The organism is uncultured Flavobacterium sp. (genome assembly GCF_963922255.1).
GTDB lineage: Bacteria > Bacteroidota > Bacteroidia > Flavobacteriales > Flavobacteriaceae > Flavobacterium.
On record NZ_CAWUIC010000016.1, the window covers coordinates 1 to 57,671 of the forward strand.

A 57,671-nucleotide genomic window follows, 5' to 3' on the forward strand; every position below is an offset into this window, starting at 1 on the left:
AACCCCTCTTACATGGATGAAAACCATGCGTCCTAACCGATAGACGAACGGGCCAACATTTCTGTATTGCGGATGCAAAAATACAACTATTTTTTATTTTCGCAACAGAAATTTATTTTTTTTTAATAGGCTTTTGCAAATAAAACTCTACGCTCTGATTTTGAGCCAGTTAAAATACATTTTCCTTCCTCAACTCTTCCATCTAAAGGAATACATCTGATTGTTGCCTTAGTTAATTCCTTGATTTTTTCTTCTGTCTCTGCAGTTCCATCCCAATGAGCCGAAACAAAACCTGTTTTGTTTTCTAATACATCTTTAAACTCTTCAAAATTCTGAACTTCAGTAATATGTGCATCCCTATAATTCAAAGCCTTATTAAACAAATCAGTTTGAATAGTCTCTAATAAGTCAGAAATATAGCTTACAATTCCCTCTTGAGCAATAACTTCTTTTGTTAAAGTATCTCTTCTTGCAATTTCAAAAGTTTTATTTTCTAAATCTTTTGGTCCAACCGCAATTCGAACTGGAACACCTTTTAATTCCCATTCAGCAAACTTAAATCCTGGCTTGTGTGTTGTTCTATTATCAAACTTAACAGAAATATTTAATTTTTTAAATTGAGCTACTAAATCATTTACAACAGTTGAGATTCTCTCAAATTCTTCATCTGTTTTAAAAATAGGCACGATCACAACCTGAATTGGAGCCAAGTTTGGTGGCAAAACCAATCCTAAGTCATCAGAGTGTGTCATTACTAAAGCTCCCATCAAACGTGTTGAAACTCCCCATGAAGTTCCCCAAACATATTCTTGTTTACCTTCTGCATTTGCAAATTTAACATCAAAAGCTTTGGCAAAATTTTGACCTAAAAAGTGAGACGTTCCTGCTTGAAGTGCTTTTCCATCTTGCATTAAAGCTTCAATACAATACGTTTCTTCAGCTCCAGCAAAACGTTCCGTTTCAGTCTTCAATCCTTTTATAACCGGAATTGCCATGAAATTTTGAGCAAAATCAGCATAAACATTCATCATTTTTTCAGATTCTTCGATTGCTTCTTGTCTGGTTGCATGAGCTGTATGACCTTCTTGCCATAAAAACTCTGCAGTTCTCAAAAATAAACGCGTACGCATTTCCCAACGAACCACATTTGCCCATTGATTAATTAAAAGAGGTAAATCTCTATAAGATTGAACCCAACCTTTGTAGGTTGACCAAATAATTGCCTCACTAGTAGGACGAACGATAAGCTCTTCTTCTAATTTTGCATTTTCATCAACTTTTAATTTTCCAGGATTTTCTTCATCATTTTTTAAACGATAATGCGTTACGATAGCACACTCTTTTGCAAAACCCTCAGCATTTTTCTCTTCAGCTTCAAACATACTTTTGGGCACAAAAAGAGGAAAATAGGCGTTCTGATGACCTGTTTCTTTAAACATTCTATCTAATTCGGCTTGCATCTTTTCCCAAATTGCAAAACCATATGGTTTGATAACCATACATCCTCTTACTCCTGAATTCTCGGCTAAATCGGCTTTTACAACTAATTCGTTGTACCATTTAGAATAATCCTCTGCTCTTTTTGTTAAGTTTTTACTCATTACTAATGGATTGGCATAAAAATTGTTACTATTTCTTATATAAATTTTAACTAAAATATTCGACAAAACTAACTATTTTTGTGAAGTCCAACAATAAAAACTTGCTATTATGAAAACTATTTACCAAACTGTTATAAAAAAATATCAATTATTACTATTAGGTGTAATAATGATTACTATATCGTCTTGTAGTTCATTTAAGAATTCTTCTTATGATGATTATGACGGAATTTATAGTTCTTCGACATCAGAAACTACGAGGGATGAAAATCAAACTTATAATCCAGTAAATTCTAACAATTTGTATGTTGACAAATTTAAAGATATGCAAGAAGAGTTTGGTGGAGCTGAATATTTTACTGATGTAGACTCATATAGCTCAAATCAAGTAGACACTGTTTATGTCGTTGAAAGAAGTTATGCTGGTTGGGGAAATAACTCAAATGAAGTAAATATAAATTATTATAACAATGGTTGGAATAATTGGGGTTGGGGCTTTAATTCTTGGTATGGCCCAGGATGGAACAATGGCTTTTATTATGGAAATACTTGGGGATTAGGTTTCTACTATGGCTGGAATAACTGGTACAACCCCTACTATGGCTATGGTTTTGGATGGAATAATTGGTACAACCCTTATTTTGGTGGATATTATATTGGTCACTACAACAATCATGTGTCTTATAATAGTGGTATTAGAGGAAGAAATGGAATTTATTCAGGAAGAAGTTCAGGAAGAACTGCAACAGTCTTAGGTAGAAAAAGTCAAATAGGAAACTCTTCTGCAAGAAGTACTACTAGAACTCGTTCAAATTCAACAACAAGATCAACATCAACAAGAAGTAATAACTCAACTGTCTCTCCTAGAAGCACGACAACTAATCCAAGATCAACTTCTACGAGAACTACAACAACGCCAAGAAGTAGCAATTCAAGCGGAACTTATGGTGGAAGTAGGTCATCTGGTAGTTCTTCAAGAGGAACTTCAGGTGGAGGTAGATCTTCAGGTGGAGGTGGTCGTGGAGGACGCGGTTAAAAAATAATTGATTGAAATAGAAAGAAATAAAATATACTATGAAAAAAATATTATTATCCTTGTTAATAGGAAGCTCTTTTATTGGATTTTCACAAGAAACAACACCTAATGACGCACTAAGATATGCTGTAGAGGATTTGAACGGGACAGCCCGATTTAGAGCACTAAGTGGTTCAATGGGAGCGATTGGTGGAGATTTATCAGCTATTAATATTAACCCTGCTGGTTCTGTAGTTTTCAAATACAACACATTCAGTGCAAGTGTTTCTGGATTTAACAAAAAAAACAATTCGACCTATTTTGGCTCAAGTTCTAGTGAAAGTAATTTTAAATTGGATTTAAATCAAATTGGAGCTGTTTTTGTTTTTGATAATACGGATGAAAAAAGTGATTGGAAAAAATTAAGCTTTGGTGTAAACTATGAAAACACTAATAATTTTAACAACCAAGTTTTCTCAAAAGGTATAAACCCTTATAATTCAATTGGAAATTATTTCTTGAATTTTGCACAAGGAATTGATGTAGAATACTTAACTACTTTAGATGGTGAATCAATTGGTAGTTTATACAATTACCTTGGAGAAACTGTTGGCCTGGGTTTTGCAGCCCAACAAGCCATGTTAGGATTTCAAGGCTATATATTTGACTTGGATGATTCAGGATCCTTTGAAAGTTATGCCTCAAATGTACCAACAGGAGGAAACTTCTATCAAGAAAATTACATAAAATCAAGAGGATACAATGGAAAATTAACTGGAAATTTTGCAGCTAACTACGCTGACATTTTATCCTTAGGAATGAATTTAAATATTCATTTTACAGACATCACAAAATCTACTTCAGTGTATGAGAGTAATAACAACATAGGCACGACAGCCTCAACGGTTGATAGGATACAGTTTGAAAACGATTTATATACTTATGGAAGAGGCTTTTCATTTAATTTAGGAGCAATTGCAAAAGTTACTAATGAGCTTAGATTAGGGTTGGCCTATGAATCACCAACTTGGTATGCTTTAAATGACGAATTAACTCAACGATTAATTGTAGTTAATTCTGATGCCAATGGGACTTATACTGATGTGATTGACCCTAACGTTGTTAATATTTACCCAAGTTACAACGTTCATACCCCAAGTAAATGGACAGGTAGTGCTGCTTATATTTTTGGAACAAAAGGATTTATCAACGTTGATATTTCAACAAAAGATTATAGCAATACTAAATTCAAACCTAAAAATACTAAATTATATGCTGACTTAAATGATGAAATGAATGCTAATTTAAAGAACGCAATTACATACAATATAGGAGGAGAATATAAGATTAAACAAATCAGTTTAAGAGCAGGTTACAGATTTGAAGAAAGCCCATATAAAGTGGATCAAGTTTATGGTGATTTAATTGGATATTCTGGTGGTCTTGGCTATAGCTTTAACAATGCTAGAATAGATTTATCTTACGCAAACACACACAGAAATTACAATCAAAGTCTTATTTCATCAGGAATGGATGATCAAGCAAGAATCAATAGTAAAAATGACAATGTTAGCTTAAGTTATACTGTAACTTTCTAGAATTCTCTAAATAAGAAATGTAAAAACTACTTCATTTGAGGTAGTTTTTTTTTATTGAATTAGTAAAATATGAACAAACTAAATCATAAAAATTATGTAAACCAAAACAATTACATTTAAAAAGCGTAATTTTGCACTCCAAAACTCAGAAATAAATTTTCAATTCCATGAGAACCAAATCTTTAAAGAAAAATAAAATCAACGTAATTACGTTAGGATGCTCAAAAAATGTTTATGACAGTGAAGTTTTGATGGGGCAACTAAAAGCCAATGGCAAAGAAGTGACTCATGAAGCTAAAAAAGATGAAGGAAACATCATCGTAATTAACACCTGTGGTTTTATCGACAATGCAAAGGAAGAATCAGTAAATACTATTTTAGAATATGCTGATAAAAAAGAAAAAGGTTTAGTAGATAAAGTTTTCGTTACAGGTTGTCTGTCTGAGAGATATAGACCCGATTTAGAAAAAGAAATTCCAAATGTGGATCAATATTTTGGTACTACTGAATTACCTCTTTTATTAAAAGCGTTAGGTGCAGATTACAAACACGAATTGATTGGGGAACGTTTAACGACAACTGCAAAAAATTATGCCTATTTAAAAATTGCTGAAGGTTGTGATAGACCATGTAGCTTTTGTGCGATTCCATTGATGCGAGGAAAACATGTCTCTACTCCTATTGAAAATTTGGTTATTGAAGCTGAAAAATTAGCTAAAAATGGTGTCAAAGAATTAATCTTAATTGCTCAAGATTTAACATATTATGGATTAGATATTTACAAAAAAAGAAACTTAGCTGAATTATTAGAAAATTTAGTAAAAGTGGAAGGAATTGAATGGATTCGTTTACATTATGCTTTCCCAACAGGATTTCCAATGGAAGTTTTGGAGTTAATGAAACGTGAACCAAAAATTTGTAACTATATAGACATTCCATTGCAACATATTTCAGATAGTGTTCTAAAATCAATGCGAAGAGGGACTACTTATGAAAAAACAACTAACCTACTAAAAGATTTTAGAAAAGCGGTTCCTGAAATGGCTATTCGTACGACTTTAATTGTGGGTTATCCAGGAGAAACAGAAGAAGATTTCCAAATTCTAAAAAATTGGGTGCAAGAAATGCGCTTTGAAAGATTAGGTTGTTTTACTTATTCTCATGAAGAAAACACTCATGCTTATAATTTAGTTGATGATGTTCCTGAAGAAGTTAAACAAGCTCGCTCGCTGGAAATTATGGATATACAAGCACAAATTTCTTGGGATTTGAATCAAGAGAAAATTGGAAAAATTTTTAAATGTGTAATCGATAGAAAAGAAGGTCAGCATTTTATTGGACGAACTGAATTTGATAGTCCAGATGTAGATAACGAGGTTTTAATTGATGCTTCAAAATTCTATCTAAAAACAGGTGAATTTGTAGATTTAAAAATCGTTGATGCTACAGAATTTGACTTATACGCTGAACCAATAGTCTAAACACGAGATATTTATCTAAAAAACAACAACTGAATATTTTTTTTTATATATTTACTCCTTTAAAGACACTATAATAAACTATAAAAGTTAAATTTATGAAAGCAAAAACTATATTTTCTTTATTTTTAATGTTGTTTGCTTACGTTATGCAAGCTCAATCTAATGAAGTTGAAATTTATACCGAAGACTCAAAATTATTTACAGTCTACGTTGATGGTGTTAAAATTAATGAAAACCCATTATCTAACGTAAGATTTACTTCAACCAAAAGCAACAACCTTGATTTCAAAATAGTATTCGCTGAAAATCAAAAAACACTAGAAAAAAAAGCTGTTGAAATGATTTCAAGCACAAATAGAATGTCATTTACAAATGGAGCTAAAGCAGTTTATTTATTAAAACCAAACAGCACAGGTTATGAATTAATTCAAACTACAATTACTAACAGACCAAATGCTAATCAAAAGGTTATTGATTAAGATGCCATAAATATTAATTACTAAAAGCTTCATTTCTTTAATGAGGCTTTTTTATTTGAAAAAATAATTTAAATCTATTTACAAACTATATTTTTGTCTTCTATTTATTATATATCTAAAAAGTTTATTTTTAAATTAAAACTAATAATATGAACACAATTCTCAAAAATATTCTAGCAGTCATAGCAGGATGGCTAATAGGAAGCACAGTAAACATGCTATTAATTAAGATAGGAAGCTCTATTTTCCCTATAAAAGGTGTTGATTCGAATGATATGGAAGCTTTAGCGGATATTATGCCAAATTTATCGAGTGAATATTTTATATTTCCTTTCTTAGGACATGCTTTCGGCTCATTAGTAGGTGCTTTAATTGTTACTTTAATTGCTACGAATCATAAAATGAAATTGGCATTAGTAATTGGTGTTTTATTTCTTGTTGGAGGAATTGATGTCAATTATATGTTGCCTGGTCCTATTTGGTTTACTATTGCTGATATTACATTGGCTTATATACCAATGGCATATATTGGTGGAAAATTAGGTATAAGAATAGTGAAAAAATAGGTAACCAAATTATAAAAAACAAAAAGTCCAAACTTTATTCTGTTTGGACTTTTTTATAATTTAAGAAACTTTTTTTTTAAATTTCTACTTATTTTTCATTTTCAGGTTCTTTTTCAGTTAATGCTTCAACTGTTGCTAAACCTTTTGATTGTAATAAGTTATACCAATTTAATACTTTTTTGATGTCAGATGTATAGACTCTTTCTTCATCAAATTCTGGTAAAATTTCTCTGAAATAAGCTTTTAACTTTTCATCTGTTTCTTTATGAGAAATAGCTGGACCTTCATTTTCTTTTTCAGCAATTGTTTTTAAAACTTCTGCTAAACGAACTTCTTCATTATAAGTATAAACAGCAATTTCTGAAAGTAAACTTACGTTTGCTCTTAAACCTACTGTGATTTTCTTTCCATCTAATAATGATTCAGCAACAAATCCTGTACGTGTTTGTAATTTTAAATCATATAAACCTGGTTTCCCAGAAATAGCTAATATTTTTTGTAAACTCATTCTTTTTTATAATTAATGGGTGGCAAATATATATTTTAAATTTTAAATTCCAATTATGAAATTCCAAAATCCAAAGAATATCCAAAAAATTTGGAATTTGGGTTTTAAAAATATCGGAATTTCTCTTTTTATCTTCCTTTTTTACTAAAAAATTTCATTCTATAATCTGGAAAAGCTTTGCCTTCCATGATGTTTTTCAACTTTTTTGAAATCAATTTCTTTTTTAAAGTAGAAACATGATCTGTAAATAAAATTCCTTCTATATGATCATATTCATGTTGAATTACACGTGCAATTAAACCATTATAGACTTCAGTTTTTTTATTGAAATCTTCATCAAAATATTCAATTGTAATGGTATCATGACGCAAAACATCTTCACGAACATCCGGAATACTTAAACAGCCTTCGTTAAAAGTCCATTTTGTACCTTCTTCTTTAAGAATTTTTGCGTTTATAAACGTTTGCTTAAACGCTTTTAATTGAGCCGCTTCTTCTTTAGAAACATCATCACTATCAGCAAAAGGTGCTGTATCTACAATAAAAATACGAATTGGCATTCCCACTTGTGGAGCAGCTAATCCAACACCATGAGCGTTGTTCATCGTTTCATACATATTGGCAATTGTTTCTTTAAGATTTGGATAATCTTTAGAAATCTCTTCGCATTTTTTTCTTAAAACGGCTTCACCATAGCCATATATAGGTAATATCATTTTTATTGTATTAAGATAAAAGTATTAAGTATTAAGACTTATATGCTGCAAAAATAGTATTTTGAAATGAGTTTAAAAAGTTAATTTAAGCTAAAACCAATAACCTATTTTCTATTCATATAATCTTGCAACATAATTGTAGCTGCAATTTCATCAATTAAAGCCTTATTTTGACGTTGCTTTTTCTTTAAACCACTATCAATCATCGTTTGAAAGGCCATTTTTGAAGTAAATCGCTCGTCTACTCTATCCAAAGGCATTGCTGGAAAAGTCATGGTGAATGTTTTGATAAACTTTTCAATAATAGCAGTACTTTCAGATGGTGTTCCGTCCATTTGTTTGGGTTCACCAATAATCACTTTTTCAACCTTTTCTTTGGAAAAATAATCTTTTAAAAAAGCAATTAAAGTTTCAGAAGGAACTGTTGTTAATCCTGAAGCAATGATTTGCATTTCATCAGTAACTGCAATTCCTGTTCGTTTAATTCCATAATCTATGGATAGAATTCTTGACATAATTTTTATTTAATGATGACAAATTCGGCTAAAGTTGCCATTTTTCCTTTGTTTAATTTTAATAAATTCCCATCAAAATAGTAGTTATCCGCAATTTCTAAAACCTTTGTTAATTCTTTTTCAGTTGTCATATCTTGACAAGCCATTTTAGTTGAGAATACTTTTGAAAATTTAATTTTGCTTATCTCTTCATTTATTTCATAATTTCCACCCATAGAATTACATCCTGCAAAAGCTGACATTCTTCCATCTGGATTAAAAGTAATTCCTTTTAATTTATCTTCATTCAAATTTTCAACATCTTTTCCGTAAAGCTTAATCAATTTCCATTTAGAATTTTTCAATTCTATTTTACCAACTGATTTTAATTCTTTTTTCAATTCATATTTGGAAGCCAAATCACCCTCAATTCTTTTCCCATTAACATCTAAATGAAATAATATATTTTCTCCAACAAAATATTGATTAGGAGTATTTAATCCAACTAAAGTTATTGTATTTCCCTCTTTGTTCCATTCAATATTTCCGCTTTCATTAAAAATTTCTTTTGACTTTCCTTTATAAACAGTTTCTCTAATGTAACTACCATCTGTCAAAATCAAGATAGTTTCTATCGATTCGCAATCTGCACAAGGCAAACTTCCAACATAGGTTCCTTGATAATCTAAACTATTCATAGCATTGTGGTCATCAGAAACCATTTCAACAGCTGTTGAATCAACTGCTACTTCATCATTATCCATTTCTACATCTTTTTTACACGAAGTAAAACTTAATGTTATCATCAATGCTAGTACTAAACTCTTTTTCATATTTGTGGTATTTGTTTTTTAACAATATTGTGTAAAATTAATCAATTATTAAACAATCAAAAATAATTCCAAAAGTTTATAAAATACTATCTTTGTGAAAATTTTAAACCATGCAAAACTTACAAACAATTATAGAACAAGCTTGGGAAAACCGTGCTTTATTACAAGAAACTGAAACTACAAATGCTATTAGAGAAGTTATTGAATTATTAGATAACGGAAAACTTCGTGTAGCTGAACCAACAGAAAATGGTTGGCAAGTTAACGAATGGGTTAAAAAAGCAGTTGTAATGTATTTTCCAATTCAAAAAATGGAAACTTGGGAAACAGGTATTTTTGAATACCACGATAAAATGGAATTAAAACGCAATTATGCCGAAAAAGGTATTCGTGTGGTTCCACCAGCTGTTGCTCGATATGGTGCTTATATTTCAAAAGGTGTTATTATGATGCCAAGTTATGTAAATATTGGTGCTTATGTAGACGAAGGAACTATGGTTGATACTTGGGCTACAGTTGGAAGTTGTGCTCAAATTGGTAAAAATGTACATCTTTCTGGTGGTGTTGGAATTGGTGGTGTTTTAGAACCCTTACAAGCTGCTCCAGTAATCATTGAAGATGGTGCTTTTATCGGTTCAAGATGCATTGTGGTTGAAGGTGTTCGTGTGGAAAAAGAAGCTGTTTTAGGTGCAAATGTAGTTTTAACTGGTTCTACAAAAATTATTGACGTTACTGGTGATGAGCCAATTGAATATAAAGGTGTTGTTCCTGCAAGATGTGTGGTAATTCCTGGAAGTTATACTAAAAAATTTGCTGCTGGTGACTATCAAGTACCTTGTGCTTTAATCATTGGAAAACGTAAACCTTCAACTGATTTAAAAACTTCTTTGAACGATGCTTTACGCGAATATGATGTAGCAGTTTAGAAATAAAAATCCAAATTTTAAAATTCCAAATTCCAAATTCCAATTTATTCCTGATTAGAATTTGGAATTTTTATTTACAATGTAAATTTATCATTAACTAATTGTAAATATTTTAGCATTTCATACATTTGCCGAAATATTTCATCCATGAGAAATTACTTTCAAAGTATAATTCTATTTTTTAAACGCTTTTTATTGATTGTAATTATATATCAATTATGCCGTCTTTTATTTTTGTTTTTTAATAGAAATGCCTTTAACGGATTAACTTTAAAAACATTTTTAGGTGGATTACATTTTGACATATCTGCTATAGCATATATTAATATACTCTTTTCAATATTACATTTTATTCCAGGAAAATTCAAATATAAATCAGGTTACCAAAAAGGATTAAAAATTGGATTTTATGTAGTGAATTTGATTTTCATTTTAACCAATTTTGTAGATTTTGAATATTACAAGTTCACTGGAAGAAGAAGTTCATTTGGAATGATAACTGCCTCTGGAATGGAACATGAAATTGGTGGATTGATCTTATCATTTTTAACTGAATTTTGGTTTTTACCTGTTATTGCTTTTGTTTTAGCAGTTGTATTTTGGAAGACAATTCCAAATATTAAACTTGTCTTTTCTGAAGAAAAAACCAGCTATTTAGTAATTAAACAAATCGGTCTTTTCCTGTTTTTACTTGGATTTGTATTTTTATTAGGTCGTGGTGGATTTCAGAAAAAACCTTTAAAGGTCGTTGACGCTGTAAATTATGGTTCAATTAGTCATTCGGCTTTAGTGTTGAATACTCCTTTTTGCATTTTGAAGACTATTGGTAAAAAAGAAACTCTTGAATCTCCAAAATATTTTGAAGAAGCTGAATTAAATTCAATTTTCAATCCAGTTGTTGCTACAAATCCAACAGAAAATCCAACTAAGCAAAACGTTGTTGTGATTATTCTAGAAAGTTTTGGAAGAGAAAATATCCAACGTGGACAAACTCCTTTTTTAGATTCTTTAATTACAAAATCATTGTTTTATGAAAATGGTTTTGCCAATGGAAAATTATCTATTGATGCAGTTCCGTCAACGCTTTCTAGCATTCCTAGTTTGATGAGTTCTTCTTTGATTACCTCTAGTTATTCGATTAATGAAATTTATGGTTTGCCTAAAATATTAAAAGATAATGGTTACAATACTGCGTTTTTTCATGGTGCATTTAACGGAAGTCAAAACTTTGATCAATATTGCAAAGTAGCTGGATTTGATGCTTATTATGGCAAAAATGAATACGATGGTCCAGAAGCTTTTGATGGAAAATGGGGTATTTTTGACGAAGAATTTTTTCAGTTTTATTGCCGAAAAATGTCGAGTTTCAAACAGCCTTTTTTTACTTCTATTTTTAGTATTTCATCGCACAATCCATATACAATTCCTGAAAAATATAAAGGAAAATTTCCAAAAGGAACAACTAAAATTCACGAAAGCATAGCTTATTCTGATTTTGCCTTGAAGCAATTTTTTAAATCTGCCAGTAAAGAAGATTGGTTTAAAAATACCATTTTCGTAATAACTGCTGATCATACTTCATCAGAACCAACAGAAGATAAATACAAAACAAACGTTGGAAAATTTAGAGTACCAATTTTATTCTATAATCCAGGAAATCCAAATTTTGGAGGCATAAATTATAAAAATGTTCAGCAAATTGACGTTATGCCATCACTAATTGACCTATTGCATATTAAAACTAAAATGGTTTCTTTTGGTAAATCTTTTCAATCTGAAAAAGACTTTGTAGTCTATTATTTGGACAATATTTACCATTATATAAAAGGTGATTATTACTTGGCTTTTGATGGAAAAAAGGCTTTAGCCTTATATAATTTCAAGAAAGACGAATTAATGAAAACCAATTTACTTTCGACAGAAAAAGAAAAAACCGATGAAATGGAACGATTCATTAAAGCTTATGTACAATCGTTTAATGAACGAATTATCAATAACAAATTAACGGTTCAATAATTTTTCTTGACGTTGTAATTTCAACAATTTCGCGTATTTCATGTGTGAAAAGAAACCTTGAATTAAAGCAATTGTGATGCCGTCAATTCCATTAAAAATTCCTTTTTTCAAGAAATAACATCTAATAAAAGCTGTCAATCCATTTATAACTGGTTTGGCTGCTCCTACTCTTTTTCCTTGGTCAAAAAGTTGTTGTGCATGCCAAGTTGAATATTGATTTTTCTTAGCTACAATTTGTTCAAATGAATCCCAACCATAATGTAGAATATGAACTGGAACTTTCTTTTCGTTAGTAGTCACAATAGATTGATGCACTTTGGCTTCAGAAGGTTTTGCTGTTTTTTTATTGAAAAATCGAACTTTATGATCGGGATACCAACCTGAAAAATCAATTAATTCATCTCCTAAAAAATTCTTTACTCGAAACGAAAAAGCATCATAGTTTCCGATTAAATATTTTTCATCTAAAATGAATTTTTCAGCATCTTTATCCAAAAATTCATCAGCATCTAGATTTAAAATCCAATCGTTTTTGCAATATGGCAAACCATGTGTCCGTTGTGGTCCATCACCCAAAAAAGCTTGAGAAATCACTTTTGCTCCTTTAGATTCAGCAATTTCAACCGTTTTATCTTTACTCAATGAATCAACAATGATAACTTCATCACAAACTTTGAACAAAGCATCTATGCATTTTCCAATGTTTTTTTCTTCATTAAATGTAATAACCAAACCGCTGATTGCCATATTTTGAATTTTATAAGCACAAAAATACTGTTTTTATTTAAAGTTTTTAACTTTCAGTTTACTTATGTACTTTAGCACTTTAATTAAGAAAAATGAAAATTTTAATCATTCAACAAAAACGAATTGGTGATGTTTTAACTAGTTCAATCTTAGCCAATAGTCTAAAAGACCATTATCCAAATGCAACAATTGATTATATGTGCTATGCCAATTGTGTGGATGTTTTAAAAGAAAACGAAGCAATTTCTAACATAATAGTTTTGGAACAAAAAGTTAGAAAAAACTACCTTTCATTATTTAAATTCATTTTTAAAATTAGAAGTCAGAAATATGATGTTGTTATTGATGCTTACAGTAAATTAGAGACCAATTTAATTACCTTTTTTTCCGGTGCTAAATATAAAATATCTTATGAAAAAGGCTATTCAAAAATATTTTATAATCACAACATCAAACGATTACCAAACGGTACAAAAAGCAACTATGGTTTAGCGATTGAAAATAGATTGGCTTTATTAAAACCATTAATCAAAGAGGAAATCACTGATTTTAAACCGAAAATTTTTCTTTCTAATTCTGAAATTGAAGCTGCCAAAAAAACAATTATAGAAGCACATATTCCACAAAACCAACCTTTATTTATGATTGGTATTTTGGGAAGTGAATGGTACAAAACGTATCCTTTAGAAAAAATGGCTGAATTGTTAGATTACACCGTTGAAAAAACGAATGCTTCTTTGTTATTTAATTATATACCAAATCAAAAAGAAGATGCTTTGAAGCTTTATAATTTGTGTAACGAAAAAACACAACAAGCTATTTTCTTTAACATTTATGGAAAAAGTCTTCGTGAATTTTTAGGTTTATTATCACAATGCAATGCTTTGATTGGCAATGAAGGTGGTTCAGTAAATATGGCAAAAGCGTTGTTTGTTCCAACGTTTTCGTTGTTTTCACCAAGTGTTGATAAGGAAACTTGGCAGATTTTTGAAGACGAAAAGAACATTTCCATTCATTTAAAAGATTTAAAACCAGAAATTTATGCTGAACATGATGAGAAATTCATCAAAGAACATACGTTTAAATACTTTGAAGAATATCCAATTGAGCTGATTAAGGAGAAATTGGATGCTTTTTTTGAGGAGATTGATTTATAAATATTTTTTGATGAAAATAACTTACTTTATTTTATTTATAATATTTTCAAACTTAACTTTTTCTCAAAAAATATTTGAAGGAGAGCTAATATATACTTATAAAATAAATTTAACTGATACAATTAAATTTAAAACTCCTAAGAAATTTTTAAAGAAAGGAAAGGAAACAAAAGTAACAGAAAGTGATTTAAAAAATTCTTCCGAGTTTTATGATACTATTCGAATAAAATACAAAAATGGTAATTACATAATTAACAAAAATGACAAAAAGAATCTAACTTTAATTTTGTTTGATAGTCTCGAAGAAGCAGTTAAAATATTTCCTAAAGAAAAAACTTTAATAAAATTTTATTTAAATACTAATAGAGAAATTAAAAATAACTCATTTGAGGACTTTAAAGAAATCATTTCAAAAGATACAATTTATAAAAATTTTGGAACTTGTAAATATTATAAATTAATTTATGAATTTGGTGAAGAAGAATTTATTATTAATGAAAGTTTTGACAAATTAATGATTAATAAAAATATTTTGTCTGAAAATTATTTAAATCAATATTACACTAATGAAGTATCAAATTTTATTAACAAATCAATTTTGTTATACTATTCTAAATACAGTAATAATTTAAAATTTGATAAAATTGAAACTTCTTTAGTATGTATAATAAAAAAAGAGATTAATGATAAAGAATTTCAACTTCCTAACCATGTTGAAGATTTTGAAATGAGCAAAATTATGCCAAATAGTAAGACAAAATATTATTTGATTAAAGACTAGGAATTAATATACTGCGAAATTCCCTTTTCAATGGCAGTTATATTATGTTTTTTATTATATGCTCTGATAGCAAAATTTTTCTCCCAAGTTTCTTTGGTGGCATAACCTCTTTTATGATCTAAATGCAAACAAATAGCTTGATAGCGAATTTGTTTTGCCAAAACACCAAAATTGAATAAACGTTCTCCAACTTCTCTATCTAAACCACCATATTGCATTTCTTCGTTGAAACCATTTACAGCGATTAAATCACTTTTAAAACAAGAAGTATTGTGACCATTGAAGGTTTTCTTGGTTGGAGTTATCCAATTCATAAAAATAGCAAAATACTTATTATGTGTCAGTTTTGTTAACTTAAAACTTTTTTTAACTCCATTTTTAATCAACCAAGATGTTGAAAAACAATTTTGCATTTTTATATCTTCAAATGAAATAGTTTTTGAAGTTATCATTGGTAATTTAAAATAACCACCAGAAAGAAAATATCCTTTTTCTTGAAATTTCAGATGTTGAGCCACAAAATCTTTCCTTGGAATACAATCTCCATCTGTGAATAATAAATACTCTGAATTAGTTTTAAGTATGGCTTTATTTAGAATTTTACATTTTTGAAAACCATTGTCTTCTTGCCAAACATGAACAATTGGAAACTTATATTTAGTTTGAAAAGACTGAATTACATCCTTAGTTTTATCATTAGAACCATCATCAGCAACAACAACTTCAAAATCATTCTCGGTTTGATGGCAATAGCCTTCGAGAACTTTTGATAGCCATTCTTCTGAATTGTAAGTAGTAATGATTACGGATACCTTCATGAAAACTATTAAGTTTGGAAAATTACTATTTTTTCCAAAACTTTAACCTCTTTTTTATCCTTTTTTTTCGGTAAAAACGATATTGAAAATCTTTAGTCAAGTTCCACATAGTCGTAAAAACTTTATCTTCATCGATTCCTGAAAGTTTTGCATATTCGTTACTCATTATAGCAACCATATCTTCTTTTGGAGTAATTTTAGAAAGATTTTTCATTCGAGTTTCAAAATTCATTGAATCATGAAATTTCATTCTGTTTAAATCCACTAAATAAAAATCATATTTACCTTCAGGTTTTTTGATAATCAGTGTGTTTCCTGGTGAATGATCTAAAAATTCAATTCCTTTTTCATGCATCAAAAACGTGAATTGGGTAAACTGACGTAATATATTTTCTGCATCTGGATAATCGGTTTCAACTAATTCACGATACGTTAAATCGCATTGTAAATGTTCACTTACGTAGTAACTATTTTTTAATCCTAAAAAAGAAGAATTTTCAAAATAAGCAATTGGTTTTGGAGTTCCAATATTATTCTTTAATAAATGATTTGCATATTCGAACGAGCGTTGAGCTTTAGATTTTCTAAAATATCGGTAAGCAATTTTATTAATTAAATTAGGTTCTTTAAACGATTTTACATTTAAAGTTAACTTATTTAACTCAAAAAGTTTAATGGTATTTCTGTTTCCTTTTATGAATATTTGACCCGAATTATCGAAATTCTTGATGAAATTTTCAATTTGTTCTTTCTTTTCTAAAAAGGTATCGTTTAGTTTGTACACCATTATTTTTTTTTCAAAATTATGCATACAATTTAATTAAACCAATATTTTAGGTATTTTTACCAAAAAATAAATCAAAAAAATGAGTTTATTACCAAAATCATCCCTTGTAACTCCAACTTATAATTGGCCAGAAGCTTTAGAACTTTTACTTTTAAGCATAAAGAATCAAAGCGTTTTACCAAATGAAGTTATAATTGCTGATGATGGTTCAAGAGAGGAAACTACTCAATTGATTCAAAAATTTCAAACTGATTTTCCGGTGCCTTTAATTCATGTTTGGCACGAAGACAATGGCAATCAGAAACCAAAAATCATGAACAAAGCAATTGCAAAAGCTAAACATGATTACATTATAGAAATTGATGGTGACATTATTATGCACAAAGATTTTGTAAAAGACCATTTGACTTATGCCGAAAAAGGACTTTATTTATTTGGTTCAAGAGTAAATATTCAAAAAGATATTTTAAAAACTATTTTTGATAAAAAGATAATCAACTTTGGTTTTTTCGCTAAAGGCATTAAAAAAAGAACTAGAACTGTTCGTTTTCCATTATTTATGAAATATGCTAAAATTCACGAAGAACGTTCAGGAAAATTGAGAGGTTGTAATATGTCTTTTTGGAGAGAAGATTTCATTAAAATCAACGGTTTTAATGAAGGTTTAGTAGGTTGGGGAATTGATGATTCTGAAATGATTCAACGTTTACATAATATTGGAATTAAAGGAAAAAGGTTGAAACAAACAGCTATTGCTTATCATATTTATCATAAAGAACAAGATAAAAACAACCTTGAAATTAATAATGCAATAGAAAAAGAAACCACTGAAAAAAGAATTACCTTTATTGAAAAAGGGATAAATCAATATATTTGTAACTAACTTACACCCACTAATTTTTGATATTCTTCTAAAGTTTTCTGAGCAATATATTTTGCAGTGAAGTGTTCTTTTATTATTGCTTTTCCTTTTTCGGAGAATTGTTTTTGCAATTCTTTATTATCTAGTAATTTCTGTAATTTTTCAGCTAAAGATTTACTGTCTTTTATGTCAGCTATAAAACCATTTTCTCCATCAATAATAATATCAGAAACAACACCAACTTTAGTGGAAACTATTGGAATTCCAATCAACATAGCTTCTAATAAGGATGTTGGACCACCTTCACGTTGAGAAGTTAGTAAAAACGCATCAAATTGCGTATTTAAAGAAGAAGCATTTTTAATTTTATCCATAAAAACTATCTCCTTGAAAACTCTTTTTTCAATAGCATACTGTTTTAAACTATCAGTTTTTTTAGAAAATTCACCAACTTGAATAAACACTATATCATTTCTTTTCAGATTATATTTTAATTCAGCAAGTGAATCAATTAAAGTGAATAAATCTTTCGCATTTGTATGATTGGCAATATTTCCAACAATAAATTTATCCTTTGGAATATTATATAAGTCTCTAATATTTATTTTACTAGATTTATCCAAAATATTTAAAGAAACACTATCATTGATAACAACAGTTTTGTTTAACGTTTTTTCGTTTAAAGTTTTACCAAAAGAATCTTGAACCATTTTTGAAACACAAATTATAGAGTCAATTCTTTTACTATTATATTTTAATTTACTCAAAAAACTACCACTAACACCAACACCTTTTTTTGAAAAAATTAATTTTGTTTTAAACCTATAAATGAAATTTGAAATTAAAAAGAACATTAGTGAATCACTTGTATGCAAATGAACTATATCAGGTTTATGATTTTTAATTGTTTCTGCTAAATGCTTATAATTAGAAAATTTATTAAGTTTTCTTGTTTTACAAGCTAAAAAAGGTATATTTATTTTACTACATTCGCTTTGTAAAACCGACCTATTAAGTCCATAAACAATATTTTCAATATTTAATCCGTTTAACTGTGGCACTATATAGATTATCTGTTGCTCATTTCCTCCCCAACCTTTTGCTCCAGATATATGTAGTATTTTCATAAAATTATTTGTTACTTTGCCTACGTAATTTTTTGTAAAAATATATAAAATAAATTGCAGTTACAAAAGAGAAGTAAACAAAAAATAAACTAAAAAATGCTAGATTTATCTATTGTTATTATAAATTACAATACAAGTAACTATACTATTAAATGTATAGAAAGCATTTTTGAACATACTTCTGAAGATTTAAATTACAATATAAAGATTGTTGATAATCACTCTAGCAAAGGAGATGTTAACAACCTTGAACACTATTTAAAAAATTTAAATAACCCTAAAATTTCCTTTTTAAAAAATCATATTAATGTTGGATTTGGAGGAGGAAACATGATTGGTTGTCAATTTTCGGATGCAACTTATTATGCTTTTGTAAACAATGATTCATTGCTTCTAAATGATTGTTTTACTATCATTATAAATCAAATGAAAAAAAATGATGAATATGGAATTTGTGGGCCTCAAAGTTATAAAGAAGATGGAAAATTATTACCAACTTTAGATCACTTTTCCTCTCCATTAAAAGAGTTGTTTGGAAGATATTTTTTAGAAAAAATTAATCCAAGAAAATACCCCAATAGAAAAATCGAATACAAAAGTCCTAAACGTGGACAGTTTGTATCAGGAAGCTTTATGGTGGTGAAATCGGAAGATTTTTGGAATGTAGGTGGATTTGATACCAACATTTTTTTATATCATGAAGAAACTGATTTATGTATTCGTTTGGCTAAAATAAAAAAATATGCTTACCTGATTCCTGAAGCAAAATTTATTCATTTTCATGGAGCTAGTACACCTAAGTCTATTGAAATTAAAACAGAATTAAAAGTTTCTTTACTTTATATAATTAGAAAACATTATGGTTATATAAACTATAGAATTATATTACTTTTTCTTCAAATAAAGTATTTTATAAAGAGTATAAGAAAACCTAAATACTGGTATTTGTTTAATATCTTATTTAGAGGTGGAAGATTAACAGATTCATTGAAGCATAAGCAAAATAATAAATAGAAATTTATGACTCTTCTTAAAAGGCTTTTTAACAAGGAAATTCATTTTGAATTTGGTTCTCTATTTAATAGTGGTCTTTATGATTCAAATAGAAAAACTGTTATTATCGTTACTGGAACGATTCCAACTTTTGATAAAGATTCAGGTTCAAATAGATTAAAAGAAATTATTCTTTCTTACAAACAATTAAACTACAATTGTATATTGTGTTACCAATCATCAGGTAATGACGAAAAATACATTGAATTTTTCAATAATAAAGGAGTTCTTTTATATTCAGAATTAGAAAATAAAAACAAACTAATATCATTATTAAAAACTATTCCTAAAGTTGATTTCACATGGTTTTATGGACCTAACACTTTAACAAAGCACTATAAAATCTTTAAAAAAATATTGCCAAATTCAAAATCTATCTATGATATGGTCGATATTCACTTTCTAAGGTATAAAAGAGCCATTGAATTAAATCCTAAACGAATTTCATTAAAAAAAAGATATAAGAAGTACTTTAAAATTGAAACTGTTTTAGCTAAAAAAGTTGACGTAATAATATCAATTTCTGAACAAGAAAAAGAAGTTATGTCTGCTTATGTTGACAAAAACAAAATTATTACAATTTCAAATATTCATTATATAAAGGTTGAATTACAAAAAACATCTTCATATGAAGATAGAGAAAATATTTTGTTTATAGGTTCTGCACATACTCCAAATATAGATGCATTATACTTTTTAAAAGACAAAATAATGCCTTCAGTATGGAAAAAATTACCAGAACTTAAAGTAGATATCATTGGTAATTTAGATAAAGAAATTTCAGATATAAAACATCCAAATATTATTTTTCATGGCTATGTTCCAGAAATTGAAACCTATTTTAATTCTGCGAAATTTATGATTGCTCCTTTACGTTATGGTGCTGGTGTAAAAGGTAAAATTGGTCAATCTTTTGAGTATCATTTACCATTAATAACTACTAATATTGGAGCAGAAGGAATGTTTTTAAAACACAACGAAAATGCATTAATAGCTAACAATGCTGAAGATTTCGCTAATGAAATAATCAACCTTTATGAAAACAAAAATCTTTGGCTAAAACTTCAAAATAATTCTGAAGATAGTTTGAAACCATTTTCAAGAGAAATTTTAAAAGAAACATTAAAAAAAATATAGTTATGAAGTTGAAAAAAAAAATAAGCCTTTTTTTTAGGAGAAGAAGAAAAGTTAAACAACTTGAAGATAAACTAAAAAACATACAACCTAAAGTACTTACTAAAATTGACAGAACACCTATTTCATTTAAAAGTTCTGAAAATCCAAAAGTTTCTATAATTATTCCTTTTTATAACCAAGAAATTTACACTTGGAATTGTCTTCAGTATTTACATAAGAACTTGACTGATAATTATCCATTTGAAATTATATTAATTGACGATAATAGTTCTGAGAAATATGATTTCACAAATGCTTCTGGAATTAATATTATTAAAAATGAAACTAATTTAGGCTTTTTAAAAAATATTAACAAAGGAATAAACGCTTCCAAAGGCGAGTATGTTTATTTATTAAATAATGACACAGAAGTCTATGAAAACTTTCTAGATGAACTTTTTTATGTCTTTGAGAACCATATGAATGTTGGTGCTGTTGGTTCTATGTTATTAAATCCAGATCAAACATTACAAGAAGCTGGTTCTGTCTTTATGAAAGATTTTACTATTCATCAAATTGTGAGAAACAGAAAACCGTTTTATCCAGAAGTTAATTATATAAGAAAAGTAGATTATTGCTCAGGATGTAGTTTATTATTTAAAAAGCATAAAGATAATGGAGATTTAAATTTATTCGATGAACAATTTGCTCCAGCTTATTTTGAAGAAACTGATTTATGTTTTGATTTAAAGTACAATCAAAATAAAAGTGTTTATTATACACCTTTTTCTAAGGTTTTACATTTTAATGGAATTACATACAACGATAAATCTAAACAAAATCAAGAAAGTAATAACCGTAAAGAAATTTTATTTAAAACGAATCAAAAGAAGTTTTATGATAAATGGAATCAACAAATAAATAGCATTCAAGCTGAATGTGTTGAAGATAGAATTTTAGAAATCAACAACAATAAATCTATTTTATTTATAAACGATACTGTTCCAGAATTTGATAGAGATTCAGGTTCCAATAGATTGAAAGAAATTATGAATGTATTTGTAGAAAAAGGGTACAATGTATCTTTCGTTTCTAAAGATATATTCATATGGCAAGCCTATTTAGAAGTTTATCAAAGAATGGGAATTAATAGTTTTTATGAACATTTGCAGTACAAAGATTATAAATATTTTATTTCAAAATATTGTGCAAATGCTAACTATGTTTGGATTTATGGTCCTAATAGTTTTAAAAATTATTATGAAAAAATTAAATCTCTTTTTTCAAATGCAAAATTCATTTATGATATGGTTGACATTCATCATTTAAGATTTAAAAGAGCATCTGAAATCAACAAAGAAGATAAAAGTAATTTAAAAAACTATTTAGCCTACAAAAAAATTGAACTAGAAGCCGCAAAAGTATCTGATTATACAATTACTATTTCTGATGACGAAAAAGAGTTCATGAAAACATATTGTGATGAAGAAAAACTAATTACAATATCTAATATTCATTATCCTAAAGTAAAACAAACAGAAATAAATCAGTTTGACCATAGAAGTGATATTCTATTCATTGGTTCTACACATCATCCAAATGTAGATGCTATTTATTTTTTATATAATAATATAATGCCAATTGTATGGAAGTCTTATCCAAAAATGAAAGTAAATATTATTGGTAATATAAATACTGTTGTTAAAGATATTACTGATGAAAGATTCATTTTCCATGGTTTTGTTTCTGATATTGAACCACTATTTAATAATGCAAAATTAATGGTAGCTCCTTTATTGATTGGTGCAGGTGTGAAAGGAAAAATCGGTCAAGCTTTTGAATATTACCTACCTGTTGTAACAACTAGTATTGGAGCAGAAGGAATGTTTTTAAAAGATGAAGAAAATGTTTTAATTGCAGATGAACCAAAAGATTTTGCTAACTCAATTATAAAATTATACACTGATGATGTCATTTGGAAAAAACTTTCTCAAAATTCAGAAAAAAGTTTGTACCCTTTTTCTATTGAAAAAGTAAATGATGTTATTAATGAAAATTTTTAATTTTTTTCCAATTATTAAATTTAAAACTAAAAAAACTAAAAACAAATAAATGTCGCAGAAAAAATACTTCCCTCATATTGATGGATTACGTGGAATTGCTGTTTTATTAGTTTTACTGTTTCATCTTGATAATTCCCTTTTCAAAGGAGGATACATTGGTGTAGATGTTTTTTTTGTAATTAGTGGTTACTTAATTAGCACAATACTAATTAATAAAATTGATAGCAATTCCTTTTCATTTAAAGACTTTTATCTGAGAAGAATGAAAAGATTGATGCCTGCAATGCTATTTGTAGTAATATTGACAATAGTAATGGGATATATCATTTTTCCTTTACACTTATTAGAAAAATCTTTAAAATCATCAACTGCATCAATATTATCTTTTTCAAATATATTCTTTTTCAATGAATCTGGTTATTTTGATTCAGGAGCTCATTTAAAACCATTACTTCATACATGGTCATTATCTGTTGAAGAACAATTCTACTTAATTTGGCCTTTTCTATTATTTTTTACTTTAAAAATCAAGAAAAAAATTTATAGGATTTTAGTGTTAACAACTATAGGTGTTATTAGTTTAATTTATTGTGAGTATTATTTAACCATAAATAGTTCTGCTGCATTTTTCTTAACACCATTTCGCGTTTTTGAATTTCTTATTGGAACTTTACTTTTTTGGACAAACAAAATTGAATTTAAATTGTTTATCAAAGAAGTACTTTCATTTATTAGTATTACTGGATTAGTTTTTCTTAGTTATTTTTATGACAATAATGTAGCTTTTCCGGGTGTTAATGCTTTATTACCTTGTCTTTTTTCTGCAATTTTAATACACAATACTGGACAATCAAAATATGTAAGTTTAATTTACAACAATCAACTTATTAGATGGTTTGGTAAAATATCCTATTCATTATACCTTATTCACTGGCCATTTATTGTGTTTTACAAATTTTTATACACTCAAGAATTAGATTTAATAGACCAATTCATTCTATTTATTGCTTCTACTTTTGTAGGATTTCTCATTTACAAATTTGTTGAAACTCAGTATAGAGAAACAAGAAACAACAGCAAACCTTCAAATACAATCATCTATATCATTTCAACAATAGCCTTAATTTTAACAGTTAATTTGCTGATACTTAAATTTGGCTCATTTATTTTCAACACAAAAAACACAACTAACTACAGTTTAAAACAAATAGAAAACGGAAAAGAATTAAGGTTTAAATTTTGTAATGAACAGTTTTTAAATGACATAGCTTTAGAAGAAACAAGTCACAAAGAACAAGTTTTAATACTTGGTGATAGTCATGCACCAGATGCACTTAATTTTTTAAAACTTGCCTATCCAAATTATGATTATAGAATGCTGACAGAAGGAGGTTGTCCACCAATGATCAAGTCAGATTTAAAATTAATTGAAAACCATCCAGTAGAAATAAAAAACAATTGTTATGCTTTAATGGATAAGATTATCACATTAGATTTATCGGGTTATGAATATATTGTAATCAATGTTATGTTTGATTGGTATAAACCTGACAATTTAGTTAATTATATCAAAGAGTTAAAAAAGAAAACTGATGCTCAAATAATTGTTTTTGGTAATTATATAATTCTAAATGATGATTTGGTTAACCATCCCAATTTAGCTAAAAGTTTAACTAATGATGATATTAAAAGTTTAGCATTATATGAAAATGAATTAAAACTTAAATCTAAAGGGCTATACAGATATATTAGTAAAAAGGATTTATTGTGTAAAAATAATTCAAACGACATTAAAGATTGTGTTATTTTTACAGCTCAAAATGCTCCAATGACTTATGATAGTAATCACTTAAGCTTTGAGTTTGCTGAAATAATTTCAGATAGTTTATTAGCAAAAAAAACAAATGTCTTTAATTAGGCACATATATATTATCAAAAGTAAAAACACAAAATCTTATGAAAGCTAAAATAAAAGTCGGATATCTTATTTCATACGATTATAATTATTTAATGAATTCACTTGAAAGCATTTATAAATATGCTGATTTAATTGTATTATGTTATGATAAAGATTTTAAAACTTGGTCAGGAAATAAGTTTTTGATACCAGATAGTTTTTTTGAATCCATAAAAAAATTTGATACAAAAAATAAAATAAAGTTTTATTCTGATACTTTTTATATTCCAGAAAATATTTCAAATCCAATGTTAAGTGAAACAGTACAAAGGAATAAATTAGGTGAATTCATGGGAAAAGGTGGTTGGCATATTCAACTTGATGTAGATGAATATGTTTATGATTTTAAAAAAATGTTTACTTACCTCAAAAAAAGTGCTTTTTTATTAAAAGATCCCATTAACAAACCATATTCATTAATAGCACAATTTGTTGTTCTGTATAAAAAAGATGAAAACGGTTTTTATGTAATAAATCCTATAAATGAAGATTTTTACTTTGCAACAAACAATCCAAAATACATAAGAGCAAGGCAAACAAATTGGACATGTTTGTATACTGATCAAAGAGTACTACATCAATCTTGGGCAAGAGACGAACATGAAATAAAACAAAAATTAGATAACTGGGGACATAAAAATGATTTTAACGGTGACGAATATTTTAAAAAATGGAAAAATATAAATGTCAATAATTATGAAAAATTAATTGACTTTCATCCAGTAGAACCAAAAGTTTGGCATAAATTAGTTTTATTAAAATATAAAGATGTAAAATCATTGATTAAAAATGCAAGCATTTTATTCCCTCAACCTCACACATATTCAATATTGTTAAATTTAAAGAAACAAATGAAGCTTCCTTTTTTATTAAAAGTTGAATTAAAAATAAAAAAGTTTTTATTTGAAAAATAAATCATGAACACAGAAATACACAACGCATACGAAGTAATAAAAGAAGGTGGAATAATCCTTTATCCAACTGATACTGTTTGGGGAATTGGTTGTGATGCATCTAATGAAGAAGCCGTTGCAAAAATATATGCTCTTAAAAAAAGAGAAGAAAGCAAAAGCATGATTTGCCTTATGAATTCTGAAAAAATGGTTTTTAACGTTTTTAAAGACATTCCAGAAGTAGCTTGGGAAATTTTAGATTTGTCGGAAAAACCTACTACTTTAATTTTAGATAAACCTAGAAATGTAGCGAAAAATTTAGTCGCTCAAGATGATACTCTTGCCATCAGAATTGTAAAAGAGCCTTTTTGTTTTAAATTAATGGAACGCATGAAAAGACCTTTGGTTTCTACTTCTGCAAACATTTCGGGTGAACCAACACCAAAATCCTTCAAAGAAATATCATCTGAAATTATAAAAGGTGTAGACTATGTAGTAAATTTGCATCACGAAAAAATTTGCAAAAATCCTTCAACAATTATAAAACTAGGATTAGATAGTCAAGTGAAAATTATTCGTAAGTAATTAAATAACCGCAGATTCGCAGATTTTTTTACAATGGAAGATTATTTACATAAAGAAGAAACATTTAAAATCATAGGAATATTATTTGAAGTTCATAAAAATCTTGGAAAAGGATTTTCTGAAATTGTATATAAAGATGCTATCGAGTTTGAATTTAATGAAAATAAAATTCCTTTTGAAAGAGAAAAAGAATTTTCAGTGAATTACAAAAACACAACCTTAAAACACAAGTTTTATGCTGATTTTGTGGTTTTTAATAAAATTATTCTAGAAGTAAAAACAGTTGATTGCTTTAACAACAGTCATTATAATCAGTGTTTAAACTATTTACGAGTATCTAATAATGAATTAGCTTTATTAGTTAATTTTAATTCTATTTCACTTGAATACAAGAGAATTGTAAGAACAAAAAAATAAAAATCTGCGAATCTGCGGTAAAAAAATGAATTACACAAAAGCTCTAAATAACCCAATTTTTAAAATCATTGCAAAGGCAAGTCAAGAACTTAATGTTGAAACTTATGTTATCGGTGGTTTTGTTCGCGATTTTCTCTTAAATAGACCTTCTAAGAAAGATATAGACGTCGTTGCTGTTGGAAGTGGTATTGATTTAGCTCTTAAAGTTTCTGAGCTCTTACCAAACAAACCAAAAGTCCAACTTTTTAAAAACTACGGAACAGCAATGCTTCGTTACAAAGACACAGACATCGAATTTGTAGGTGCTAGAAAAGAAAGCTATCAAACAGAAAGTCGAAATCCAAAAGTTGAAATTGGAACGCTTCAAGATGATCAAGAAAGAAGAGATTTTACTATAAATGCTTTAGCTTTTTCTTTGAATGAAAACAATTATGGTGATTTAGTTGATCCATTTAATGGTGTTTCAGATTTGGAATCTAAAACCATCAGAACACCTTTAAATCCTGATATCACTTATTCTGATGACCCTTTACGAATGATGCGTGCAATTCGTTTTGCAACACAATTGAATTTCGAAATCGAGGCTGAATCTTTAGAGGCTATTTCAAGAAATAAAGAACGAATTTCAATCATTTCTGGAGAACGAATTGTAGACGAATTAAACAAAATTCTTTTAACAGACAAACCTTCAATTGGCTTTCTACTTTTATACAAAACTGGACTTTTAGACATTATCCTTCCTGAATTAACTGCATTAAATAATGTAGAAGAAATTGAAGGTCATACCCATAAAAACAACTTTTATCATACCTTAGAAGTTGTAGATAATATTTGCCCAAATACTGATGATGTCTGGTTGCGTTGGGCTGCTTTGTTGCACGATATTGGAAAAGCTCCCACAAAAAAATTTAGTAAAAAGAATGGATGGACATTTCATGGACATGAATTTTTAGGGGGAAAAATGGTAAAAAAAATCTTCATAAGATTACACATGCCACAAAACCAAAAAATGAAGTTTGTCCAAAAAATGGTTATGATGAGCTCGCGTCCAATTGTTTTATCAGAAGATATTGTCACCGATTCAGCTGTTAGAAGATTGATATTTGATGCTGGTGAAGATGTTGAAAATTTGATGACACTTTGTGAAGCTGATATTACTACTAAAAACCCTCATAAATTCAAAAAATACCATAACAATTTTGATATTGTTAGGCAAAAAATTGTCGAAGTTGAAGAACGTGATCATGTAAGGCAATTTCAACCTCCTATTTCAGGTGAAGAAATCATGGAAATTTTCAATCTAAAACCTTCAAGAGAAATCGGTGTTTTGAAAGAAGCTGTTAAAGAAGCCATATTAGAAGGAGAAATTCCTAATGAATATGAAGCTGCTTACCAATTTATTTTAGTAAAAGCAGCTAAGATGGGTTTAACTCCTATTCAAAAAAACAAATAAATGACATCTTTTACTTTTAGAAAAGCAACCTTAAAAGATAAAACTGCAATTTGGAATATTGTTCAAGATGCTATTTTAAGAAGAAAAAAAGATGGCAGTTCACAATGGCAAGATGGTTATCCTAATGAAGGAATTATAGAAAATGACATAAAAAGCCAAGCAGGATACGTTTTAACAGATGAAAATATTGTTATTGGCTATTGTGCTGTGTTAATCAATAACGAACCTGAATACGAAAAGATTATAGGAAAATGGATTACAAATGAAGATTTTGTAGTGGTACATCGTATTGTAATTGACACTCGTTATTTAGGCAAAGGCTTGTCAAAAGTTATTTTAAAAAACATTGAAAATCATGCCCTAAATAACAATATTAAAAGTATTAAAGTTGATACTAATTTTGACAATATACCCATGATGAAAATTTTTGACCAAATGGGTTATATCTATTGTGGTGAAGTCTATTTTAGAGGTAGTCCAAGAAGAGCCTACGAAAAAGTTCTTTCCTAAATTTTATGATTTGTTTTTTGAAGTTAAAGTAAAAAAACAAGTAATTTTGTAATAAATGAAATCAAGTAATGAAAACGAATAAACCAGTCATCATTTGGCTACTTTCAGGATGTGTGTTGTTATTTATCATGGTAATGGTTGGAGGAATTACGCGTTTAACCAATTCTGGTTTATCGATGACCGATTGGCATTTAGTTACCGATACATTTCCTCCTTTAAGTGAAGAAAAATGGGTGGATGCATTTGAAGAATACAAGAAATTCCCTGAATACCAAAAAATTAATATTCACAACGATTTTACACTTTCTGATTATAAATTCATTTATTTTTGGGAATGGTTTCACCGTTTTATTGGACGAATTATCGGTATAGTCTTTATTATTCCTTTCTTTTATTTCTTAATCAAAAAGAAATTAGATTCATCAACCATAAAAAAATGCATCATCTTATTATTGATGGGTGCTTTTCAAGGCTTTTTAGGTTGGTTTATGGTTAAAAGTGGTTTAATTGACAATCCAGATGTGAGTCATTTTAGATTGGCTTTACACCTAACTTTCGCATTTATTACCTTCGCTTACACACTTTGGGTTGCTTTGGATTTAATTTATCCAGAAAAAAACGAAATCTATAAATCACTCAGAACAATTGCGAGAATAGCTTTTGTAGCTTTAATCATCCAAATTATTTATGGTGGTTTTGTTGCTGGTTTAAACGCTGGTTTGGTTCATAATCATTGGCCTTTGATGAGTGATGGGCAATTCATACATGATAGCGTTTTTATTGAACAATCTACCTTATTTAAAAACTTGGTTGAAGGGAAAAGTGGTGTTCAGTTTGTTCATAGAACATTTGCTTATGTTGTAGTTGCTTTAATTGGTTATTTATATTACAAGAGCCGAAAAATCAACTTAAACACTACTCAAAAGAGAGGAATGAAAGTGCTTTTATCATTTGTATTTCTACAATTCATTCTTGGTGTTTTCACTTTACTTTTTCATGTTCCTTTGTGGTTAGGATTGACGCATCAGCTAATGGCTTTTTTACTTTTATCAGCAATGACTTTTGTGTTGCATCGTTTATCTAAATAAAAATAGTATATTTACTATTCCGACTATATTGTCACATTTCTTTTTGATTATTATGAATGTCAAAACTTGCCGAAAAAGATAAATTTTTAGATTTATCAGACTATGGAAGACCTTTTGGAAAAGCCTTTGCTTTGCTATTAAAGAATACCAAATTCACTCCAATTCATGTAACTTTACTTTTCGGAATTTCCGGATTAATTGCTGTTTTTTGCATACTAAATCATTACTATTTTGCAGCTGGATTCTTCCTGATTTTGAAGTCCATTATTGATGCTGCAGATGGCGAATTAGCCCGTATAAAAAATACTCCTTCTTACACTGGAAGATACCTTGATAGTGTCTTTGACATTGTCTTAAATTTTATGTTTTTAATGGCAATTTACTATGTTTCAAACACCTCTTTTTGGCTTACAATATTAGCTTTTTTTGGTATACAATTACAAGGAACTTTATACAATTATTACTATGTAATTTTAAGAAATAAATCAGTTGGTGGAGACGCAACAAGTAAAATTTTTGAATACAAATCTCCTAAAGCTTTGCCTGGTGAAACTCAAAAATCGGTTGATATTTTATTCAAAATTTACACTGTTTTTTATGGTGGTTTTGATAAAATAATTCACTTTTTAGATAAGAATGCTTACAAGGTAAAAACGTTTCCAAATTGGTTTATGACTTCATTATCTGTTTTTGGATTAGGTTTTCAACTGTTGATAATTGCCATTATGTTACCTTTAAATTTGATAGAACTCATTATTCCCTTTTTCGTTGTTTTTACCTTAATGATATTTGTATTCATTGGTATTAGAAAACGCTTTATTAAGGCTTAAAATAGCGATAGATAATTCTTATAGTAATAGGTTAAAATATTATTTTTCAATATATTAAATAAAATTATATAAACAAATAATTGAATATCTAATTTTACCCAATCCAAGACTTAAAATCAGAAACTTTTTCTCTAGAAACGATTACTTCTTCTTCTTTGTAAGAAGGTAAAATCACTTTTAATCTTGAATTACTATAAACCTGAATCTCTTTAATTGCTTTCAACGGAACTATAAATTTTCGACTTACGCGATAAAAATCTTTTGGATTTAACTCCTCTTCTATATGTTCCAAAGTTGTATCTAAAAGGTAATTTCGATTTTCAAAAGTGTGCAAATAAGTACCTTTATTTTCGCTATAAAAACACTCAACCTCATCGATAGAAATCACTTTGAGTTGCTGACCAATTTTGACAGAAAATCTATTTTTATATTCTTTAGTTTCTGAACCTAAAATCATCTTCTTGATCATGTCAAAATCCAAATTAGAAACTGTGTTTTTTTGGACTTGATTTTTAAATTTATTTATGGCAATTTCCAAGTCAACATCATCAATAGGTTTTAACAAATAATCGATGCTATTTAGCTTAAAAGCACGCAAGGCATATTCGTCATAAGCAGTAGTAAAAATGACCGCACTTTTGATGTCAATTTGCTCAAAAATTTCAAACGATAATCCGTCCGAAAGTTGAATGTCTAAAAAAATTAAATCAGGATGATTGTTGTTTTGAAACCATTCTATTGATTCCTCTACAGAATGTAAAAGTGTATGTACTTCTAAACCCAATTTTTCAACTTTTCGTTGCAACAATCTTGCTGCTGGTTTTTCGTCTTCGATGATTATGATATTCATGTTTTTTAAATTTTAATCTGCATACTAATTACTGAACACTGACAACTAATCTATTCCCATTTGTTATTTTTCTCTTTCTCCATCAACTCCTTAATTTTTCGTTCTTCCCAATCACTTCCTAAAATCATTCCTGGTAAAAAAACAGATAATCCATGAGCTAACAATCCAATTCCCCAAAAGAAAGCTGTTATAAAATTATGCCATTGAAAATAACTTTCTCCTTCTCCAAGATTTTGATAATTAATTACTACAAACATTAAATTGATAACTAAATAAACTAATGCATGAGTATAAAAACCCTTTATTCGTTTTACTCTTTTTAAAGCTTCATAATATTTAGCATCTTCTGGATTTGTTGGTATATAATTTTTAAAATCTCTTCTATCCATTCTTCTTTGTGTTCTGTCTTCTATACTCATCTTATTTGAATTTATTATTTAACTTTTCTTCTTCCATGAATTGTTTAATCTTTTTTTCTTCCCAATCTTTATTAAAAAATGGAAAAAAGTTAAACACTCTCATTCCATGTAATAAGACTCCAATTCCCCAACCAAGCAAAGTCCAAATGAACCATAGAACTTCTGGAGTATATTTAAGGTTGATGTATATTATTATAATCATTACTACTACAAAACTTAATAAATGACTATAAAACCCTTTTATTTCTTGTACTTGTTTTTTAGCTTTTTGATAACGTTCAAAATCATTATTCTTTTCCATAATTAGTTCCATTTTGATTCCTCTTTATTTTCTTTTTGTAAAATTTCTTGAATTTTCTTCTCTTCCCACGATTTTCCATAACCAAAAGTATCAAAGGCATGAAAGGTTAAACCTAATCCCCAACCTAACATTGGAAACCAAAACCATTGAAAACTTGATGTGTTTAAATTAATTATGATAAGAATAGGAATAACACAGCAATAAGAAATTAAATTTCCATAAAATCCTTTTAATTTTTCTACTCTATCTTTTGCTCTATCATAAGCTGTTTGTTCGTTGTAATTATAATTTGTTTCCATAACTGATATTTGTTTTGTTAATATGGGAAGTTTTAACTTGAAGTATTCGTCTGTATCTTCAACTATAACATTTCGTTTAGATAAAATTGCATATCTATTTACAATGTTTTGAAGCCCAACACCTCTTCTATTTTGTAATACTTCCTTTTTTTGTTTGTTATTTTCTATTATTAATTCATTTTGAATTATACCAATCTTAATGTGTAAAGGTTTTTTTTCGCTAACTACATTGTGTTTTATGCAATTTTCTAATAATAATTGTAACGATAACGGAACTACTTTTGCATCTTCATTGTCAAAATTTTCTGGAATTTCAAAAGTTATACTGTCTTCAAATCGCATTTTCAATAAATTCATGTAGGTTTTTGCAAAAGCTAATTCTTCTGCAACTGTAACCAATTCTTTATCCTTTTGTTCTAAAACATATCTGTAAATTTTAGATAAAGAAGTGGTGAATTTTTGTGCATTTTCTGGATTTTCTTCGATCAATGAACTCAAAACATTTAAACTGTTGAATAAAAAATGAGGATCAATCTGGTTTTTTAAACTCTCAAACTTGGCTGAAGCTGTTCCTGCAATAATCTTTTGTTCTTTTATTTTATTTTCTTGCGATTTTCTATAAAAATAAATTAAGTGAAAGATTAAAGTAATTATTAGAGTAATCAAAAGTGAAATTAAATAGAAACTAAATTTTTCTTCCCTAATAAATTTTTCGAATGATTCCCTGTAAATAATAACTTCTGTAGTATATCTAATACAAAAAATACCGAACATGGTTAAAAGCACACTTCCTATAGCACTAATAAAAAATCTATATCTACTATATTTTTCCCATCTAACTTTATTGTTCAAATAATCAAAATAAGTACCATTAATTATTGATAATACTACACCATAAACGCAATAATAGCCAAATTCTACTAACAAATCGTTATTAAATTCCGGTCTTCTTCCAAAAGTATATTCAATACCAATTATTACACAAAAAATTACAATACTAATGATAAGTCCTTTGAATAAAGCTTTTATTATATTTTGAATTATTTTCTGAATTGTCATGATACGTTTTTTAAGAATTTATTATTTACACGCTGCTAATACTTCCTTAGCTCTATCTAATCCCCAATTGGGATGAAAAGGTGTTTCTAATTTAAAACTTTCAAATAAAGGTATTGCTTTTGCAATTTGCTCACACATTGGTGATGTATCTTGACCGAAAAACTTGGCTGAACCCATTTCAAATTCTGCTTTAGAGAACATTACTCTTGGATTTTCAGGAGCTATTCTTGTTGCTTTAGCATAAATGTCTTTTGCCATAATTGAATATTTCATTCCGTTTTTCATAGGATCTAAAACAATCCAACCTGTATAAATCATTCCTTGTAAAACTAATAGCTCTGGGTTTTGATTATCATTACTTAATTCTATATCTAAAGCCTTTTGAGCTGAATCTAGTAACGAAGTAACTTTTTCTTTATCTTGTGTTTGAAAAGAAGCTAAAGTGTTAACTAATGCTGCATAATAGTTCGGTAACCAATTGTCTTTTTCAACTGAAGCTAAATTTTCAAATACTGCAACAGCTTCAGTATTTTTTCCAGTTTGCCATAAACTCATTCCATTTTTCATTTCAATTTCATAATTAGATTGAGCTGAAACTAAACTACAAACTAAAATGGCGATAAATGTGATAATTTTTGTCATAATTTCTAAAATTTAAAGTTAGTATTTCTTTTTTGATGAGACAAAGTTGCATTAGATTAATTCATTTTTAAAAATGTATTAACCGAACTGTTGTTTTTTGAGGATGAATTGTAATTTTATAGTGATTTAAATTTTTCAGAAGTTAAAATTGACATCGAATTAGTACATTTACAAAAACATTACTCATGGAGTACCAACAAATTTTAAACTCAATATATAACGAAGTTAAGCTACTAGAAAACAAGGGTTCTATTGCAGATTACATTCCTGAATTAACTAAAGTTAATGCTTCTAAATTCGGAATTTCATTAATTGATAACCAACAAAACATTTATAATGTAGGAAATGCAACTGAAAATTTCTCGATTCAAAGTATCACAAAAGTTTTTACAACTGCATTAATTTTTTCTAAAATAGGAAATGATTTATGGAAAAGAGTCAATTTTGAACCTTCTGGAAACGCTTTTAATTCTTTAGTTCAGTTAGAATATGAAAACGGAATTCCAAGAAATCCTTTTATAAATGCTGGTGCTTTAGTTATTGCCGATTTAATGTTAGAACATTTTGAGGATCCAAAAACATATTTTTTAAATTTTGTAAGAACATTGGCAAATTCAGAAAACATTAACTACAATTCAAAAGTGGTTTCTTCGGAAAAAGATACAGGTTTTAGAAATGCTGCATTAGTCAATTATATCAAATCCTATGGCAATATTAGAAACAATCCAGAAGATGTTTTAGATTTTTATTACCATCAATGTGCTTTAGAAATGAATTGTGAAGAATTAGCCAAAAGTTTTCAAGTCTTTTCAAATAATGGAATAAATCCATATAATAACGAGCGTTTACTTACTTCAAGTCAATGCAAAAGAATGAATGCCTTAATGCAAATGTGTGGTTTTTATGATCAAGCTGGAGAATTTACTTTTAAAGTAGGTTTACCCGGAAAAAGTGGTGTTGGTGGTGGCGTTACTGCTGTTTTTCCAAACAATTATACCGTTGCTGTTTGGAGTCCAAAACTAAATAAAAAAGGAAATTCTGTTTATGGATTAGAAACTTTAGAACGATTAACCACAATCACTGAAGCCTCAATATTTTAAATTTCTACTTTCAATTTAAACAAATTAACGATTATGAAAAAAATACTTTTTATTCTTTCAATATTTATTTATACATCAAGTTTAGCACAAACAGAATCTACTTTTGATGAAAAGCTAGCAAAAGAACTCGGTGCTGATGAATATGGCATGAAAACCTATGTGTTTTGCCTTTTAAAAACTGGAACTAACACAAAGGCTACCGAAAACGAACAAAAAATAGCTTTTGAAGGTCACATGCAAAACATGAATAAATTAGTTAAAGAAAACAAATTAATAGTTGCTGGACCTTTTTACAAAAATGAAAGAAATTACAGAGGAATTTTTATTTTTAATTGTTCAACAATCGAAGAAGCTGAAGAATGGGTTAAAACCGATCCAGCTATAATAGCGAATCTTCTCGAAGCTGAACTAACACTTTGGTATAGCAGTGCTGCCTTAATGAAAGTTGATGAAATTCACGATTCGATAGCTAAAACTAAAATCTAAAATCTTATCAACAAATCCATTTTTGACAAAAGTAGTTTCTTAAATAATACTTACTTTTGCCATTCATAAAATTTCAAACCAATGATTTATAAATTTAGAGCTATATTAGATACTAAAGAAGATATTTTTAGAGATATTGCTATAGAAAAAACAAACACTTTAGAGGATTTACACAACGCAATTGTCAACGCTTTTGGTTTTGACGGAACTGAAATGGCTTCATTTTATATGTGTGATGATGAATGGAATCAAGAATTTGAAATTCCACTATTTGACACCGGAGAAACTGAAGGTGAAGTGAGAACAATGAATGAGTTTATTCTTGAAGATAATTTAGACAAATACCACACAAAAATTATTTACGTTTATGATTTCTTAAACATGTGGACTTTCTACGTGGAATTAGCCGTAATTGAAGATGAAAAAGAAGAAGGTGTAATTTATCCAGCTTTATTATTCTCTCAAGGTGAAGTTCCTTTAGAAGCGGAAGACAAGTTATTTCAAGCTGAAGGCAGCTTAGATGAAGATGATTATGACGAAGATGATTTAGATATGTTCGAAGGTGATGACAGCTTTGAAGATTTTGGTTTTGAAGAAAATTGGAATTAAACTTTTAGGTTAAAAGGTTATGAGTTTATAAGGTTAAAAGGTATTGTGGAATTACATACTTTTAAAAATATAACTTTATTTAATCTTTTTTTTTACTCAAAACCTTCTAAATTCTAATACTCTTAATTTTCTACACAAACCCTTTTAAACTCTTAACCTTATAAACTTATAACCTTTCCTCACAAATGATAAACCTATTCAACGCCCACATAGACAATCTTTCCATTCATAGAGTTGGAAATAAAAGCCGAAACGAAGCCATCTTTTTATCTGAAAACCCTTATGGTTTAAATGATGAAATTATGCCTTTATTAAAAGAATACTTCTTTAAACCTTTTCGTGAAAAAGAAGAAAACTACTTTCAATTTGCTCATGATGTGGATTTAGAATATAACGATATGTTCAACTTAGCTACTGAGATTTTTACTAATCCAAGTGAAGTTCATAATGTATCTAAAAAAATAACAACACATTTGTTTGAGCAATCAAATCATCCGCATATTAAAAATGGTGAAGTTTATGTTGCTTACTTTTCAAATGTTTCGATTGACAATAATGTTGTCGATGCCATTGGTGTTTTCAAAAGTGAAGTACAAACAGATTTCTTGCAATTTGAAGAAAACGGAAGCAATCTTGAAATGATTTTACAACAAGGAATTAACTTGAATAAGTTGGATAAAGGTTGTATTATTTTCAATTATAAAAAGGAAGAAGGTTATAAAATTTTAACCGTTGATAGCAATAGATATGATGCTCGTTATTGGTTAGAACATTTCTTATCTGTTGATGCTTTTCAAGATGAAAATTTCATGACTAAGAAGTATTTAAAATTCTGTCAAGACTTTGCTAAAGATGTAGTTTTACCTGCAGAAGACAAACAACAAGAGGTTTTATTCATGAATAGAGCTATCAATCACTTTGCAAAAAATGACGCTTTTGAAGAAACTGCTTTCTTGAATGAGGTTATGGAAAACCCAGAATTTATTCCAGAATTTAAAAACTACAAAGTAGATAAAGGTGAAAAATATAGTATTGAAGACGTAACTGATTTTCCTATTGCAAATGCAGCTGTGACTGATGTTCGTAAGAAATTGAAAAACACCATTCATTTAGATACAAATGTTCAAATTAAGTTAGACTTTGTAAACTCTGATTCTGCTCAAAAATTTGTTGAAAAAGGTTGGGACGAAGAAAAACAAATGTATTATTACTTAGTTTACTTTAATAAAGAACAGAAAGTATAGTATTCACTGTTCAGTTTATAGTGTTCAGTAAAATATAATTCCTCAATTACGAATAAGTGGTTGAGGAATTTTTTATATTTGAAGTAAATTCAACAGAAATCATGACAAAAATCGAATTACAAAAATTCATTGAAGAAAAATCTAATCGTCAAATTGTATTAAAAGAACGCATGAATCTTTTAAATGCATTAGATGATGAGCTATCAGGTTCTAAAATTGGTCGTTGGTTTGGAAGTGCTTATTTATCTACAAAACGTTTTATTACACTTACATTAGGAATTATTCTTATTTTAGGTTCTGTGTTGTTTTTCTTTTTTCCTCAAATCATTGTTAAAGACGAAGCGGTGAAGAATGAAATCATTCAGGATTACAAAACAAATTTTTCTCAAGAAACTGGAACGTCTTTACAAGCTAAGTTAGATGAGATTGCTACAACTTCTTCTAAATCAAAATCAATTTTATTGATTCAAAATATTGATAAGTCAATTGGTGATTCTATTAAAAACAATGATAAAAACAAGTTTCAATTTATGGCTATTTTAGTTTTTATTATGGGAATTATTTTACTTTACATAGCACGATTGACTAAAAAAATTCAGTTAAGAAACACTAAAATTTCTGATGCTGAAAAATTAACACTTTCTGCTATCAAAGATTATTCAGTTACAATTGAAGAAGAAGACAAAGAGCTTCAAGTTTTGAGAGAATATTTGAATACTATGAATTAATTAGTTTAAACTTCTTCATCAGGAAAAATCTTTCCAGGGTTTAAAATATGATTGGCATCAAAAACACGTTTAATACTTTCCATAAGTTCTAAATGCGTTTTTGAAAAAGCTATGTCCATGTAATTTTTCTGAACATAACCAATTCCGTGTTCACCAGAAAGGGTTCCTTTTAACGCAACAGTTAATTCAAAAATCTCTCTGATTCCTTTTGGAACTTCTTTCTTCCATTTTTCATCGGATAAATCTCCTTTGATAATGTTTACATGCAAATTTCCATCACCAGCATGACCATAACAAACCGATTGAAAACCATATTTCATGCCTATTGCTTTTATACCATTTAACAAAGCTGGTAATTCATATCTTGGAACAACGGTATCTTCTTCTTTATAAATAGAGTTTGATTTAACCGCTTCTCCAACAGCTCTACGCATTTTCCATAAAGCATTTTTTTGTTCTTCTGAATCTGCAAATAAAACCTCATCAATTTTATAATTTTCTACAACTTCTAGAATTTTTTCAGCTTCTAACATCAAAATTTCAGGATAATTTCCATCTACTTCAATCAATAAATGAGCTTGAATATTATCTTTAATTGCAACACTAACACCATCAATATACCTCATCGTCCATTCTAAAGCATCACGTTCCATAAATTCTAAAGCACTTGGAACAATTCCAGCTCTAAAAATGGCAGAAACAGCTTCACAAGCTTCTGTCGAGTTATAAAAAGGAACCAAAAGCAATACATTATGTTTGTTGGCTGGAATCAATTTTAAAACTATTTTTGTAATAACTCCAAGTGTTCCTTCGCTACCAACCATTAATTGCGTTAAATTGTATCCCGTTGAGTTTTTTAGTGTATTGGCTCCTGTCCAAATGATTTCTCCATTAGGCAAAACAACTTCTAAATTTAAAACATAATCTTTAGTCACACCATATTTTAAAGCTCTTGCTCCACCCGCATTTTCGGCTACATTTCCACCAATCCAACAGCTTCCTTGACTACTTGGATCAACTGGATAAGACAGGTTTTTTTCTAAAACGGCTTCACGCAAAACTTGAGTTATCACCGCTGGTTCAACTGTGACTTGAAGGTTTTTTTCGTCAATTTCTATGATTTTGTTTAATCGTTCCATAGAAAGCCCAATCCCTTTTTGAACACATAAAGCTCCACCACTTAAACCCGTTCTTGCTCCAATTGGAGTAATTGGAATATAAAATTCATTAGCAACTTTTAAAATTTCAGAAATTTCTTTTGCATTTGCTGGTTTTAAAACTACACTTGGAGGAAAAACATAATCTTCTGTTTCATCGTGTCCGTAATGATTTCTGGTTTCTTCATCCGTAAAGATGTAAGATTCACCAACAATATTTTTTAATAATTCGTATATGTTCTTCTTTAATTCCATTTTTTTAATTTAAAAATTTAATAAAATCCAATACCAAAAAGCTAAGGTTATAAATGATAATGGAATACCAATTCCTACCATCATACTACTTAATTTTGGTTTTAATCCATAAGTGGAAGCTAAAATTGCTCCTGTAATCATTGGAGCCATAGCTGACTCAATAATCGAAACATCAATCATTAAACCAGATGCTCCAAATATTTTCTTGTACAAAATAAAGAAAAAAACAGGTGTAATCATTAATTTAAACAGTAAACCTAAACTAAGAAAAGTCCAATGTTTGCTTTTTCTTTCAATTTTCAATTGTAAACCTACAGCAATTAGAGCAATAGGTGTTACTGTGCTTCCTATTCTTTGAAAAACTGATTGTAAATCAACCGGAAAATCTACATTAAAAATATTCAATAATACAGCCACTACAAAAGCTATAAAAGGAGGAAAAAATAAAATTTTTTTGACAATTGCATTTAGACTTAATTCTTCTCGTGAAAATAGTGTTGCTACAATTATTCCTAAAGTTGCCATCACCACAAAACTTCCTGGTTGATCTATTACAATAGCAGTTTCAATACCTTTTGAACCATAAAGGGCTTCAACTACTGGAAATCCAACGAAAGAAGTGTTTCCCAAACCAGCAGTTAAAATTAAGCAACCAATTAACTTTTTAGACCATCCTAGATATTTCCCCAAAGAATAAAAAAATACAAATGCTAGCCCAAAACCCAACCAAGCAATTCCTAATGGATATAACAAACTAGTTGATATTTCAATTTTTGGAATATAATACAATGCCAAACCTGGCAAAGAAACATAAATAACAAACTGATTTAAAACAACATGCATATTCTTAGGCAAAGCTTTAGCATATTGAAAAGAAACACCTATCAATAAACAGATGAAAATTAAAAGTAGATTATCCATTAGATTTATATGAATTACAAAGTTAAAAGCATTATTTGATTATGGAATGTAAAGTTCTTTTTTTTCAAAAAAATTGTACATTTACACAAAGAGACTATTTTTGGAAAATCAACATAAAAAATCGGCATTATCAGAAGTTAACGGAGTCAATCAACCTGATCCGTTAAGCAATGCTGTTGCCAAAAGAATTCAACAAAAAAGAAAAATTATTCCTTCTGCTTTTGAATTAATTGAAGCTATCAAAAAAGGTGATAAAATCGCTTTAAGTAGAGCAATTACTCTAGTCGAAAGTACCAATCCAGAACATTTAGAACGTGCTAATGAAGTGATCAATGGTTGTTTGCCTTTTGCAAATAAATCGATCCGAATAGGAATTACTGGTGTTCCGGGTGTTGGAAAAAGTACTTTTATTGAAGCTTTTGGAACGTATCTGACTTCGATTGATAAAAAAGTGGCAGTTTTAGCTGTTGACCCAAGTAGTTCAATAAGTCACGGAAGTATTTTGGGTGATAAAACTCGAATGGAAGAATTGGTTAAAGACGAAAATGCTTTTATTAGACCAAGTGCTTCAGGTGATAGTTTAGGTGGTGTCGCCCGAAAAACGCGTGAAAGTATTATTTTATGCGAAGCTTGTGGTTTTGATACTATAATTATTGAAACCGTTGGTGTTGGCCAAAGCGAAACTGCTGTGCATAGCATGGTTGATTTCTTTTTATTGTTAAAGATTGCTGGTGCTGGTGATGAATTACAAGGCATTAAACGTGGCATTATGGAAATGGCTGATACAATTGTAATTAATAAAGCCGATGGAGATAATATTTCTAAAGCTAAACTAGCAAAAACCGAATTCAACAGAGCATTGCATTTATTTCCGGCAAAAACAAGTGGTTGGATTCCTAAAGTTTCTACTTGCAGTGCATATGAAAAAACAGGAATTGATAATGTTTGGTCTATTATATCAAATTACTTTGATTTAGTGAAGGAAAATCAATTTTTCGAAAAGAAAAGACATGACCAAAATCAATTTTGGATGATGGAAACCATCAATGAACAATTAAAAAACAATTTTTATAATCATCCTGAAATCATAAAACTACTTGAAGAAAATAAAAAAGCCGTCCAAAATAATGAATTATCACCTTTTGCAGCAGCTCAATTACTTTTGGAAAAATATTTCACACTATAATAACAAAAACCTCAATGAAGTCATTTTATCACTGAGGCTTTCTATCCAAAACAAACTTAACTAACTATATATTAATCTTTCTGAAAATATATAGTACAAATATGAAACTCTTAAACTAAAGAATATCAGGAAAACAACCTTAAATTAAAATAATAAACACCTTATTAAAAAGGGTGTTTTTCCTTAACTATATAAATAGAAATAAATTAAATTTGTAACACAACTAAATCAAAACTACGATGATGAAAATTAGAACTATTGTAACAGTGATTCTTTTTTCAACGCTCTTTTTTTTTAATGCATGTAAACCTGAGAGTAGTGAAGAAATCCTAAATGTAAAAGCACCATCGCAAATAATTTCAGTTGAACAAGCTGTTGAAATGAAAAAAACATACCAAGATACTATAGGTAATTTAATAAAACTAAACAATTCAACACCAGAAGAAGAATATGATCCTACATTATTTGCTTTTATAGAATTAGATTCTTTAAAACAATATATAGCGTACTTAGAAGAAGTGGAACGTTTAAATGATAAAAAAATATCTGGAATTAGAGTTTATTTTGCTGCTTATCCAAGTACTTCAAAAAGCAACAACAAAGAGCCTTTATATAAAAGTAGAGAAACATTCTTTTTTGCACCAACTATGGAAGTTGCTCCAAATGAATGGGGAAGAGAATATCCAAATTTGAGAAATATTCCGTTTTATATTGAACCTACAGGAAAAAACAGAATAATTGGAAATTTTAAAGCTATTGACGGTCTTTTATGTAAAAAAGATTCTCGTACAAGTGGTACAAAATCGAATGATAGTGAAAAAACAAGTTTAATTTTAAATGAAATGCAACTAACTCCTCCTCCAAAATAACAATTGAATAATTAATGGAAATTAAAAATATACCTTTAGCAGATTTAAAAGACTTTTTTACTTATTTTCAAATAGTCACAGCGATTGCAGGGTCATTGTGTTATTATAAGTATAAAGATACGTATTTAAAATACTTTTTATTTCTGCTTTGGTATATTGTTATAAATGACTTTACGGCAAAATATTACAGTAAAAACATTTCAGTTTACAATGTTTTTTTTTATAATATTTTTCAAGTTGTTTCATTTACATTCTACACATTATTATTTAAAAACGCTATAAAAAGTCTTAAAAATAAGAAGACAATTTCTATTTTATTAGCTTTTTATTATTTATCTTATTTAATTAATTTAATCTTTGTTGATGATTTTTTTACAGACTACTTTTCAAATACGTATATAATTGGTGCTGCAGTAGTTATAACTTCAATATTGATTTATTTTTATGAAATTTTGAACTCTGATAAAATCATACATGTTAACAAAATGATGGTGTTTTGGATTAGCATTGGATTATTATTAATGTATCTACCAAATATTCCTTTTAATGTTATTAGAAATTATTATAAAACTTCACCTACAATTCCCTATATTTATATGGTAAATTTTTTATTAGTATTTATTTATAATATAATTATAATTTCAGGTTTTATATGGAGCAGCAAGGAACAGAGGGACTATTTTTAGCAATTATAGTTTTATTTAGCGTTTGTGTCATCATGGTTTTTCTGTTTATAATTTTTCAAAAAAAGAAAAATGTGCTTTTAATGAAACAAGTAGAATCACAACAACAATTTGAAAGAGAAATTGCTGAATCTCAAGTTGAAATTCGAGAACAAACTTTAAGAAATATTAGTTGGGAACTTCATGATAATATTGGTCAATTATTAACTTTAGCTAAAATTCAACTTCAAAGTGTGGCTGATAATCCCGAAAACATTAAAGAAGTAAATGATAATTTAACCGGCATTCTTAATGAAGTTAGAGCATTATCTAAAGTTATTAATCCTGACTTTATCACTAATATTAAATTAAACCATGCCATTCAATTAGAAATTGATAGGTTTAACCGTTTGAATTATATAAAATCAAATTTAACTATTGAAGGTGTTTATCTCGATTTAGATCCTAAAACAGAGATAATTATTTTTAGAATTCTACAAGAATTTTTTTCTAACACTATTAAGCATTCTAAAGCTTCAATATTAAATGTAATCATGAAATTTGCTGAAAATAAATTGACAATAATTGTTGAAGATAATGGAATCGGATTTGACGCTTTACAAAATTCAACGAACGGAATTGGATTAACCAACATGAAAAAAAGAGGAGATTTAATTGACACTGAAGTTTCAATTAATTCTGAAATTAATAATGGAACACAATTAGTAATTGTTCACAACATAAATAAATAATGGAAAAGTATTCAGTAGTTCTTGTAGAAGATCACACGTTATTATCTCAAGCAATTGCAGGTATTGTTGATAAATTTGAATCTTTTAAAGTCAGTTATCTTTGTAAAAATGGGGCTGAATTAGTAGACAAATTTAAAGTAAAAGAAAACATTCCTCAAATTGTTCTTATGGATATTAATATGCCGATTATGAATGGTATCGAAACCACAAAATGGATAACTGAAAATCATCCTGAAGTTGCTGTTTTAGCTTTAACTGTTGAAGAAGATGAAAATACTATTCTAAAAATGATTAGAGCTGGTGCAAAAGGCTATTTACTAAAAGACGTTGACAAACAAACCCTTGAAATTGCTTTGTTAAAAATAATTGAAACAGGTGTGTATCATTCTAATATTGTAACTGATGCTCTAATGAACTCAGTAACTGGCAAAACGCAACAAGAAATTCCTTTAAAAGAAAATGAAATTGAATTCTTAAAACTCATTTGTACCGAATTGACCTATAAAGAAGTTGCTGATAAAATGTGTCTAAGTCCAAAAACAATTGATGGTTACAGAGATAGTCTATTTGCAAAACTAAATGTCAAAAACAGAATAGGATTGGTTCTTTATGCAATAAAACATAAAATTTATGTTCCTTGAAACATAATATTACTCTTCGTATTTTTCCATTTCTCTATCGTAAAACTCTCCAGCAAGCGTAATTAAATGCTCCATTTCAGATTCTAATTCCCGTTCGTCTTCATCATCAATTTCTTCTAAAAATTCAACTTCATCGTCTTTTAAATTGATTAAAAAACGTGGATAATCTAAATGAACAATAAAGATATCATCCGGAAAATCTGTATTGTCTCCTAAAATAAATTTTGGTCTTTCCATTATTATAATATTATGGGTTTGTTGCTATTATAGTATTATTTTCAATAAGTTTCTTGGTCAAATAATTAAAACGAAGATACAAAAATATCGCTGCTGAAGTTAATCCTGCTAAAAGTCCAATCCAAATCCCTGCTGCTTTCAATTCTGTATATAATCCTAAATAAATAGATATTGGAAATCCAATTACCCAATAAGATATAAAAGTCATATACATCGGAATCTTTACATCTTGCAGTCCACGCAAAGCTCCTAGAACAACCACTTGTAAACCATCTGAAATTTGAAAAACAGCTGCTACTAATAGTAATTGTCCAGCAATAGTTACTACTTCAGTGTTTTTTATCAAATCATTAACACTACTCATATCTACAAACAAAGCTGGAAAATAATTATGAAACACTATAAAAATTAAAGCAAATATTATTTCTAAAATTATAGCTAATAGGAAAATGGACATGGCTACAATTCGCAATTTTTTATAATCATTTAATCCCTTTTGATTTCCAACTCTAATCATAGCGGCTACACTCAATCCCATGGCAAACATAAATGTAAAAGAGGCTAAACTCAATGCAATTTGATTGGCTGCTTGACTTGTAGTTCCCAATACTCCAGATAACCAAATGGCTCCAGTAAATAGAGCTACTTCAAAAAACATTTGCAAGGCTGAAGGTGTTCCTAATCTGATAATTTTTATATTGACTTCTCTTTTTATTTTTTTTAAATCAAATCCTTTTAAAAAAGGATGAAACTTTTTCTTTTTATTCATCATGTAATGCATGTAACCCAACATCACAAATCGGGAAGCTATAGTTCCGATTGCAGCTCCAACAATTCCCATTTTAGGAAAAAACCAAACTCCATATATTAATAAGTAATTCAAAAAGACATTGACAATATTAGCCAAAATTGTGGCCCACATAGAATATTTGGTTTCACTCATTCCATCAGCAAACTGTTTATAAGCCTGAAACATGATTAATGGAATTAATGAAAATGCAACAATATCCAAATAAGGCTTTGCCAATTCCACTACAATTTCTGGTTGCCCCATAAAAGCTATAATAGGCTTTGAAAAGAAAATCAAAGTAAATAAAGCTACTCCTAAAATCGTACATAAATACAATCCATGGTGAAAAGCACTTCTTCCGTCTTCAATACTATGTTTTCCGTCAGCTTCAGCAACTAAAGGTGTTATGGCTGTAGAAAACCCAATTCCAAGAGACATTGCAATAAAAACAAAACTATTTCCTAAAGAAACTGCTGCTAATTCATCTGGACCCAATTTCCCTACCATTATGTTATCTACAATTCCTACAACAGTATGTCCTAACATTCCAAGAATAATAGGATAAGCTAGTTTTAAATTATAAGAAAACTCTTTGGTATAGGTAGATAAGTTCATTTGCAATTTTAAAGCCGCAAAGATAGTTATTTCTCGCTACTTAACTGGTCATGATACATTTTAATATTATCTTTTACATCGTCTTCTAATTCTGGATAATGAAAATCATATTTACTTAATTCATCCAACATGGTTTTAGCAACAATATATCTTGCAGTTTCTTTATTATCAGCTGGAACTATAAACCAAGGAGCATGTTCTTTTGAGGTTTTGTTCATTATATCTTCATAACATTCTTGATACTTATCCCATAATTTACGTTCTTCTAAATCACCTGGAGAAAATTTCCAGTTGTGTTTTTCAGTTTCTAACCTTCTTAACAAGCGTTGTCTTTGTTCTTCTTTACTCAAATGCAAAAAGAACTTCATGATAATTACACCATTTGAAGCAACGTGCTTTTCAAAAGCATTGATACTTTCAAATCTATTCTCCCAAAATTCTTCTGTAATATCTACTGTTTTTTCAATATTAGGAATGTTTTCACTCATTATATAATCAGGATGAACACGAGTTATCAATACATTTTCATAATGTGTTCTATTGAAAACAGAAAACTTCCCTTTTTCTGGCAATGCATTATAATGTCTCCATAAATAATCGTGTTTTAATTCGTTTGATGAAGGTGTTTTAAAACTATGAACTACTACTCCACGTGCATTAAATTCTTTAAATACTTCCCGAATTAAACTATCTTTTCCAGCGGTGTCCATTCCTTGTAAGCAAATTAAAACACCATATGTATTGTGAGCATACATTTTATCTTGCACTTTACTCAATTTCTCACGAATCTTTTGTAAATGTTTTTCTTTCTTTTTTTCAGAAGTCTCTACATTTAGGATAGTTGGAATTTCGTTTAATTTTATGGTTTTAGTTACTTTAAAGTCTTCAGATTTTAAGGATTTCATGAGGAATGTATATTAGTTATTTGTAAAAATAGTATTTTTGATAGGAGAAGAAAAAAAAATAAACTTTTTTTCAAACCCTTTCCAACCTTTTACAACTTTTTGTGCTCTATATAAGAAAGCAACCTTTTATGATGGATGAAAAAATAATCATAGCCTGCAAAAAAAATCAACGTGAAGCCCAACGTTTGGTATACGAACAAATGGCAACCAAGTTGTATTACACTTGCAAACGCTATCTAAAAAAAGAAGAAGAGATTGAGGAAGTATTGGCAGATGCTTTTTACATCATATTTACAAAAATTGATCAATTAAAAGAAAATAAAGCTTTTGAAGGTTGGGCTCGAAAAATTGCAGTCAATCAATGCTTGTTACAACTCAAAAAGAATTTGAATTTCAATCTTTATTTGGAAGATACTAATATGCAATCGCAACCTTTTACTGATGAAGTAACTGATTTAGAGGAAGAAGATTTATTGAAATTGGTAGAAAAAATTCCAGAAGGTTGCCGAACGATTTTTAATCTTTTTGTTATTGAAGGCTTTTCCCATAAAGAAATAGCCGAACAACTCAAAATATCAGAAGGAACATCCAAATCACAATTAAACGTTGCCAAAACAAAATTGAAAGAATTAGTAAATACTTTTTACTATCAAAAAGCTAAATAATATTAAAATAAATTGAACATAATTTTCAGAATTGATGAGATTCTGAAATAAATTCAGAATAAATGAAAAACGAAGAAAAAATATTTCAAAAAATAAAAAACGCTTCTAACAAAACTGAAGAAACATCTTTTCCAGGAATGGATAAAGTGTGGAATCGTGTGGAAGAAAAACTCGACACTAAAATAATTAAAAAGAAAAGCGAAGTATGGAAAAAATTAGCCATTGCAGCTTCTTTCTTATTGTTTTTTACGGTTGGAATCCAATTATTCAATACACAAAAAGAATTGACCGAACCAATTGAACATAAAATCAACATTCAACCTACAACTATACAAGCTCAAGACAATATTGAAAACTCAGTCGTAGATGAAAATATAGAAATTGACAAGTCCTTACCTGAAGTAGAAACATTTATCAATACAACTAACGCTCAAGCAAATACAACAAAACCCAAAGCTATTATTTCTGAATCAAAAGCTGAAAGTGATGAAGTTCCTGCAGTGGTTTTTAAAGAAAAGAAAAACTCAGAAGCAGCTAAAACATCTTTTGCAGAAGAAGAAGTAACAGCAGATATTGAATTTATTAGTCAAGAAAATGCTATCTCTAAAGGACATTACAATTCAGCAAGTTCAAATAACGTTTTTTATCCAAGCAAAGGAAAAATATATGCAGCTCGAAGTTCTAACATGAAATATGAGTTACAAATAAATGAGAAAGAATCAAGTATTCAATCAAAAAGCGATGATCTAGTACTTATCAACGGGTATTTATCAGACAAAAAGAAAGAAGATTTGAGTTCAGACGAAATGGAAACAATGGTTGAATTAAAAAATCCAATCTACATCATCAATGGGGAAGAATTTTCAGAAGAATCTCTTTTTGGAGAAAAACCAACCAGTAAATATGCCCCTTTAACCAATCAAAAAATAGATTCCATAAAAGTCTATTTACCTGAAGAAGCCAAACCCATTTATGGTGAAAAAGGCAAAAATGGTGTAGTCATTATTTCTATTAAAAAATAAACCAAAACAAATAGTTAAATCAATAATTGCAAACACATAATCGTGTTAGCCAAGATAAACTCAGTCAAATTTTAACTAAAAAGATGCTGAAACGAGTTCAGCATGACAAAAATTAAATAAAATAAATCATGAAAAAGAAAGTAATCCTTATTTTGATAGCATTTACAATGTTACCAATACTACAATCGTTCTGTGGATTTTATGTTTCAACAGGTAACTCCAAAATTTTCAATCAAGCCTCAGAAGTAATTCTTGTGCGAGATGGAAATAAAAACACAGTTACCATGAATAGTGACTTCAAAGGTGATGTGAAAGATTTTGCCATTGTAATTCCTGTTCCAACAGTACTAAAAGAAAATGACATCAAAGTCGTAAAAAAAGACATTTTCAATAAACTGAATCAATATTCAGAACCAAGATTAGTAGAATATTATGACGAACATCCTTGTCAACCAAAATACAGATATGACGATATGGTTATGGCTGAAAGTGTTTCTATCAAATCCAACGCAATGATGGTAAAAAAAGAAAAAGAATTGGGCGTAACCATCGAAGCAAAATACACTGTTGGTGAATATGACATTCTTATTTTATCAGCTAAAGAATCAGCTGGTTTAAAAACTTGGTTACTTCAAAATGAGTATAAAATTCCAGCTAAAGCCGAAGAAGTTTTGGAACCTTACATCAAATCAAAAATGAACTTTTTTGTAGTGAAAGTCAATTTAGTTGAAATGAAAAAATTAGGTCGAGAAGAGTTGAGTCCAATCCAAATCTCATTTGAAAGCGAAAAATTTATGCTACCTATTCGTTTAGGAATGGCCAATGCTAATGGTCCACAAGATTTAATCATCTATGCTTTCACCAAAAACGGAAGAGTGGAAAGTACCAATTATAGAACTGTAAAAATTCCAACGGATAAGAATATTCCAACCTTTATGCGTCCAAACTTTCAGGAGTTTTACAAAGATTTATTTACCAAACAATATAAAAAATATGGCAGAAATGCTGTTTTCACCGAATATGCTTGGGATTTGAGTTCACACAATTATCAAAAATGTGATCCATGTTCCACTACTCCACCAAGCTATGCTGAATTAAAAGACGCTGGAGTTTTCTTTGCCAATTACAGAACACCACAAGGTTGGCAAGGCAGTGATTATGAAGGAAATTTATTCTTCACGCGTTTGCATGTGCGTTATGACAGAGAAAACTTCCCAATGGATTTGCAATTTCAAGAAACTATGGACCAACAATCCTTTCAAGGAAGATACATCATGCAACACAGTGTAAATGTAGATATGCAAAGTTGTTCAGAAGGAAGAAGATACTACAATGACGTTTTAAACCGAAGAGAAAATGAATTGGAAACATTGGCCAATTTAACCAATTGGGATATTGATAATTATGAGGATTACACGAATGAAATTAGAGCCAAATTAGGCTATAAAACCACAAAAAGTGAAGCTAAAAAAGGAGGATTATTTTTCTTTTCAAAAGGAAACAAACCTAACAAAACTCTTCCAAGCTTGTTGCTGTTAACAAGTTTAGCATTGATTTCTTTCTTGATTTATAAAAGAAAAACACTTTTACCAAAATTAGCTGTTATCAAAAACTTCTTATTCTAAAATTATGAAAACTAAAGCCATAGAACTTCCTAAAACTAGTACATTATCATTACTAAGTGATGCTCGACATTTTCAAATTCTATTTTTGGGAAGCTTCTTGGTTATGGTTTTGTTTGCCAATGATTTTCCAAAAGAATATTTGTTTCAAATTGGATTAACTATAACTTCATGTTTATTCTTTCAATTGGTATTTACGCACTTTACAAATAAGAATTATGCTTCTTGGAAAAGTGCATTAATTACTTCATTGGGATTATCATTATTGCTCAAAGTGGATGCTTTAGAATGGGTTTTATTTGCTACTTTTATTGCGATTGGATCCAAATTTTTAATCAAATACAAAAACAAACACGTTTTCAATCCAGCTAATATTGGTGTTGTAGGAACTATTTTATTTACACATCATGCTTGGATTTCTCCTGGACAATGGGGAAGCAATATTATCTATTTATTTATAGTTGGTTCACTTGGCTTTTTAGTTATTAAAAAAGTTGCCCGAATTGATATTGCCTTAACTTTCATCGGAACATTTGGAGGTTTATTATTCATTCGAAATATCTTATATTTGGGTTGGCCAATTGATTTGTGGACGCATCAAATGACGAACGGAACTTTAATGTTATTTACATTTTTTATGATAACAGATCCAATGACAACTCCTAACAATCAAAAAGCTAGAATTATTTTTGCGATTATATTAGCAAGTGTTGCTTTCTATTTAACGACTTTTAATCATTTTTATGCTGCACCTGTTTGGGTTTTACTTTTCATGTCGCCTTTAACTATTGTCTTTGATAGAATTTGGAAGAGTGAAAAATATCGTTGGTAAAATTTCGTTTGCAGTAATCACAAAAACAATTAATATGAAAAATTTAGTTTATACCTTTCTAATCCTACTTATAGGAATAAGTGCTTCAGCCCAAGAAAAAATTTATACTGAAGTTAAAATAAAAGAAGCTTCAACTATTTATATTCTAGGAGGAATTGCTTCTGTACTTACAAATGAAGATTTAGAATTTGCTAAAAAACACAATATTAAGTTTCATGATTTTGGTTGTTTAGCTCCAATCAATATGGAAAAATATGAGAAGCTTAATGCACAAGTATTTGATCAACTGAATAAAGAATTTGGAAGCAATTGGCAAAAAGAAATTCGAAAAGGAATTTTAGGTTATGAAAAATGGAAGAAAAATTAGTGTTCAGTATTCAGTAATTAGTGTTCAGTCAAAAAAAAGTAGTATTTTTAATCTTTATTAAAAACCAATTCTTATGAAAAAAGTTCTAGTTGCCCTATTAGTTGTTTTAGTAATCTTACAGTTTTTCCAAATTGATAAAACCAATCCTGAATTTGATGCCAATCAAGATTTTCTAAAAATACATGAAACTCCTACTGAAATTGCTTCAACCATAAAAGCGGCTTGCTATGATTGTCATTCCAACCAAAGTGTTTATCCATGGTATACTAATATTCAACCTGTTGGATGGTTTGTAAAAAATCACATTGAAGAAGGAAAAGAACATCTCAATTTTTCTGAATTTGGAACCTATACACCAAAGAAGCAAGCGCATAAATTAGAAGAATGTTATGAATTAATTGAAAAAGGAGAAATGCCTTTATCAAGTTATACGATCATTCATAAAGAAGCTGTTTTAACTGAAGCGCAACAAGCTGAACTTATATCTTATTTTAAAGATGTTGAAAAGGTGATAAATAGCAATTCAAGTCCTGATTAAAAACTAATTCAAATATGCGTTATGTAGTTTTTCTTATATTTTTAACTTTATTTTCTTGTAAAAATGAAGAAAATAATGATGTCCCATTTACTGAAAAAAAAGAAAAAACAGTAACGGAAGTCATTTCTGAATTAAACAAAACTGATACTATTAAGCATTTAGACTTATCATATAAAAAACTAGATAGCATTCCAGATTTATCGGAGCTTCTAATTGAAAGCCTAGATTTATCTCATAACAATTTGGATACTATTGCATTTAGTAAATTACCACAAAATTTAAAAATACTTAAATGCACTCATAATAACCTTAGAAATTTCAGTGTATTTTATAGTAATAAGGCATTTTTTGGAACAAAGGCAAAAAAGAATTTAAACAATACAACGATCAATTTTGAAGCAATTGATTTATCAGATAATAGCCTAAAATCATTTAATTACAGTTATCATGATGAAAAATCAAACTTAAAAAAAGTTATTTTAAAAAATAACAATATTGAACATCTACACATGAATGAAAACATTCAATATTTAGACATTTCAAACAACAAGAATTTACCAAAAGAAGTAAATTTTAATGTTAGTACAATTGATACTTTGCTTCAAAACCATAATGAAACTAAATTAAAAACCAAGAGAATACCTAAACCTGGACCAATTATTTGTTCGTTTGAAGATATATACAAAACCTTACCTAAAACATTAAAAAATCAGTTTAAGTAGTTTAGTTTTTTACTGATAAAATAGCTAAACGTACAATAAAAATGCTAAAACAAGTTCAACTTGACAACCATAAATTACATATTATGAAATATTTAAACTTATTTTTTATACTAATTTTAGCTATTTTAATAACAATTATTAGTTCATTCTTTTTTCTTGGTTCAGAAGAAAATTTTCAAAAATTACTCGACAATTTATTTAAGTCATTCCTATTAAGGTTCATAGGATTTACAATTTTTGGATTATTCTTTTTATCTATTTTAATAACTGTAAATCTAATACTTAATAAATATTTTAATAATAAAATCAACTTAAAAAAATTAACACTATCAGGATTTTTTTTTATTTCCTTAGGTAGTTTTATTGGAACTTTTATTTTCTTTTTTAAAAATTATTAATATTAAATTCTGCATGACAACTGCCAACTAAAAACTGAACACTGAACACTACTTCTCAATTTCCTTCAAAGAATCCATTTTTTTGTATTCTAAGAAACCTTTTAGGTCTTCAAAATGTTCTTTTACTCTTTGGTTACCAAATTCGAATACCTTCTCAGCTAAACCATCTAAGAAATCTCTATCGTGAGACACTAAGATTAAAGTACCGTCAAAATCGCGTAAAGCATCTTTGATAATATCTTTGGTTTTCATGTCTAAGTGATTAGAAGGCTCATCCAAAATCAATAAATTGACAGGTTCTAACAATAATTTAATCATTGCTAAACGCGTTTTTTCTCCACCAGAAAGCACTTTGACTTTCTTTTGAATATCGTCTCCTTGAAACATGAAGGCTCCTAAAATATTCTTGATTTGGGTACGAACATCACCAACGGCAATTCGGTCAATAGTTTCAAAAATAGTGGCATTTTCATCCAATAGAGAAGCTTGATTTTGAGCAAAATAACCAATTTGAGCATTGTGACCAATTTCAACACTTCCGCTATTGATTTCGATTTCTTTCATGATGGCTTTAATCATCGTTGATTTTCCTTCTCCATTTTTACCAACAAAAGCTACTTTTTGACCTCTTTCTATAACAATATTGGCATCCTTGAATATTACGTTATCACCATAACTTTTACACAAATCTTTTACCACAACTGGATATTGTCCTGAACGAACTGAAGGTGGAAATTTCAATTTCAAAGCTGAATTATCTACTTCATCTACTTCAATCGGAACAATTTTTTCCAACATCTTTACACGCGATTGAACGGATTCTGTTTTTGAAAAAGTCCCACGAAACCTGTCAATAAAGGCTTGATTTTCTGCAATAAACTTTTGTTGCTCATCATACGCTTTTTGCTGATGCACTCTTCTTTCTTTCCGTAATTCTAAATAATGAGAATATTTGGCTTTGTAGTCATAAATTCTTCCCATCGTAACTTCAATCGTTCTGTTGGTAATGTTATCCACAAAAGCTCTATCATGCGAAATTACCATTACAGCCTTCGCTTGATTCACCAAAAAGTCTTCCAACCACTGAATACTATCCATATCCAAGTGATTTGTTGGCTCATCTAAAAGAATTAAATCGGGTTTCTTTAAAAGGATTTTGGCCAATTCAATTCGCATTCTCCAACCACCAGAAAATTCAGAAGTTAAACGTGTAAAATCTGCTCGTTCAAAACCTAAACCTTTTAAAACTTTTTCAACTTCTGCTTCATAATTGACTTCTTCAATAGCATAAAATTTCTCTGAAAGTTCCGAAACTCTTTCAATTAATTTCATGTACCCATCACTTTCATAATCAGTACGAATCGTTAATTGCTCATTGATTTCGTCAATTTCCTTTTTCATATCCAAAACTTCTGCAAATGCTTTTGACGTTTCTTCCATAACCGTACAATCATCGTTTGCTAATAAATGTTGAGGCAAATAGGCTATTACAGCTTCTTTTGGAGCCGAAATATTTCCACGAGTAGGTTTGTTTTGACCAGCAACAATTTTAAGCAGCGTAGATTTTCCTGCTCCATTTTTACCCATTAGGGCAATTTTATCGGTTTCATTAATGGCAAAAGTGACCTCACTAAAAAGGGTTGTTCCACCAAATTCTACGGCTACGTCGTTTACTGTAATCATTTTTGAAAATTTAGAATTTAGAATTTAGTAGTCAGAAGACTAAAAAACGCTAAAATTTTGAAGGTGCAAATATAGGTTAATTAACGTATTTGACAAGTTGTAAAAAACTAAAAATAATCCTTTAAAAAACTAGGTTTATAATTTGATTCTTAATTTATTGAGAAATGAATAATTCTTTACAGATTTGAAGTATAATACTGATTTATAAGTGATAAATATCCTAATTTTGTATTTCCAAAAAACAATTTATGCCATTAATTGATTATAGTTTTCTCTCGAAAATTTTACCCAAAGCGAAAATCAAAAAATCGTTTAGAAAATTAAAAAGTGATTATTTGTTTCGCATTAAAATGGCTATGGCTTTGTTTTTCTTTGGAAAAGGATTCTGTTTTGCCACTTGGGCTAGTAGAATTCCAGATTTGAAAAACACTTTACATCTTAGCGAAGCTGATTTAGGTACGATTTTATTCTTTTTACCAATTGGTCAATTAGTTGCGATGCCTTTTTCTAGTAAAGTTGTTTCTCGTTTTGGAAGTCGAACTATTACCATTTATGGAACTTTACTTTATGCGTTATTCTTGACTTTTTTAGGTTTAGCTACTACGAGTTGGCATTTAGCTTTAGGCTTGTTTTTATTCGGAGTATTTGGAAATTTCTGCAACATTGCTAGTAATACGCAAGGAGTCATAACACAACAATTATATGAAAGACCTGTTATGGGATTCTTTCACGGTTCTTGGAGTTTAGCTGGTTTTTTTGGAGCTTTAGTTTCCTTATTAATGCTTTATTTAGGACTTTCTCCTTTGATACACTTTATTATTGCTTTTGTTTTTGTGGCAATTTTAGTTGCATGGAATTCCAAATATTTGGTGCAAACCAAAATTGCAAAAGTGAAAGAAAAAGTCAAAAAATTTGTTTTTCAATTTCCAGATAAAATATTAATTTGGTTAGGTGTAATTAGTTTCTGCTGTATGGCAAGTGAAGGAATTATGTTCGATTGGAGTGGTGTTTATTTTAAAGAAATTGTAAAAGCTCCAGCAACATTAGTAGCTTTAGGATATACTTGCTTTATGATTACAATGGCTTCAGGTAGATTTTTGAGTGATATATTGGTTCAAAAATATGGTCCACAAAAAATAATCATAGCTAGTGGAATAACGATAACCTTTGGATTGTATATTGCTGTTCTATTTCCTTATTTAGTCCCTTGTACGATTGCTTTTATGTTGGTTGGATTTGGAGTTTCAAATGTAGTTCCTATTGTATTTAACAGAGCTGGAAATTTAACCACTGTTGCCACAGAAACTGCTTTGACAATTATTTCAAGTATAAGTTTTTTAGGTTTTTTAATTGGACCTCCAATAATCGGTTACATTGCAGAAATTAGTAATCTTCGTTATTCTTTTGCAACCATTGGACTTTTTGGAATATTTATTTCTATTGTGACTTTTAGGAAAAAACTTTTCCTTAAAAATTTGTAATTTTTATATTTTGAATAAAACTTTTTTGATTAAAAAAAAATACTACATTTACAACCAAAAATTAAAATATTTAAAAATGAAATTATTAAAATCAATTATTTGTGTTGTAATGTTGTTTACAGTAGCTCAAACAGTTACAGCTCAAAAAAAGAAAGTTGCTGTAGTAACTTTTTATGCTAATAAAATGGTAGATTACTCTGCTTTAGAAATTCCTGCTGGGGAAATGATGAAAGAATTATTGGATTTGCGAAATGATCCTAACTTTAATTTAACTCCACTTTTAGAAACCTATCATACAAATTTCTTTAATGATTATTCGAAAAGTTTTCCTTTTGAATTATTACCAGAAAGTGTAGTTACAGAAAATAAAGCTTATCAAGATTTCCAACCTAAATATGATTTAAGCACTTACGATGCTTTAAATTACTTATTATACCCTGGTTATAAATATATTTATGAAGGTTTTATGGGTCAAGCAAATGAAATTGCAGTTGCAAAAATGTTTGAAAATGAAGCTGATGGCGTTATGTTTGTTTATATCGACTTTAGTTTTCAAAAAGGATTTGGTGTTGGTAAAACAATGTCAATCAAAATGAGAGCAACTACTAGAATTGCACTTTATAATAAAAAAGGAGAAAAAGTATTTGCTTTTAGCGAAGGAGAAAATTCTAAAAAAACTGGAGTGATGGTTAAAGGTATTCCAGTGATGAAACCAGAGAAAATTCTACCAATGTGCGAAAGTGCTTTAAACGAATTAATGGGTGATTTGGATAAAAGAATTGAAAAAATTGTAAAGAAAACGGAAGCTAAATTGTAATTTAGACCGCATAAAATAGTAAAGGCAATCAAATCTGATTGCCTTTTTTGTGAATTTAGTTTTTATTAACAGTTGAGTTTTTATACACTATCATAATTCTTATTACCTTTGAATTAATTAATAATTAAACTAGTTGTTAGTTTAAAATCAATACAAAAATCCAATACAAATGAAAAAAATTAGCCTGTTAATTTTAGGATTAACTTTCATGACTTTCACAAGTTGTAAAAAAGAAGAGCAAACTGAAACTCCAATCGAAACTAAAGAAGAAGTTAAAGGTTTAACGATTGTAAATGATTCTACAAAAGTGATGTGGACAG

61 protein-coding genes (1 of these 61 running past the window's edge) are annotated in these 57,671 nt (G+C 28.7%); 41 read left to right on the top strand and 20 right to left on the bottom strand.

The genetic code is table 11. The features are described from left to right. Positions 1-122 precede the first annotated feature (122 nt). A complete protein-coding gene (gene proS / locus AABJ49_RS11980; RefSeq protein ID WP_338378600.1) occupies positions 123-1,601 on the bottom strand; it encodes a proline--tRNA ligase in 1,479 nt (492 codons plus the stop codon). A gap of 109 nt (positions 1,602-1,710) precedes the next feature. Here proS and AABJ49_RS11985 point away from each other — a divergent pair, with 109 nt between their 5' ends. From AABJ49_RS11985 to AABJ49_RS12005, 5 genes are all read left to right on the top strand, one after another. Beyond that, positions 1,711-2,637 carry a hypothetical protein gene (locus AABJ49_RS11985; RefSeq protein WP_338378517.1) on the top strand — a complete coding sequence of 309 codons (927 nt, stop codon included), beginning with the start codon at positions 1,711-1,713 and terminating at the stop codon, positions 2,635-2,637. Positions 2,638-2,675: 38 nt separating this feature from the next. Continuing rightward, the gene (locus tag AABJ49_RS11990) at positions 2,676-4,214 is read left to right on the top strand and encodes a transporter (protein ID WP_338378518.1); all 1,539 of its coding nucleotides are present in this window, start codon (positions 2,676-2,678) and stop codon (positions 4,212-4,214) included. 167 nt (positions 4,215-4,381) lie between these two features. After that, on the top strand, positions 4,382-5,695 hold the full coding sequence (gene rimO, locus AABJ49_RS11995) for a 30S ribosomal protein S12 methylthiotransferase RimO (RefSeq protein ID WP_338378519.1): 1,314 nt from the start codon (positions 4,382-4,384) through the stop codon (positions 5,693-5,695). Positions 5,696-5,790: 95 nt separating this feature from the next. Next, entirely contained in the window at positions 5,791-6,174 is a 384-nt protein-coding gene (locus AABJ49_RS12000; protein ID WP_338378520.1) for a hypothetical protein, read from the top strand. Between the two features lie 149 nt (positions 6,175-6,323). Then, entirely contained in the window at positions 6,324-6,740 is a 417-nt protein-coding gene (locus AABJ49_RS12005; protein WP_338378521.1) for a hypothetical protein, read from the top strand. An 88-nt stretch (positions 6,741-6,828) separates the two neighbouring features. Here AABJ49_RS12005 and AABJ49_RS12010 read toward each other — a convergent pair whose 3' ends face one another. The 4 genes from AABJ49_RS12010 to AABJ49_RS12025 all read right to left on the bottom strand — a co-directional run bounded on the left by AABJ49_RS12010 (position 6,829) and on the right by AABJ49_RS12025 (position 9,291). Further along, a complete protein-coding gene (locus AABJ49_RS12010; protein WP_338378522.1) occupies positions 6,829-7,248 on the bottom strand; it encodes a DUF5606 domain-containing protein in 420 nt (139 codons plus the stop codon). Between the two features lie 128 nt (positions 7,249-7,376). After that, positions 7,377-7,964 carry a peptide deformylase gene (def, locus tag AABJ49_RS12015; RefSeq protein ID WP_338378523.1) on the bottom strand — a complete coding sequence of 196 codons (588 nt, stop codon included), beginning with the start codon at positions 7,962-7,964 and terminating at the stop codon, positions 7,377-7,379. Between the two features lie 104 nt (positions 7,965-8,068). Then, positions 8,069-8,479, bottom strand: a complete 411-nt coding sequence (gene ruvX, locus AABJ49_RS12020; protein ID WP_338378524.1) for a Holliday junction resolvase RuvX — start codon at positions 8,477-8,479, stop codon at positions 8,069-8,071. A gap of 5 nt (positions 8,480-8,484) precedes the next feature. Then, positions 8,485-9,291: a copper resistance protein NlpE N-terminal domain-containing protein gene (locus tag AABJ49_RS12025; RefSeq protein WP_338378525.1), complete on the bottom strand. Its 807-nt coding sequence runs from the start codon at positions 9,289-9,291 to the stop codon at positions 8,485-8,487. A gap of 110 nt (positions 9,292-9,401) precedes the next feature. Between AABJ49_RS12025 and AABJ49_RS12030 the strand changes: the two genes are divergently transcribed. Together AABJ49_RS12030 and AABJ49_RS12035 are read left to right on the top strand one after the other, a co-directional pair. Continuing rightward, a complete protein-coding gene (locus AABJ49_RS12030; RefSeq protein WP_338378526.1) occupies positions 9,402-10,217 on the top strand; it encodes a 2,3,4,5-tetrahydropyridine-2,6-dicarboxylate N-succinyltransferase in 816 nt (271 codons plus the stop codon). A gap of 147 nt (positions 10,218-10,364) precedes the next feature. After that, complete coding sequence (locus tag AABJ49_RS12035; RefSeq protein WP_338378527.1) at positions 10,365-12,233, top strand: sulfatase-like hydrolase/transferase; 1,869 nt, start codon at positions 10,365-10,367, stop codon at positions 12,231-12,233. On the opposite strand, the gene AABJ49_RS12040 is transcribed toward AABJ49_RS12035, so the two are convergent. Further along, entirely contained in the window at positions 12,219-12,980 is a 762-nt protein-coding gene (locus AABJ49_RS12040) for a glycosyltransferase family 2 protein (RefSeq protein ID WP_338378528.1), read from the bottom strand. The two genes, AABJ49_RS12035 and AABJ49_RS12040, sit on opposite strands and share 15 nt — an antisense overlap. Before the next feature lie 92 nt (positions 12,981-13,072). On the opposite strand from AABJ49_RS12040, the gene AABJ49_RS12045 reads away from it, so the two are divergent. Next, the gene (locus AABJ49_RS12045; RefSeq protein ID WP_338378529.1) at positions 13,073-14,137 is read left to right on the top strand and encodes a glycosyltransferase family 9 protein; all 1,065 of its coding nucleotides are present in this window, start codon (positions 13,073-13,075) and stop codon (positions 14,135-14,137) included. Positions 14,138-14,147: 10 nt separating this feature from the next. Further along, complete coding sequence (locus tag AABJ49_RS12050) at positions 14,148-14,918, top strand: hypothetical protein (protein ID WP_338378530.1); 771 nt, start codon at positions 14,148-14,150, stop codon at positions 14,916-14,918. Here the strand turns inward: AABJ49_RS12050 and AABJ49_RS12055 are convergent. Then, the gene (locus AABJ49_RS12055) at positions 14,915-15,736 is read right to left on the bottom strand and encodes a glycosyltransferase (protein ID WP_338378531.1); all 822 of its coding nucleotides are present in this window, start codon (positions 15,734-15,736) and stop codon (positions 14,915-14,917) included. The two genes, AABJ49_RS12050 and AABJ49_RS12055, sit on opposite strands and share 4 nt — an antisense overlap. A gap of 25 nt (positions 15,737-15,761) precedes the next feature. Then, positions 15,762-16,523 carry a Kdo domain containing protein gene (locus tag AABJ49_RS12060; protein WP_338378601.1) on the bottom strand — a complete coding sequence of 254 codons (762 nt, stop codon included), beginning with the start codon at positions 16,521-16,523 and terminating at the stop codon, positions 15,762-15,764. A gap of 79 nt (positions 16,524-16,602) precedes the next feature. Between AABJ49_RS12060 and AABJ49_RS12065 the strand changes: the two genes are divergently transcribed. Continuing rightward, positions 16,603-17,406: a glycosyltransferase family 2 protein gene (locus AABJ49_RS12065; RefSeq protein WP_338378532.1), complete on the top strand. Its 804-nt coding sequence runs from the start codon at positions 16,603-16,605 to the stop codon at positions 17,404-17,406. On the opposite strand, the gene AABJ49_RS12070 is transcribed toward AABJ49_RS12065, so the two are convergent. After that, entirely contained in the window at positions 17,403-18,512 is a 1,110-nt protein-coding gene (locus AABJ49_RS12070; protein ID WP_338378533.1) for a glycosyltransferase family 4 protein, read from the bottom strand. The genes AABJ49_RS12065 and AABJ49_RS12070 overlap by 4 nt on opposite strands. A 96-nt stretch (positions 18,513-18,608) precedes the next feature. Between AABJ49_RS12070 and AABJ49_RS12075 the strand changes: the two genes are divergently transcribed. From AABJ49_RS12075 to AABJ49_RS12125, 11 genes are all read left to right on the top strand, one after another. Then, entirely contained in the window at positions 18,609-19,526 is a 918-nt protein-coding gene (locus tag AABJ49_RS12075) for a glycosyltransferase family 2 protein (RefSeq protein WP_338378534.1), read from the top strand. A 6-nt stretch (positions 19,527-19,532) separates the two neighbouring features. After that, a complete protein-coding gene (locus AABJ49_RS12080) occupies positions 19,533-20,702 on the top strand; it encodes a glycosyltransferase (RefSeq protein WP_338378535.1) in 1,170 nt (389 codons plus the stop codon). A 2-nt stretch (positions 20,703-20,704) separates the two neighbouring features. Beyond that, positions 20,705-22,744, top strand: coding sequence for a glycosyltransferase (locus AABJ49_RS12085; protein ID WP_338378536.1), 2,040 nt, complete (start codon positions 20,705-20,707; stop codon positions 22,742-22,744). A 49-nt stretch (positions 22,745-22,793) separates the two neighbouring features. After that, positions 22,794-24,662 (top strand): acyltransferase family protein, encoded by a 1,869-nt coding sequence (locus tag AABJ49_RS12090; protein ID WP_338378537.1) that lies wholly within the window; start codon positions 22,794-22,796, stop codon positions 24,660-24,662. Between the two features lie 38 nt (positions 24,663-24,700). Next, positions 24,701-25,615 (top strand): hypothetical protein, encoded by a 915-nt coding sequence (locus tag AABJ49_RS12095; RefSeq protein WP_338378538.1) that lies wholly within the window; start codon positions 24,701-24,703, stop codon positions 25,613-25,615. A gap of 3 nt (positions 25,616-25,618) precedes the next feature. Next, the gene (locus AABJ49_RS12100) at positions 25,619-26,179 is read left to right on the top strand and encodes an L-threonylcarbamoyladenylate synthase (protein ID WP_338378539.1); all 561 of its coding nucleotides are present in this window, start codon (positions 25,619-25,621) and stop codon (positions 26,177-26,179) included. Positions 26,180-26,212: 33 nt separating this feature from the next. Then, a complete protein-coding gene (locus AABJ49_RS12105) occupies positions 26,213-26,596 on the top strand; it encodes a GxxExxY protein (RefSeq protein ID WP_338378540.1) in 384 nt (127 codons plus the stop codon). A gap of 25 nt (positions 26,597-26,621) precedes the next feature. Next, complete coding sequence (locus tag AABJ49_RS12110; RefSeq protein WP_338378541.1) at positions 26,622-28,049, top strand: HD domain-containing protein; 1,428 nt, start codon at positions 26,622-26,624, stop codon at positions 28,047-28,049. Continuing rightward, positions 28,050-28,559, top strand: coding sequence for a GNAT family N-acetyltransferase (locus AABJ49_RS12115; protein WP_338378542.1), 510 nt, complete (start codon positions 28,050-28,052; stop codon positions 28,557-28,559). Between the two features lie 68 nt (positions 28,560-28,627). Then, positions 28,628-29,647 (top strand): COX15/CtaA family protein, encoded by a 1,020-nt coding sequence (locus AABJ49_RS12120; protein ID WP_338378543.1) that lies wholly within the window; start codon positions 28,628-28,630, stop codon positions 29,645-29,647. A 56-nt stretch (positions 29,648-29,703) separates the two neighbouring features. Then, on the top strand, positions 29,704-30,477 hold the full coding sequence (locus tag AABJ49_RS12125; protein ID WP_338378544.1) for a CDP-alcohol phosphatidyltransferase family protein: 774 nt from the start codon (positions 29,704-29,706) through the stop codon (positions 30,475-30,477). A 94-nt stretch (positions 30,478-30,571) separates the two neighbouring features. Here the strand turns inward: AABJ49_RS12125 and AABJ49_RS12130 are convergent, their stop codons facing one another. The 5 genes from AABJ49_RS12130 to AABJ49_RS12150 are packed head-to-tail and all read right to left on the bottom strand — an operon-like array spanning position 30,572 to position 34,047. Continuing rightward, on the bottom strand, positions 30,572-31,327 hold the full coding sequence (locus AABJ49_RS12130) for a LytTR family DNA-binding domain-containing protein (protein WP_338378545.1): 756 nt from the start codon (positions 31,325-31,327) through the stop codon (positions 30,572-30,574). A gap of 50 nt (positions 31,328-31,377) precedes the next feature. Beyond that, a complete protein-coding gene (locus AABJ49_RS12135) occupies positions 31,378-31,746 on the bottom strand; it encodes a 2TM domain-containing protein (protein ID WP_338378546.1) in 369 nt (122 codons plus the stop codon). A 1-nt stretch (position 31,747) separates the two neighbouring features. Then, the gene (locus AABJ49_RS12140; RefSeq protein ID WP_338378547.1) at positions 31,748-32,047 is read right to left on the bottom strand and encodes a 2TM domain-containing protein; all 300 of its coding nucleotides are present in this window, start codon (positions 32,045-32,047) and stop codon (positions 31,748-31,750) included. A gap of 2 nt (positions 32,048-32,049) precedes the next feature. Continuing rightward, a complete protein-coding gene (locus AABJ49_RS12145; RefSeq protein WP_338378548.1) occupies positions 32,050-33,405 on the bottom strand; it encodes a 2TM domain-containing protein in 1,356 nt (451 codons plus the stop codon). A gap of 21 nt (positions 33,406-33,426) precedes the next feature. Continuing rightward, the gene (locus AABJ49_RS12150) at positions 33,427-34,047 is read right to left on the bottom strand and encodes a hypothetical protein (RefSeq protein WP_338378549.1); all 621 of its coding nucleotides are present in this window, start codon (positions 34,045-34,047) and stop codon (positions 33,427-33,429) included. 185 nt (positions 34,048-34,232) lie between these two features. Here AABJ49_RS12150 and AABJ49_RS12155 point away from each other — a divergent pair, with 185 nt between their 5' ends. From AABJ49_RS12155 to AABJ49_RS12175, 5 genes are all read left to right on the top strand, one after another. Further along, positions 34,233-35,147, top strand: a complete 915-nt coding sequence (locus AABJ49_RS12155) for a glutaminase (RefSeq protein ID WP_338378550.1) — start codon at positions 34,233-34,235, stop codon at positions 35,145-35,147. 33 nt (positions 35,148-35,180) lie between these two features. After that, positions 35,181-35,633 carry a YciI family protein gene (locus AABJ49_RS12160; RefSeq protein WP_338378551.1) on the top strand — a complete coding sequence of 151 codons (453 nt, stop codon included), beginning with the start codon at positions 35,181-35,183 and terminating at the stop codon, positions 35,631-35,633. 81 nt (positions 35,634-35,714) lie between these two features. Then, a complete protein-coding gene (locus tag AABJ49_RS12165) occupies positions 35,715-36,242 on the top strand; it encodes a hypothetical protein (protein ID WP_338378552.1) in 528 nt (175 codons plus the stop codon). A 185-nt stretch (positions 36,243-36,427) separates the two neighbouring features. Further along, the gene (locus AABJ49_RS12170; protein ID WP_338378553.1) at positions 36,428-37,486 is read left to right on the top strand and encodes a nucleoid-associated protein; all 1,059 of its coding nucleotides are present in this window, start codon (positions 36,428-36,430) and stop codon (positions 37,484-37,486) included. A 101-nt stretch (positions 37,487-37,587) separates the two neighbouring features. Beyond that, positions 37,588-38,214 carry a hypothetical protein gene (locus tag AABJ49_RS12175; protein ID WP_338378554.1) on the top strand — a complete coding sequence of 209 codons (627 nt, stop codon included), beginning with the start codon at positions 37,588-37,590 and terminating at the stop codon, positions 38,212-38,214. A 5-nt stretch (positions 38,215-38,219) separates the two neighbouring features. Here the strand turns inward: AABJ49_RS12175 and AABJ49_RS12180 are convergent, their stop codons facing one another. Beyond that, positions 38,220-39,626 (bottom strand): FAD-linked oxidase C-terminal domain-containing protein, encoded by a 1,407-nt coding sequence (locus AABJ49_RS12180; RefSeq protein WP_338378555.1) that lies wholly within the window; start codon positions 39,624-39,626, stop codon positions 38,220-38,222. 9 nt (positions 39,627-39,635) lie between these two features. After that, a complete protein-coding gene (locus AABJ49_RS12185) occupies positions 39,636-40,547 on the bottom strand; it encodes an AEC family transporter (RefSeq protein WP_338378556.1) in 912 nt (303 codons plus the stop codon). Positions 40,548-40,647: 100 nt separating this feature from the next. Here AABJ49_RS12185 and meaB point away from each other — a divergent pair, with 100 nt between their 5' ends. The 5 genes from meaB to AABJ49_RS12210 all read left to right on the top strand — a co-directional run bounded on the left by meaB (position 40,648) and on the right by AABJ49_RS12210 (position 44,657). Beyond that, positions 40,648-41,733 (top strand): methylmalonyl Co-A mutase-associated GTPase MeaB, encoded by a 1,086-nt coding sequence (gene meaB / locus AABJ49_RS12190; RefSeq protein WP_338378557.1) that lies wholly within the window; start codon positions 40,648-40,650, stop codon positions 41,731-41,733. A 239-nt stretch (positions 41,734-41,972) separates the two neighbouring features. Continuing rightward, the gene (locus AABJ49_RS12195; protein ID WP_338378558.1) at positions 41,973-42,602 is read left to right on the top strand and encodes a hypothetical protein; all 630 of its coding nucleotides are present in this window, start codon (positions 41,973-41,975) and stop codon (positions 42,600-42,602) included. 14 nt (positions 42,603-42,616) lie between these two features. Beyond that, positions 42,617-43,288 (top strand): hypothetical protein, encoded by a 672-nt coding sequence (locus AABJ49_RS12200; protein WP_338378559.1) that lies wholly within the window; start codon positions 42,617-42,619, stop codon positions 43,286-43,288. A gap of 80 nt (positions 43,289-43,368) precedes the next feature. After that, the gene (locus tag AABJ49_RS12205) at positions 43,369-44,016 is read left to right on the top strand and encodes an ATP-binding protein (RefSeq protein ID WP_338378560.1); all 648 of its coding nucleotides are present in this window, start codon (positions 43,369-43,371) and stop codon (positions 44,014-44,016) included. Then, positions 44,016-44,657 (top strand): response regulator transcription factor, encoded by a 642-nt coding sequence (locus tag AABJ49_RS12210; protein WP_338378561.1) that lies wholly within the window; start codon positions 44,016-44,018, stop codon positions 44,655-44,657. Before AABJ49_RS12205 ends, AABJ49_RS12210 begins: the two co-directional genes overlap by 1 nt. A 9-nt stretch (positions 44,658-44,666) precedes the next feature. Here the strand turns inward: AABJ49_RS12210 and AABJ49_RS12215 are convergent, their stop codons facing one another. Genes AABJ49_RS12215 through AABJ49_RS12225 form a run of 3 tightly spaced genes read right to left on the bottom strand, consistent with a single transcriptional unit; the run spans position 44,667 to position 47,204 of the window. Then, positions 44,667-44,894: a hypothetical protein gene (locus AABJ49_RS12215; RefSeq protein ID WP_338378562.1), complete on the bottom strand. Its 228-nt coding sequence runs from the start codon at positions 44,892-44,894 to the stop codon at positions 44,667-44,669. Between the two features lie 10 nt (positions 44,895-44,904). After that, positions 44,905-46,299, bottom strand: coding sequence for an MATE family efflux transporter (locus AABJ49_RS12220; RefSeq protein ID WP_338378563.1), 1,395 nt, complete (start codon positions 46,297-46,299; stop codon positions 44,905-44,907). Positions 46,300-46,325: 26 nt separating this feature from the next. Further along, positions 46,326-47,204, bottom strand: a complete 879-nt coding sequence (locus AABJ49_RS12225) for a PPK2 family polyphosphate kinase (protein ID WP_338378564.1) — start codon at positions 47,202-47,204, stop codon at positions 46,326-46,328. A 131-nt stretch (positions 47,205-47,335) separates the two neighbouring features. Between AABJ49_RS12225 and AABJ49_RS12230 the strand changes: the two genes are divergently transcribed. The 7 genes from AABJ49_RS12230 (at position 47,336) to AABJ49_RS12260 (ending at position 52,972) form a co-directional block, all read left to right on the top strand. Beyond that, entirely contained in the window at positions 47,336-47,869 is a 534-nt protein-coding gene (locus tag AABJ49_RS12230; RefSeq protein WP_338378602.1) for a sigma-70 family RNA polymerase sigma factor, read from the top strand. Positions 47,870-47,931: 62 nt separating this feature from the next. After that, on the top strand, positions 47,932-48,891 hold the full coding sequence (locus AABJ49_RS12235) for a hypothetical protein (protein WP_338378565.1): 960 nt from the start codon (positions 47,932-47,934) through the stop codon (positions 48,889-48,891). 128 nt (positions 48,892-49,019) lie between these two features. Then, complete coding sequence (locus AABJ49_RS12240) at positions 49,020-50,516, top strand: DUF2330 domain-containing protein (RefSeq protein ID WP_338378566.1); 1,497 nt, start codon at positions 49,020-49,022, stop codon at positions 50,514-50,516. A gap of 4 nt (positions 50,517-50,520) precedes the next feature. Continuing rightward, positions 50,521-51,345: an RnfABCDGE type electron transport complex subunit D gene (locus tag AABJ49_RS12245; RefSeq protein WP_338378567.1), complete on the top strand. Its 825-nt coding sequence runs from the start codon at positions 50,521-50,523 to the stop codon at positions 51,343-51,345. A 34-nt stretch (positions 51,346-51,379) separates the two neighbouring features. Beyond that, positions 51,380-51,712, top strand: coding sequence for a hypothetical protein (locus AABJ49_RS12250; RefSeq protein WP_338378568.1), 333 nt, complete (start codon positions 51,380-51,382; stop codon positions 51,710-51,712). Between the two features lie 73 nt (positions 51,713-51,785). Then, positions 51,786-52,250 (top strand): heme-binding domain-containing protein, encoded by a 465-nt coding sequence (locus AABJ49_RS12255; RefSeq protein ID WP_338378569.1) that lies wholly within the window; start codon positions 51,786-51,788, stop codon positions 52,248-52,250. Positions 52,251-52,264: 14 nt separating this feature from the next. Further along, positions 52,265-52,972, top strand: coding sequence for a hypothetical protein (locus tag AABJ49_RS12260; protein WP_338378570.1), 708 nt, complete (start codon positions 52,265-52,267; stop codon positions 52,970-52,972). A gap of 446 nt (positions 52,973-53,418) precedes the next feature. On the opposite strand, the gene AABJ49_RS12265 is transcribed toward AABJ49_RS12260, so the two are convergent. Then, the gene (locus AABJ49_RS12265) at positions 53,419-55,053 is read right to left on the bottom strand and encodes an ABC-F family ATP-binding cassette domain-containing protein (RefSeq protein ID WP_338378571.1); all 1,635 of its coding nucleotides are present in this window, start codon (positions 55,051-55,053) and stop codon (positions 53,419-53,421) included. A gap of 248 nt (positions 55,054-55,301) precedes the next feature. Here AABJ49_RS12265 and AABJ49_RS12270 point away from each other — a divergent pair, with 248 nt between their 5' ends. The 3 genes from AABJ49_RS12270 to AABJ49_RS12280 form a co-directional block, all read left to right on the top strand. Next, a complete protein-coding gene (locus AABJ49_RS12270) occupies positions 55,302-56,534 on the top strand; it encodes an MFS transporter (protein ID WP_338378572.1) in 1,233 nt (410 codons plus the stop codon). A 76-nt stretch (positions 56,535-56,610) separates the two neighbouring features. Beyond that, positions 56,611-57,351 carry a hypothetical protein gene (locus AABJ49_RS12275; protein WP_338378573.1) on the top strand — a complete coding sequence of 247 codons (741 nt, stop codon included), beginning with the start codon at positions 56,611-56,613 and terminating at the stop codon, positions 57,349-57,351. 169 nt (positions 57,352-57,520) lie between these two features. Continuing rightward, positions 57,521-57,671 carry the 5' end (the start) of a YceI family protein gene (locus tag AABJ49_RS12280; RefSeq protein ID WP_338378574.1) on the top strand. It continues 473 nt past the right edge of the window, so the window shows 151 of its 624 coding nt (coding positions 1-151); the start codon lies at positions 57,521-57,523; the stop codon falls past the right edge of the window.

Bases quoted from the DNA above. Each gene is read 5' to 3' on its own strand.
- proS (WP_338378600.1), bottom strand. From the start codon at position 1,601: ATGAGTAAAAACTTAACAAAAAGAGCAGAGGATTATTCTAAATGGTAC.
- AABJ49_RS11985 (WP_338378517.1), top strand. From the start codon at position 1,711: ATGAAAACTATTTACCAAACTGTTATAAAAAAATATCAATTATTACTA.
- AABJ49_RS11990 (WP_338378518.1), top strand. From the start codon at position 2,676: ATGAAAAAAATATTATTATCCTTGTTAATAGGAAGCTCTTTTATTGGA.
- rimO (WP_338378519.1), top strand. From the start codon at position 4,382: ATGAGAACCAAATCTTTAAAGAAAAATAAAATCAACGTAATTACGTTA.
- AABJ49_RS12000 (WP_338378520.1), top strand. From the start codon at position 5,791: ATGAAAGCAAAAACTATATTTTCTTTATTTTTAATGTTGTTTGCTTAC.
- AABJ49_RS12005 (WP_338378521.1), top strand. From the start codon at position 6,324: ATGAACACAATTCTCAAAAATATTCTAGCAGTCATAGCAGGATGGCTA.
- AABJ49_RS12010 (WP_338378522.1), bottom strand. From the start codon at position 7,248: ATGAGTTTACAAAAAATATTAGCTATTTCTGGGAAACCAGGTTTATAT.
- def (WP_338378523.1), bottom strand. From the start codon at position 7,964: ATGATATTACCTATATATGGCTATGGTGAAGCCGTTTTAAGAAAAAAA.
- ruvX (WP_338378524.1), bottom strand. From the start codon at position 8,479: ATGTCAAGAATTCTATCCATAGATTATGGAATTAAACGAACAGGAATT.
- AABJ49_RS12025 (WP_338378525.1), bottom strand. From the start codon at position 9,291: ATGAAAAAGAGTTTAGTACTAGCATTGATGATAACATTAAGTTTTACT.
- AABJ49_RS12030 (WP_338378526.1), top strand. From the start codon at position 9,402: ATGCAAAACTTACAAACAATTATAGAACAAGCTTGGGAAAACCGTGCT.
- AABJ49_RS12035 (WP_338378527.1), top strand. From the start codon at position 10,365: ATGAGAAATTACTTTCAAAGTATAATTCTATTTTTTAAACGCTTTTTA.
- AABJ49_RS12040 (WP_338378528.1), bottom strand. From the start codon at position 12,980: ATGGCAATCAGCGGTTTGGTTATTACATTTAATGAAGAAAAAAACATT.
- AABJ49_RS12045 (WP_338378529.1), top strand. From the start codon at position 13,073: ATGAAAATTTTAATCATTCAACAAAAACGAATTGGTGATGTTTTAACT.
- AABJ49_RS12050 (WP_338378530.1), top strand. From the start codon at position 14,148: ATGAAAATAACTTACTTTATTTTATTTATAATATTTTCAAACTTAACT.
- AABJ49_RS12055 (WP_338378531.1), bottom strand. From the start codon at position 15,736: ATGAAGGTATCCGTAATCATTACTACTTACAATTCAGAAGAATGGCTA.
- AABJ49_RS12060 (WP_338378601.1), bottom strand. From the start codon at position 16,523: ATGGTGTACAAACTAAACGATACCTTTTTAGAAAAGAAAGAACAAATT.
- AABJ49_RS12065 (WP_338378532.1), top strand. From the start codon at position 16,603: ATGAGTTTATTACCAAAATCATCCCTTGTAACTCCAACTTATAATTGG.
- AABJ49_RS12070 (WP_338378533.1), bottom strand. From the start codon at position 18,512: ATGAAAATACTACATATATCTGGAGCAAAAGGTTGGGGAGGAAATGAG.
- AABJ49_RS12075 (WP_338378534.1), top strand. From the start codon at position 18,609: ATGCTAGATTTATCTATTGTTATTATAAATTACAATACAAGTAACTAT.
- AABJ49_RS12080 (WP_338378535.1), top strand. From the start codon at position 19,533: ATGACTCTTCTTAAAAGGCTTTTTAACAAGGAAATTCATTTTGAATTT.
- AABJ49_RS12085 (WP_338378536.1), top strand. From the start codon at position 20,705: ATGAAGTTGAAAAAAAAAATAAGCCTTTTTTTTAGGAGAAGAAGAAAA.
- AABJ49_RS12090 (WP_338378537.1), top strand. From the start codon at position 22,794: ATGTCGCAGAAAAAATACTTCCCTCATATTGATGGATTACGTGGAATT.
- AABJ49_RS12095 (WP_338378538.1), top strand. From the start codon at position 24,701: ATGAAAGCTAAAATAAAAGTCGGATATCTTATTTCATACGATTATAAT.
- AABJ49_RS12100 (WP_338378539.1), top strand. From the start codon at position 25,619: ATGAACACAGAAATACACAACGCATACGAAGTAATAAAAGAAGGTGGA.
- AABJ49_RS12105 (WP_338378540.1), top strand. From the start codon at position 26,213: ATGGAAGATTATTTACATAAAGAAGAAACATTTAAAATCATAGGAATA.
- AABJ49_RS12110 (WP_338378541.1), top strand. From the start codon at position 26,622: ATGAATTACACAAAAGCTCTAAATAACCCAATTTTTAAAATCATTGCA.
- AABJ49_RS12115 (WP_338378542.1), top strand. From the start codon at position 28,050: ATGACATCTTTTACTTTTAGAAAAGCAACCTTAAAAGATAAAACTGCA.
- AABJ49_RS12120 (WP_338378543.1), top strand. From the start codon at position 28,628: ATGAAAACGAATAAACCAGTCATCATTTGGCTACTTTCAGGATGTGTG.
- AABJ49_RS12125 (WP_338378544.1), top strand. From the start codon at position 29,704: ATGTCAAAACTTGCCGAAAAAGATAAATTTTTAGATTTATCAGACTAT.
- AABJ49_RS12130 (WP_338378545.1), bottom strand. From the start codon at position 31,327: ATGAATATCATAATCATCGAAGACGAAAAACCAGCAGCAAGATTGTTG.
- AABJ49_RS12135 (WP_338378546.1), bottom strand. From the start codon at position 31,746: ATGAGTATAGAAGACAGAACACAAAGAAGAATGGATAGAAGAGATTTT.
- AABJ49_RS12140 (WP_338378547.1), bottom strand. From the start codon at position 32,047: ATGGAAAAGAATAATGATTTTGAACGTTATCAAAAAGCTAAAAAACAA.
- AABJ49_RS12145 (WP_338378548.1), bottom strand. From the start codon at position 33,405: ATGACAATTCAGAAAATAATTCAAAATATAATAAAAGCTTTATTCAAA.
- AABJ49_RS12150 (WP_338378549.1), bottom strand. From the start codon at position 34,047: ATGACAAAAATTATCACATTTATCGCCATTTTAGTTTGTAGTTTAGTT.
- AABJ49_RS12155 (WP_338378550.1), top strand. From the start codon at position 34,233: ATGGAGTACCAACAAATTTTAAACTCAATATATAACGAAGTTAAGCTA.
- AABJ49_RS12160 (WP_338378551.1), top strand. From the start codon at position 35,181: ATGAAAAAAATACTTTTTATTCTTTCAATATTTATTTATACATCAAGT.
- AABJ49_RS12165 (WP_338378552.1), top strand. From the start codon at position 35,715: ATGATTTATAAATTTAGAGCTATATTAGATACTAAAGAAGATATTTTT.
- AABJ49_RS12170 (WP_338378553.1), top strand. From the start codon at position 36,428: ATGATAAACCTATTCAACGCCCACATAGACAATCTTTCCATTCATAGA.
- AABJ49_RS12175 (WP_338378554.1), top strand. From the start codon at position 37,588: ATGACAAAAATCGAATTACAAAAATTCATTGAAGAAAAATCTAATCGT.
- AABJ49_RS12180 (WP_338378555.1), bottom strand. From the start codon at position 39,626: ATGGAATTAAAGAAGAACATATACGAATTATTAAAAAATATTGTTGGT.
- AABJ49_RS12185 (WP_338378556.1), bottom strand. From the start codon at position 40,547: ATGGATAATCTACTTTTAATTTTCATCTGTTTATTGATAGGTGTTTCT.
- AABJ49_RS12195 (WP_338378558.1), top strand. From the start codon at position 41,973: ATGATGAAAATTAGAACTATTGTAACAGTGATTCTTTTTTCAACGCTC.
- AABJ49_RS12200 (WP_338378559.1), top strand. From the start codon at position 42,617: ATGGAAATTAAAAATATACCTTTAGCAGATTTAAAAGACTTTTTTACT.
- AABJ49_RS12205 (WP_338378560.1), top strand. From the start codon at position 43,369: ATGAAACAAGTAGAATCACAACAACAATTTGAAAGAGAAATTGCTGAA.
- AABJ49_RS12210 (WP_338378561.1), top strand. From the start codon at position 44,016: ATGGAAAAGTATTCAGTAGTTCTTGTAGAAGATCACACGTTATTATCT.
- AABJ49_RS12215 (WP_338378562.1), bottom strand. From the start codon at position 44,894: ATGGAAAGACCAAAATTTATTTTAGGAGACAATACAGATTTTCCGGAT.
- AABJ49_RS12220 (WP_338378563.1), bottom strand. From the start codon at position 46,299: ATGAACTTATCTACCTATACCAAAGAGTTTTCTTATAATTTAAAACTA.
- AABJ49_RS12225 (WP_338378564.1), bottom strand. From the start codon at position 47,204: ATGAAATCCTTAAAATCTGAAGACTTTAAAGTAACTAAAACCATAAAA.
- AABJ49_RS12230 (WP_338378602.1), top strand. From the start codon at position 47,336: ATGGATGAAAAAATAATCATAGCCTGCAAAAAAAATCAACGTGAAGCC.
- AABJ49_RS12235 (WP_338378565.1), top strand. From the start codon at position 47,932: ATGAAAAACGAAGAAAAAATATTTCAAAAAATAAAAAACGCTTCTAAC.
- AABJ49_RS12240 (WP_338378566.1), top strand. From the start codon at position 49,020: ATGAAAAAGAAAGTAATCCTTATTTTGATAGCATTTACAATGTTACCA.
- AABJ49_RS12245 (WP_338378567.1), top strand. From the start codon at position 50,521: ATGAAAACTAAAGCCATAGAACTTCCTAAAACTAGTACATTATCATTA.
- AABJ49_RS12250 (WP_338378568.1), top strand. From the start codon at position 51,380: ATGAAAAATTTAGTTTATACCTTTCTAATCCTACTTATAGGAATAAGT.
- AABJ49_RS12255 (WP_338378569.1), top strand. From the start codon at position 51,786: ATGAAAAAAGTTCTAGTTGCCCTATTAGTTGTTTTAGTAATCTTACAG.
- AABJ49_RS12260 (WP_338378570.1), top strand. From the start codon at position 52,265: ATGCGTTATGTAGTTTTTCTTATATTTTTAACTTTATTTTCTTGTAAA.
- AABJ49_RS12265 (WP_338378571.1), bottom strand. From the start codon at position 55,053: ATGATTACAGTAAACGACGTAGCCGTAGAATTTGGTGGAACAACCCTT.
- AABJ49_RS12270 (WP_338378572.1), top strand. From the start codon at position 55,302: ATGCCATTAATTGATTATAGTTTTCTCTCGAAAATTTTACCCAAAGCG.
- AABJ49_RS12275 (WP_338378573.1), top strand. From the start codon at position 56,611: ATGAAATTATTAAAATCAATTATTTGTGTTGTAATGTTGTTTACAGTA.